Source organism: Streptomyces silaceus, from assembly GCF_001419745.1.
GTDB classification, from domain to species: domain Bacteria; phylum Actinomycetota; class Actinomycetes; order Streptomycetales; family Streptomycetaceae; genus Streptomyces; species Streptomyces silaceus.
Genome location: NZ_LIRJ01000082.1, coordinates 1 through 54,908 on the forward strand (window position 1 = coordinate 1; position 54,908 = coordinate 54,908).

Here is a 54,908-nt window from a genome sequence, read left to right on the forward strand (position 1 = left end):
GCCGCCCGCAAGGCCGCGGACAAACTCGCCGCCGCCCAGGAGACACCCGAGCCCGGACCGCAGGGGGACGCGTGACCTTCGCAGCAGCCTCCACGACGGCCGCCGGTGCCGCCGGGACCCAGGGCTTCCTGTCCCCGACCGGCGTCGAGATCGCCTTCCTCCTCGTCGGCCTCGTCACCCTCGGCGCGGCCGTCGTCACCGTCACCACCCGCCAACTGGTGCACGCCGCCCTGTGGCTGGTGGTGGCGCTCGGCGGCCTCGCCGTCGAGTACCTCCTGCTGACCGCCGAGTTCATCGCCTGGGTGCAGGTCCTCATCTACGTCGGCTCCGTCGTCGTCCTCCTCCTCTTCGGACTGATGCTCACCAGGGCGCCCATCGGCCGCTCCCCGGACGCGGACTCGGGCAACCGCCCGGTCGCGCTCGCGGTGGCCCTCGCCGCTGCCGCCGCCCTGGTCTGGGTCGTCGTGGACGCCTTCCGCACCACGGTGATCGACCTGGACGGCGCCGCCCAGGGCTCCACCGACGTCACCGGATCGATCCTCTTCCGGCACTGGGTGCTCCCCTTCGAGGCGCTCTCGGTCCTCCTCCTCGCCGCCCTCGTCGGCGCGATCGTCCTGTCCCGCAAGAAGTCCGCGCAGGACCAAGCCGCCCAGGACCAAGCCGCCCAGGACCAAGCCGCCCAGGACCAGGGGGAGAACAGCTGATGCACCTCCACCTCGCCTATCCCGCCGTCCTCGCCGTCCTCCTCTTCTGCGTCGGCCTCTACGGCGTCCTCGCCCGCCGCAACGCGATCCTGGTCCTGATGTCCGTCGAGCTGATGCTCAACGCCGTCAACCTCAACCTGGTCGCCTTCGACGTCTGGCTCCGCGACTCCCTCCACGCCGGCCAGGCCCTGACCCTCTTCACCATCGCCATCGCCGCGGCCGAGATCGGCATCGGCCTCGCGATCGTCCTGGCGGTCTACCGCAACCGCGGCAGCTCCGCCGTCGACGACCTCCGCGACACCGCCGAACTCCCGGACGGCCCCGACGGCGACGGCGATGACGCCGAGGGCGCCGCCGCCGAAGAGCCCGCCCCGAAGTCCCGGCAGGCGCAGACGTCGCAGAAGGCTGAGGCCACCGCGTGACCACGACCACCCTCGCCGTCCTCGTCCCCCTCCTGCCGTTCCTGGGCGCGGCCGCCGGCCTGCTGCTCGGCCGTCGGGTCCCCGGACTCGTACGCCCCCTCGCGGTGCTGCCCACGCTGACGGCCCTCGTGCTCGCCGTGCTCGTGGCCGTCCGCCAGGGCGGCGGCACCGGCGGCGGCACGGCCTCCCTGGACGCCGCCACCGAGCTCACCCCGACCGGCTCGGTCCCCGTCGAACTCGCCCTGCACATCGACGGCTTCGCCGCCCTCGTCGCCATCCTGGTCGGCGTCGTCGCCTCCTGCGTGCAGATCTACTCGACGGGCTACCTGCGCGACGACCCGCGCTACCCCTCGTACGCCGCTCTCGTCTCCCTCTTCACCTCCGCGATGCTGCTCGTCGTCTACTCCGGCGACCTGATGGTGCTCCTGGTCGGCTGGGAGATCATGGGCATCTGCTCGTACTTCCTGGTCGGCCACTACTGGGAGACGCCCGAGGCGCGCGCCGCCTCCCTGAAGGCCTTCCTGGTCACCAAGCTCGGTGACGTCCCCTTCCTGATCGGTCTGTTCGCGCTCGCCGTGGACACCGGCTCCTTCCGCATCACGACGATCCTCGCGACGGTCACGGACGGCGGCCTGGACCACCCCACGCCGATCGCCCTGCTGCTCCTCGCGGGCGTGGCCGGCAAGTCCGCGCAGTTCCCGCTGCACACCTGGCTGCCCGACGCGATGGCGGGCCCCACGCCCGTCTCCGCGCTGATCCACGCCGCGACGATGGTCGCCGCCGGTGTCTACTTCGTGGCCCGGCTCCTCCCCGTCTTCGCCGCCTCCGCCGCGGCCCTGGTCGTCCTCGCCGTCATGGCCGCCGTCACGATGGCCGGCTCGGCCCTCGCGGCGCTCGCCCAGGACGACATCAAGCGCGTCCTCGCGTACTCGACGATCGGCCAGCTCGGCTACATGACCGGCGCGCTCGCCGTCGGCGACCGCGGTGCCGCCGTCTTCCACCTCCTGTCGCACGGCGCCTTCAAGGCGCTGCTGTTCCTCGCCGCGGGCGTGATCATCCACGCCGCCGGCACCAACTCGCTGGCCGCCATGTCCCGCATGAAGGGCCTGCGCGACCGCATCCCCGACGCCTACTGGACGATGACCGTGGCGCTCCTCGCGCTCGCCGCGATCCCGCCGTTCAGCGGCTTCTTCTCCAAGGAGGCGGTGCTCGGCGCCGCCGAGCACACGGCCACGGGCCACGCCGAGTCCGTGCCCACCGCCGCGGGCTGGATCGTCCTCGTCGCCGGTCTGCTCACCGCCCTCCTCACCGCCGCGTACGCGACGCGCCTGTGGCTGCTCGCTTTCCACGGCAGGGGAGCGGAGGCCCCCGACCACGGGAAGCAGCCCGTCGCGATGACGGCCGTGCTGTGGGTGCTCGCCGTCCCCTCCCTCGCCTTCGGTCTGTCCGTCGGTGTCCTGCCGGACTGGTTCGACGGCCACTCACTCACCCCGACGCTCACGACCTCCGTCCTCGGCACGGGCCTCGCGCTCGTCGGCGGCCTCGTCACCTACGGCGCCTGGCGGCACACCATGGCCCTCGCCGCCCGTGTCCCGATGGGCGCCGTGGCCGTCAGCGCCGACGGTGACGGCGGCCTGGTCGAGGCGGAGGCCATCGCCACCCACGCCCCCGCCTACGGAGACGTCGCCTCCGCGCCCGACCCGGCCGATCCCGGTCGGCTGCTGCTCGGCCCGCTGCACCGCCACGCCGCCGTCGGCTTCCACCTCGACGCCGTCTACGCCGCCCTGTTCGTACGGCCCGTCCAGGCGTCCGCGCGCCTCGTCCGCTTCCTCGACCGCGCGGTCGTCGACACGTACGTACGCGGCGCGGGCGCGGCACCCCGCTGGCTGGGCACGGCCGTCCGCCGCGCGCAGACCGGCAATGTGCAGACCTATCTGAGCGCGCTGCTCGCAGGCACGGTCGTCCTGGCCGTCGCCGCCGTCCTCGTCGCCACCGCCGGAGCGTGAGCAGCCGTGATCGGTATCAGTGAGTCCGTGATGCAGTTCCTTCTCGCGTTGATCGTCGTCGGTCCGCTCATCGGCGCCGTGGCCGCCCTCCTGCCGGCGCCGCCCGGACTGAAGGGGAAGTCGCCCGACCAGGCCGTGCTGCGCCACGGCGTGACCGTGACCGGCGCGATCCTGCTCACCGCGATCGTCCTCGCGCTCGGCTTCGACCACGACCAGCCCTCGAAGATGCAGGCCACGACCGATATCAGCTGGATCCCCGCACTCGACGTGCGCATCCATCTCGGCATCGACGGCATCTCGCTCCCCCTTCTGGTCCTGACCGCGCTGCTGACCTTCCTCTGCGCGCTGTACAGCTACTTCAAAATGCCGTCGGGCCCGTCTCCCAAGGCATTCGTGGCGCTGATCCTCGTGCTCGAGTCCGGCACCCTCGCGACCTTCGCCGTCCTCGATCTGCTGCTGTTCTTCCTGGCGTTCGAGATGGTGCTCATCCCGATGTACTTCCTCATCGCCCGCTGGGGCGGTGAGCAACGGACCCGAGCCGCTTGGAAGTTCATCCTCTACACGCTGCTCGGCTCCGTCGTCATGCTGCTGGGCCTGCTCCTCATCGGGCTCAAGTCCGGCACATTCGACATGGTGGCACTCGCCACTGACAACGGCCGTGAGCTGACCACATCCGTGCAGGTCATCGCCGTTCTGGCGATCGGGATCGGGCTCGCGGTCAAGACGCCGATGTGGCCGCTGCACAGCTGGCTGCCGGACGCCCACACCGCCGCGCCCACCGTCGGCTCGGTCCTGCTGGCCGGCGTGCTGCTGAAGATGGGTACGTACGGATTCGTCCGGATCATCCTCCCCGTCGCGCCGGACGGAATGCGGGAGTTCGCGCCGTACCTCGCGGCCTTCGCGGTCGTCGGGATCATCTACGGATCCCTGGCCTGCCTCGCGCTCGCCAAGCAGGGCGCGAAGGGCGACCTCAAGCGCCTCATCGCGTACTCGTCCGTCGGCCACATGGGCTTCGTGCTGCTCGGCATCTCGACGATGAGCCCGACCGGCGTGAACGGCGCGCTGTTCGCCAACATCGCCCACGGCCTCATCACCGGCCTGCTCTTCTTCCTCGTCGGCGCGCTGAAGGACCGCACCGGCACCACCGACCTCGACTCCCTCGCGCAGGAGTCCGGCGCCGCGCTCTACGGCAAGGCGCCGCGCCTCGGCGGCCTCCTGGCCTTCGGCGCCGTCGCCTCGCTCGGCCTGCCGGGCCTGGCCGGGTTCTGGGGCGAGATGCTCGCGCTGTTCGGCGCGTTCAAGCCCGCCGACGACCTGAGCCGCCCCGCGTTCCTCACCTTCATGGCGATCGCCGCCTTCGGCACCCTGCTCACGGCCGCGTACATGCTCGTCGTCGTGCGCCGCGTCTGCATGGGCCCGATGCCGCAGCCCGCGGCCGAAGGACCCGCGCCCAAGGCCCTCGCCGACGTCCACGGCTACGAGTTCGCCGCCTGGACCCCGCTCGTTGCCCTCACCGTCCTCGCCGGACTCTGGCCCGCGGCTCTCCTCGGCCTGACCGACCCCGCCGTGCAGAAGCTCCTCACTGGAGGCAAGTCGTGACCGTGGCCGCCGAAAGCGCCGCAAGCCTCGTCCAGTCCGTCGACTGGCTCGCGATCGCGCCGCCGACCATCGCGGCGGTCGTCGGCCTCCTCGTGCTCGTCGCCGACCTCTTCGTGGGCGACGGCAAGAAGGCACTGCTCGGCTGGGTCTCCGTGGCGGGCCTGGCCGCCGCCGCGCTCGCCCTGCTGCCCCTCCTGGACGACGACCGGTCGACGTTCTGCCTCACCGGCGGCGGCACGCACGCGTGCAGCTACACCGCCGACCGCTTCACCCTCGTCATCCAACTGCTCGTCCTCGGCGGCGCCCTGCTCGCCGCCCTGCTCTCCATGAGCACCCTGAAGGACGCCAAGGGCTCCAAGGGAGAACTCCCCGAAGGGGAGTTCTGGTTCCTGCTGCTCTCCTCCGCGGCGGGCGCCGCCCTGCTGCCCGCCTCGCGCGACCTGGCGACGCTCGTCGTCGCCCTGGAGGTCGCCTCCCTGCCGGCCTTCGCCCTCGTCGGCCTCAGGCGCGGCGACAAGCGCTCCTCCGAAGCGGCCCTGAAGTTCTTCCTCTCCTCGGTCACGGCGACCGCCGTGAGCCTCATGGGTGTCAGCTTCGTCTACGCGTCCACCGGCACCCTGCACCTCACGGAGATCGCCGCCGAGCTCCAGGACGTCGACGGCCAGCTGCACACGCTCGCCCAGACCGGCGTCGCCCTCACCCTCGTCGGCTTCGCCTTCAAGGTGGCGGCCGTGCCCTTCCACTTCTGGGTGCCCGACACCTACGTGGGCGCGCCGCTGCCCGTCGCCGCGTACCTCTCCGTCGTCGGAAAGGCCGTCGGCTTCACCGGGCTCATCCTCGTCACCGTCGTCGCCTTCCCCTCGTACGCGGACGTCTGGGGCCCCGCGCTCGCCGTCCTCGCCGCCCTCACCATGACCGCGGGCAACGTCGCCGCCCTGCGCCAGCAGGCCACGCGCGCGTACAGCGCGGTACGCCTCCTTGCCTGGTCCTCCGTCGGACAGGCGGGCTACCTCCTGGTGCCCATCGCCGCCGCCGGATACGCCGACGACGACGCGGCGGCGGAGAAGGCCATCGGTTCCACCGTCGCCTACGCCCTGATGTACGCGGCCGTGAACCTCGGCGCCTTCGCCGTGGCCGCCCTCGTCGGCCGCGCCCAGCGCCTCAACCGCGTCAGCGACTACCGCGGCCTGTACGCCCGCAGCCCGCTGGCCGCCCTGGTCCTCGCCTTCTTCCTGCTCTGCCTCGCCGGCCTGCCGCCCGGCATCATCGGCCTCTTCGCGAAGGTCACGGTCTTCTCCGCCGCGGTCGACGCGGGCCTGGGCTGGCTCGCCGTGGTGATGGCCGTGAACGTGGTGATCGCGCTGTTCTACTACCTCCAGTGGACCGCGCTGCTGTTCCGCGCCCCCGAGGGCGAGCCGGTCAGGCACCGCGTCCCGGCCCCGCTCACCGCGGCCATCGCGCTGACGGCGATCCTCGGGATCGCCCTCTCCGGAGCGCCCCAGCTGGTCCTGAGGTTCTCGGACACCGGCCTGTTCTGACCCGCCTGCCGACGAGGACCGGCCGCCGGCCGAGGCCACGGCCGGGCCCGTCACTCGCGCGGCCTACACCGCTCCTGCGTGCACAAGGGAACTAGTGCTCCCCGCCTGGCGTTGACCAGTACGGGAGGGTCCACTGAACAGTGGAAGCACCAGTCAGTAGAGGGTTCCCCCACGCACCACCAGGAGGGCGTACCGTGCACCGCCGGCACAACGGGTTGAAGACCGCCGTACTCCTCGGGGGACTGTCCGCGCTCATCCTTGTCATCGGCAGTTTCTTCGGGCGTACGGGACTGATCGTCGCGTTGTTCGTGGCGCTCGGCACCAATGCGTACGCGTACTGGAACAGCGACAAGCTCGCCCTGCGCGCGATGCGCGCCCGCCCGGTGAGCGAATTCGAGGCCCCCGAGCTGTACCGCATGGTCCGCGAGCTCTCCACCCAGGCCCGCCAGCCCATGCCCCGCCTCTACATCTCGCCCACCGAGGCGCCGAACGCGTTCGCGACGGGCCGCAATCCGCGCAACGCCGCGGTGTGCTGCACCGACGGCATCCTGCGCATCCTCGACGAGCGCGAGCTGCGCGGCGTCATCGGCCATGAGCTCAGCCATGTCTACAACCGCGACATCCTGATCTCCTCGGTCGCGGGCGCGCTGGCATCCGTGATCATGTTCCTGGTCAACTTCGCCTGGCTGATCCCGGTCGGCCGGTCGAACGACAACGACGGCCCCGGCATCTTCGGGATGCTCCTGATCATGCTGCTCGGCCCGCTGGCGGCCTCCATCATCCAGCTCGCCATCAGCCGCTCCAGGGAGTACGAGGCCGACGCGTCCGGCGCGCAGCTCACCGGTGACCCGCTCGCTCTCGCGAGCGCCCTGCGTAAACTCGACGCGGGGACAAAGCAGTTGCCGCTGCCGCCCGAGCCCCGTCTCGAGACGGCGAGTCACATGATGATCGCGAACCCTTTCCGTCCCGGGCAGGGCATGTCCAAGATGTTCTCCACGCACCCGCCGATGGCGGAGCGCATCGCCCGACTCGAGCAGATGGCAGGTCGCCAGCAGTGAAGACAATCCTCAACGTCATATGGCTCGTCCTCTGCGGTTTCTGGATGTTCCTCGGCTACCTCCTCGCGGGTGCGCTGCTCTGCATCACGATCATCGGCATCCCGTTCGGCCTCGCCAGCTTCCGCATCGGCCGCTATGCCCTGTGGCCCTTCGGGTACACCACGGTCGAGCGCCGCGACGCGGGCGCGCCCTCCTGTGTGGGCAACGTCCTGTGGCTGATCCTCGCGGGCTGGTGGCTCGCGATCGGCCACATCGTGACGGGTTTCCTGCTGTGCGTCACGATCATCGGCATCCCCCTGGGCATCGCCAACTTCAAGCTGATCCCGGTCTCCCTGCTGCCCCTGGGCCGCGAGATCGTCCGCACCGACCAGCCGTTCGCCGCGCGCTACTAGAACGGGCGCACTCCGGTGCGACGCCCCAGGTACGCCCTCGCCGCGTACGACCCCGACGCGGCCCCGCACGACGCGCTCTGGGCCCTGTGCGCGGACGCGGAGCACCTGTTCGCCGACCGGCTGCCGGTCCGGTCGGCCACCTCCGAGGGGTGGGGAGAGGCCTGTGACGGCCCGCTGGAAGAGCTCGCCGAGCCACCCGTCCGGCTGCTCGGCTGCGCGCCGCGCGGCGCCCTGAAGGACGCGCTGGGCAGCGGCAGGGGAGACCTCGGGCACGGCACGGTCCTGCGCCTGGGCCGCCTGGGCCAGACGCTCCAGCACGCCGTGGAGGGCGAGGTCGTCGCGTGGATCCCCTCCGCGCGCGGGCGCGGCCTCGTCGACCTCGCCCTGGACCCGTGGACCATAAGGCCGTCGAGCGTGGCCGGCGCGGTCTGGGACATCTGGTGGTGGGGCCGCCCCACCCAGCCGAACCTCTGGGCGCGCCACGGCGCGGAGGGCCGGGCCCACTGGCTGGCCGTCGCGCGGCGCGCACCGAGGTGGCGCGGCCCGACTCCGGGACCGGGCGCCACGTACCACCTCGACGGCCGTCACATCACCGACGAGCCGGCCTTCTACTGCGCGCTCGGCGAGGCGCTCGACGGGCCGGGAGGGTACGCCGGGCGAGACGCGGACACCCTCCAGCGGTGCCTGCGCGGCGGCACGGGCGCGGTGCCGCCCTTCACCCTCGTCTGGCACGACGCACGCGTCGCCCGCACCTGCCTGGGCGTCACGCCCCGCACGGACGGCCGCCCGCCGTGCTTCGAGGAACTCCTTGGCCGCCTGGCCCTGTTGGGCGTCGAGGCCGTCCTGGCCTGACGGCTCGGCGGGCGGCGACGGCACGGCAGAAGGCAGGGGAGAGGGCGAGGTCCGCCGGGACGAGAGGGCGCTCGAGGCCGATTGTCAGTGCCGTGGTCCACCATGAACTCATGACCGAGAACGAGCAGTTGCTGGCCCGCGTCGCCGCCGAGGCGCGCGCCACCCGCCCCTGGGGCTGGGACTGCCTGCCCGCCCCCGCGGACGCCGACACCGTGGCCCGTTCCGAGGCCGCCCTGGGCTTCACCCTGCCGCCGCTGCTCGCCGCCCTCTACACCCGCATAGGAGACGGCGGATTCGGCCCGGAGTACGGGCTGTTGCCCCTGCTCGAAGGCAAGTCCTCCGGAGGCGAGCCCTCCGTCGTCGAGAAGTACGCCGGGATGCGCGCCTCCGCGTGGGGCTGGCCGGAGGGTGTCCTGCCGATATCCCACTGGGGCTGCGCGATGTACGCGTGCGTGGACTGCCGCAGTGACACCGCCCAGGTCCTGCTCTTCGAGCCCAACGGCGACGACCCGCGCCACGCCTGGTTCGTCGACTCCCCGAGCCTCACGTCCTGGCTCACCGCATGGCTCGATGGCACAGGCTGGTACGAGGAGGACAGCGACGGCGTGGACCTGCCGGCCTGGCAGGACGCCCGCACCCACACGTGAGCCCTCTTCAGGTGCGCCCGCGCACCCACCCCCGCACTCCGTACGCCACCACTCCCACTGCCAGTACCAGCGCACCGGCCACCACCGAGGTCACCGGCAGGGCGAACGCCAGCGTCACGCACCCGATGCCGCCCAGCAGCGGCAGGGCACGGGCCGGAACCGACGAACTCAGTGTCCACGCCGAGGCATTGGCGACCGCGTAGTAAACGAGCACCCCGAAGGAGGAGAACCCGATCGCCCCACGCACGTCCGCCGTCGCCGCCACCGCCGCGACCACGGTCCCCACGGCGAGCTCCGCCCGGTGCGGCACCCGGAAGCGCGGGTGCACGGCCGCGAGCACCCCGGGCAGGTGACCGTCCCGCGCCATGGCCAGCGTCGTCCGTGACACGCCCAGGACGAGCGCGAGCAGCGAGCCGAGCGCGGCCACCGCAGCCCCCGCCCGCACCACCGGCACGAGCCCCGGAGCCCCCGCCGCGCGCACCGCGTCGGTGAGCGGCGCCGTGGCCCCGGCGAGCCCCTCGGCCCCCAGCACGGACAGCACGGCCACCGCGACGGCCGCGTACACGCACAGCGCGATGCCCAGCGCCAGGGGGATCGCCCGCGGAATGGTGCGCGCCGGGTCCCGTACCTCCTCGCCGAGCGTCGCGATGCGCGCGTACCCGGCGAAGGCGAAGAACAGCAGCCCGGCGGCCTGCAACACCCCGCCGGCCCCGTCCGAGAGCCCCACGTCCAGCCGCGTCGCGTCGGACGCCCCCGACCCGAGACAGGCGACCACGACCGCCGCCAGCACGGCGAGCACCACGGCGACGATCCCGCGCGTCAGCCACGCCGACTTCTGCACACCCAGGTAGTTCACGGCGGTCAGCAGCACCACCGCCCCGACCGCCACCGCGTGCGCCTGCCCCGGCCGGACGTACGCCCCCACGGTCAGCGCCATCGCCGCACACGAGGCGGTCTTGCCGACGACGAACGCCCAGCCCGCCAGATACCCCCAGAACTCCCCGAGCCGCTCCCGCCCGTAGACGTAGGTCCCGCCCGACGCCGGGTAGCGGGCAGCGAGCCGTGCCGACGCCGTCGCGTTGCAGTACGCGACCACGGCGGCCAGGGCGAGGCCGATCAGCAGCCCCGAGCCGCCGGCCCGTGCCGCGGGACCGAGCGCCGCGAAGATCCCCGCCCCCACCATCGACCCGAGGCCGATCACCACCGCGTCGAAGACGCCGAGCGTCCGACGGAGCTCCGTCTGCTGTGTCATACGCCGCACCGTACGGATCATCGCAACCGCGCACCTTTACGGAGACGTCCTTCAGGGCAACAGCGCAGAGAAGCTCACCGCGCCAGAAAGGTCAGGTCACCACATGGGCATTGTCAGTTGGATCGTTCTGGGGTTGCTCGCCGGAGCCGTCGCCAAACTGCTGCTGCCCGGCCGTGACCCGGGCGGATTCATCGGGACCACCCTCATCGGCATCGCGGGCGCCTTCATCGGCGGCTGGATATCCGCCCGCTACCTCGACCGTCCGATCGAGAACCACTTCTACGACGGCGCCACCTGGGCCGCCGCCATCGGCGGCTCCCTCGTCCTGCTCGTCGCCTACCGCATCCTCTTCGGCCACTCGCGGCGCTGAGGAACCGTTCCCTCGATCTGCGGCCAGCAGCAAGGGCGGGCACCCCACCGGGGTGCCCGCCCTTCGTCGTACTCCCGCAAGCGGCCGGCCGGCACGGAACGCCGGCCCGCCACGACCTACCGGTAGTTCACGAACTGCAGCGCGAAGTCGAAGTCCTGCCCCTTGAGCAGCGCCTGCACGGCCTGCAGGTCGTCGCGGCTCTTGGAGCTGACGCGCAGCTCGTCGCCCTGGACCTGCGCCTTGACGCCCTTGGGACCCTCATCGCGGATGATCTTCGCGACCTTCTTCGCGTTCTCCTGGGAGATGCCCTCCTCGATCGAGGCGAAGATCTTGTACTCCTTGCCGGACAGCTGCGGCTCGCCCGCGTCCAGCGCCTTCAGCGAGATGCCGCGCTTGACCAGCTTGGACTGGAAGACATCGAGGATCGCCTTGACCCGCTCCTCGCCGCTCGCCTCCATCAGGATCTTCTCGCCGGACCACGCGATCGAGGCACCCGTGCCCTTGAAGTCGTAGCGCTGCGAGATCTCCTTGGCGGCCTGGTTGAGGGCGTTGTCGACCTCCTGCCGCTCGACCTTCGAGACGATGTCGAAACTGGAGTCGGCCATGTCCTGTGGCTCCTTGTATCGGGGTATGCGTACTCAGCGGATACACGGCCGTCTGACGCTGGCCGCATCCGCAAAGCCTAGCCACCGCCTCCGCGCGGGGTGCCGATCAATCGGGTGGCGAAGCACCCCTGTGCATCAGGTATCGTTTACGTCGTTGCCACGGAGCGCCGCGAAAGCGGGGCCAAGGCAGCAAACCCGGCGGTGTGCCCGAGCGGCCAAAGGGAGCAGACTGTAAATCTGCCGGCTCAGCCTTCCCAGGTTCGAATCCTGGCGCCGCCACACGAAGGAGACCCTCTCCGACTTGCGGAAACGCAAGACGGGGAGGGTCTTTTCGTATGCCTCCGGAGCGCACTGGGCACAAAATGGGCCCATGTCGTCCCGTCGCAGAAACTGTCCGGAGTGCCGCCGCGAGATCGCCGTCGTGGGCGGACGGTTCGCCCGCCATGACCCGCCGGGCCCGCGCGGCGCCGGTGACCTGATCTCCTGTCCGGGCTCCCGCAGGTACGCCCAGCTGGGCGCCGCACAGCCCGCCCTGGACGGCTATGTGGTCCCGGAGTGCCCCGGACAGCTCCCGCTGTTCTGAGAGGCCCTCAGGAGGCCCTCCGGGGCAGCCCGCGCGGCCGGATCAGTTGCCCGCGACCGACTTGACCGCCACCGACACCGGCATGGAGCCGCTGATCAGCTCCAGCGTCAGACCGGCCGTCGCCGACGTCTCCAGGAGCTCCGCGAGCACCGCCGCGACGTCGTCCCGGGGGATCGGCCCGCGCCCGGTCGACGCCTCCAGGCGTACGAGACCGGTGCCCGCGTCGTCCGTCAGCATCCCGGGGCGCAGGATCGTCCAGTCCAGGTCGGCACGCGCGCGTACGTACGCGTCCGCCTCGCCCTTGGCCCGCAGATAGGCGTCGAAGATCTCGTCGCCCTGGTGGGCCGGATCGGCGCCCATCGACGACACGACGACGTAGCGCCGCACCCCGGCGCGCTCCGCCGCGTCCGCGAAGAGCACGGCCGCTCCCCGGTCCACGGTGTTCTTGCGGTCGGCGCCGCTGCCCGGCCCCGCGCCCGCCGCGAAGACCGCCGCGTCGGCGCCGCGCAGGTGCCCGGCGACCTCGTCGACCGACGCCGACTCCAGGTCGCACAGCACCGGTTCGGCTCCGGCCGCGCGCAGATCCGCTTCCTGCCCGGCGTTGCGGATCAGCCCGGCGACCTCGTCACCGCGTGCGGCGAGCAGACGCTCCAGCCGCAGCGCGATCTGTCCATGACCTCCAGCGATGACAATGCGCATACTCCCGACCGTACGACAGGGCGGACGCGCGCGTGGAGGCACGGAAAACGGTCGGCCCGCGGGTTGCCGTACGCGTCTCAGGACGCGCTCTCGTCGCCCTTCGGACGCCCGGGAGCCGGGCCCGTCGACCGCCCCTGGCGCGGCAGGTCCAGCGCCACCGCGGCGGCCGAGTCGCAGTACTCGCGCACCGCGCTGGTCCGCGCCACCACGCGCCCCCGGTGCACGACGATCCGGCTGTACGCGAGCGACAGCGCCCCGGAGAGCCGGTCCCCGCGCACGGCGAGCAGTTCGGCCGGGAAACCCGCCTCCACCCGCACCTCGGGCAGCCCCATGGCCGCTCGCGCCGCCCCGCTCACCGCGGCGTACGCGGCCTCGGGCCGCAGCCCGCACCTGGAGGCCAGCAGATACGCGGCCTCCAGCGGATCCCCGCGCCCCACCGGGTTCGACACGTCCCGCATGGCCCCGCTGCCCGCGGCGACCCGCACCCCCGCCGCCCGCAGCAGCCGCACGGGAGCCGTCCCGCGCCGCTCCGCGCTGCCGCACCCGCCCTGCGGCAGGCACACCACCGTCACGCCCGCCGCCGCGAGCTGCTCGGCGGCGCGCGAGGCCACGTCCCTGGGCAGCCGCCCGAGCCCGGCGCACGGTCCGAAGGTCACGCCCGCCCGCAGCCCGCCGGCCATCGCCGCGAGCCGCCCGAGCCGCGCGGGATCGTCACCGTCCGTGTGCAGGTCGACCGGGCACCCGTGCTCCGCCGCGATGTCGAGCACCGCCTCCGCGTACCCGGTGGGATCGGGGTCGAGATCGGGGCAACCGCCCACTACGGAGGCGCCCATTTTCACCGCGTCCCGCAGCATCGCGAGGCCGTCGGCGCCGGCCACGCCGGTCAGCAGCCGCGGCACGGCGACCGCCGTCAGATCGACCAGGCCCCGCAGGGAGCGCCGTGCCTGCAGCACCGCCTCCATCGGGCCGAGCCCCTGGACGTCGCCGATCCGTACGTGCGACCGCAGCGCAGTGGCGCCGTGGCCGAGCTGGAGCAGCGCGGCCTCGGTGGCCCTGCGCTGCACGTCGGGGACGTCGTACGAGACGGGGCCCGCCGTGTCCGCCGAGAGCGCCGTGTCGCCGTGCGCGTGCGGCTCCGCGGCCGCGGGCAGCAGGAGATAGCCGCCGAGGTCCACGCGGGAGCCGGGGGCGCTCAGGCTCCCGGCCGTGCCGACCGCCTCGATGCGCCCGCCGCCGAGCCGGACGTCCACGGTCCTGCCGTCGGTGAGCCGGGCGCCGCAGAGCAGCACGGCGGCGGAGCCCGCGGGGTCGGAACCGGAGGGGCCGGAGGGACCGGAAGAACCGGAGGGGCCGGACGAGCCGGAGGAGTGGGGCTGCTGCGGCTGGCTGTCGGGCATCGCGCTCCTGAGGTTCGGGGGCGGCTGCAGTCGTTCGGGGCATCAAGATCACGCAGCGTGCGTCGAGCCTAGGGCGGCGAAAGGCCCGCTTCGAGGAGGAGCGGAATAGTCGTACCGGTGTGGTGCGAGTACACGGATGGGGCGCTCGCGGGCTCCTGGGCCGGGCTCCCCGATGCCCCCGGACGGCCCCGGCGAAACGGATTTGGGCGATCGGCGACCGAGCGTGTAATGTCTTCATCGCTCGCCCCAATAGCTCAGTCGGTAGAGCGTCTCCATGGTAAGGAGAAGGTCTGCGGTTCGATTCCGCATTGGGGCTCTGATGTCGAGTGATCCTCGCCCTCGGGCGAGGGGATCCGGCATCGCAGCGGTGTAGCTCAGTCGGTAGAGCAAGCGGCTCATAATCGCTGTGTCACCGGTTCAAGTCCGGTCACCGCTACGGGTAGTAGCCGATTGTGGGGTCGGTCCTTCGATCGGCTACTCTTTTTTTGCGTTCATCCGTCCATCCGTCCGTCAAGGAGCACTCACGTGGCTGCCACCGACGTCCGCCCGAAGATCACGCTGGCCTGCGTGGAGTGCAAGGAGCGGAACTACATCACCAAGAAGAACCGGCGTAACAACCCGGACCGTCTTGAGATGAAGAAGCACTGCCCGCGCTGCAACGCGCACACTGCGCACCGCGAAACGCGCTAAACACAGGCTCGAACACGAGGCCGTCCCCAGTTTGTGGGGGCGGCCTCGCGTCGTTTACGAAACCAACCGCAGGAGGTGCCGAGTCCATGGCGCTCGATCAGTCCTTCGTGGGGCGGTCCTATCCCCCCACTGATCCTTATGAGGTCGGCCGGGAGAAGATCCGTGAGTTCGCCGAGGCGGTGGAGGACACCAATCCGGCGTACATCGACACGGAGGCGGCCAAGGCGCTCGGTCACCCGGATGTGATCGCCCCGCCGACTTTTGTGTTCGCGATCACTTTCAAGGCCGCGGGACTGGTCATCGAGGACCCGCAGCTCGGTCTCGACTACAGCCGCGTCGTGCACGGCGACCAGAAGTTCGCCTACACGCGTCCCGTGCGCGCGGGCGACCGGCTCACGGTCACCTCGACCATCGAGTCGATCAAGTCGCTCGCGGGCAACGACGTCCTGGACATCCGCGGCGAGGTCCACGACGAGGCGGGCGAGCACGTCGTGACCGCCTGGACCAAGCTCGTCGCACGTGCGGCAGAGGAGGCGTGAGGCGATGACGGCGAAGATCTCGTACGACGACGTCGAGGTCGGCACCGAGCTGCCGGCCCAGAGTTTCCCGGTGACGCGCGCCACTCTCGTGCGGTACGCGGGCGCTTCCGGGGACTTCAACCCGATCCACTGGAACGAGAAGTTCGCGGTCGAGGTCGGCCTTCCCGACGTCATCGCGCACGGCATGTTCACCATGGCCGAGGCGATCCGCGTCGTGACCGACTGGGTGGGCGACCCGGCGGCGGTCGTCGAGTACGGCGTCCGCTTCACCAAGCCGGTCGTCGTCCCGAACGACGACAAGGGCGCCACCATCGACGTCAGCGCCAAGGTCGCGGTCAAGCTGGACGACAACCGCGTACGCGTCGACCTCCTCGCCAAGAGCGGGGACCAGAAGGTGCTCGGCATGTCGCGGGCGGTCGTGCAGCTGGCCTGACGGCTGTCGCTGCTCTCCGTAGACGTAGGTAAGGGGCGTCCTCTATCGAGGGGCGCCCCTTACTTGTGGGTGGATGCCTGTGGGCGGATGCGTGTGGGCGGATACGTGCGGATGGATGCCTGTGGGCCGAGCGGAAGCCCGCCCGGCTCGATCCCTTGACTACTTAGTGATTGGCCACTAACTTACTCGCATGGTCAGGATGAGCGCAGAGGAGCGGCGCGAGAGCGTCATCCGCGCGGCGATGGTCGAGTTCGCCCGTGCCGGGTACAACGGCACCTCCACGGAGTCGATCGCCAAGCGTGTGGGTGTCTCGCAGCCGTATCTCTTCCGGCTCTTCCCGGGCAAGCAGGCCATCTTCCTGGCCGCGGCGGAGCGCTGCTGTCAGGAGGTGACGGAGGTCTTCAAGGCGGCGGCCGACGGGCTGGAGGGCGTCGAGGCCGTGCATTCCATGGGCCGGGCCTACCAGACGCTCATCGCCGACGAGCCCGAGAAACTGCTCATGCAGATGCAGATGTACGTCGCCGCGGCCGCCGCGGAGGCGACCGGCGACCACGAGCTCGGCGCGGCGCTGCGGGCGGCCTGGATGGAGATGTACGACACGGTCCTCCTCGCACTGGGGGCGGAGGTCGACGAGACGACGCAGTTCCTCGCCTACGGGATGTTGGTCAACGTCCTGGTGTCGATGGGCTTTCAGCCCGACCACCGGGTGTGGGCCGGCTTCTACGAGTCGGCGCAGCCCAAGCAGTGAAGTCCTGAAGTCGCGACGAAGTGCGCGAGCGGTGCGGCCGCGAAGCGGCGCAGTAGTACAGCAGTGAAGTGCGTGTGTCACAGGGGTGCGCATTTTTGCGCCCAACGAAGTTAGTCATCAATAACTAACCTTTGGGGAAGCGATGTCACAGCAGACCGCACGACGCGGGGGAGCGGCCTGGGCCCTCGTCATCACCGGCGTCGCCGGGTTCATGGCGGCGCTCGACAATCTCGTCGTCACCACCGCCCTGCCCGCCATCCGTGAGGACCTCGGGGGAGCGCTGCACGACCTGGAATGGACGGTGAGCGCCTACACCCTCACCTTCGCCGTGCTGCTCATGTTCGGCGCCGCCCTGGGCGACCGCTTCGGCCGCCGCAGGCTCTTCGTCATCGGCGTCACGGTCTTCACCGGGGCCTCCGCCGCGGCGGCCCTCGCTCCCGGCATCGACGAGCTGATCGCCGCCCGCGCGGTGCAGGGCGTCGGCGCCGCGATCATGATGCCGCTCACGCTGACCCTGCTGACGGCGGCCGTGCCGGAGGCCAAGCGCGGGATGGCGTACGGCATATGGGGCGCCGTCAACGGCCTCGCGGTCGCCAGCGGACCCCTGATCGGCGGCAGCCTCACCGAGCACGTCTCCTGGCAGTGGATCTTCTGGCTGAACGTCCCGCTCGGCGTCGCCCTGCTGCCCCTCGCCCGCCTCCGTCTCGCCGAGTCCCGCGGCGCCGGCGCGCGCCTCGACATCGCCGGCACCCTGCTCGCCAGCGGTGGACTCTTCGGAATCGTGTACGCCCTGGTGCGCGGCCCGCAGGACGGCTGGTCCAGCGCCACCGTGCTCACCAGCATGATCGCGGGCATCGCGCTGCTCGGCGGCTTCGTCCACCACGGCATCCGCAACAAGGCGCCGATGCTGCCGATGCGCCTCTTCCGTAGTCGTGCGTTCTCCGGGATCAACGCCGCGAGCCTGCTGATGTTCCTCGGGATGTTCGGCTCGATCTTCCTGCTCAGCCAGTACATGCAGCTCGTGCTCGGCTACTCGCCCACCGAGGCGGGGCTGCGGATGCTGCCCTGGACCGGCATGCCGATGCTCGTCTCGCCGCTCGCGGGCTACCTCTCCGACCGGATCGGCGGCCGTCCGGTCGTCGCCGCCGGTCTCTTCCTGCAGGCCGTGGGTCTGGCCTGGTACGCCGCCGTGGTGGCGCCCGGCGTCTCGTACGCCGTGCAGCTGCCCGCCCTGATCATCAGCGGCGTCGGGATGTCCCTGTTCTTCGCCCCGGCCTCCAACCTGGTCATGTCCAGCGTCCGCACCCACGAGCAGGGCATCGCGTCCGGCGCCAACAACGCGCTGCGCGAGGTCGGCGGCGTCCTCGGCATCGCCGTGATGTCCTCGATCTTCTCGGCGCAGGGCGGCTACGGGTCCGCGCAGGGCTTCGTGGACGGCCTGGAGCCCGCGCTGTGGGTGGGTTCCGCGACGGTGGCCCTCGCGGCCGTCGCCGCGCTGGTCATCCCGTCCCGCCGGGCCACGCCCGAGGCTTCCGGAGAGCCCTCCGCGAAGCCGGAGAGCGAGCTGGTCGCCGCCTGAGCGACCCGTACGGGGACGGCCGCGACCGGCCGACCCGAACGGCCCCGCCCGACCGGCGGGGCCGTTCTCGTACTCTTGACCACGTGCAGGAACTCCACGATGCCCCGCTCGCCCCGCTGACCACCTTCCGGCTCGGCGGTCCCGCGACCCGTCTGATCACCGCGACGACCGACGCCGAGGTGATCGCCGCCGTCCGTGAGGCCGACGACTCCGGGACCCCGCTGCTGCTCATCGGCGGCGGCTCGAACCTGGTCATCGGCGACAAGGGCTTCGACGGCACCGCCCTGCGCATCGCCACCCAGGGCTTCGAACTCGACGGCACGGAGCTGGAGTTGGCGGCCGGCGAGACCTGGACCGACGCGGTCGCCCGCACCGTCGAGGCCGGCCTCGCGGGCATCGAGTGCCTCGCCGGGATCCCCGGCTCCGCGGGCGCGACGCCGATCCAGAACGTGGGGGCGTACGGCCAGGAGGTCTCCTCGACGATCACCGAGGTGATCGCGTACGACCGGAAGACGCACGAGACGGTCGTGATTCCGAACGCCGAGTGCGAGTTCTCGTACCGCCACAGTCGCTTCAAGGCCGATCCCGACCGCTTCGTGGTCCTGCGGGTCCGCTTCGCGCTCGAGGACGCGCAGGGCATGAGCGCCCCGATCAAGTACCCGGAGACGGCGCGCACGCTCGGCGTCGAGGCCGGTGACCGGGTGCCCGCCGCGGTGGCCCGGGAGACCGTCCTGAAGCTCCGCGCGGGCAAGGGCATGGTGCTCGACCCCGAGGACCACGACAGCTGGTCGGCCGGGTCCTTCTTCACCAACCCGATCCTCACGGAGGGCGAGTTCGCCGCCTTCCACGCGCGCGTGGAGGAGCGCCTCGGGGCGGACGTCGCCCCGCCGGCCTTCCCGACGGGCGACGGCCACGTGAAGACCTCCGCCGCCTGGCTCATCGACAAGGCGGGCTTCACCAAGGGCTACGGAGAGGGCAGGGCCCGCATCTCCACCAAGCACACCCTCGCCCTCACCAACCGCGGCGGCGCGACCACCGAGGACCTCCTGGCGCTCGCCCGCGAGGTCGTCGCCGGCGTGCGGGACGCCTTCGGGATCACGCTGGTCAACGAACCGGTGACGGTGGGCGTCAGCCTGTAGTCGCCCGTTTCGGGCTTCCCCGGGAGGCCTTTCGGGCGCCTCCTGGGGGAGGGGCTCAGTACGCCACTCCCACGCCCTGCTTCACCGTCGTCGGATCGTCGACCGCGCCCAGCATCGCGTGCGCCACGTCCGCGCGCGCGATCGTGCGCCCCGCGCGTGGGAAGCCGCCCACGACCTTGCGGTAGGTCCCGGTCACGGGCTTGTCCAGGAGTCGCGGGGGACGGACCGACGTCCAGTCCGTCGCGCTGTTCGCCAGATCGGCCTCCATGACGGTCAGATCGGCGTACACGTCCTTGAAGACCCTGCCGATCACGACCCGCATCGCGCGGTCGAGCAGGGGTGAGTCCGCCGGTGCCAGGCCCACGGGGCCCGCGCTCACGACCACGAGCCGCCGCACGCCCTCCGCCTCCATCGCGCGCACCACGGAGCGCGTCAGTTGCGTGGCGATCCCCGTGCCCGCGTCCGCGCGCCTGCGGGCGCCGAGCCCCGAGAGCACCGCGTCCCGCCCGGCGACCGCCGGGCGCAGGGCCTCGGGATCGCGCAGGTCCGCGCGGACGACCCGCAGGCCCTCGCCCGTCACCTCCAGCCGTGCGGGATCGCGGACGACCGCCGTGACCTCATGGCCCGCCGCGAGCGCCTGCCGGACGATTTCCCTGCCGACGCCGCCGGTGGCACCGAACACCGTGAGCTTCATCGCGCACCCTCCTCGGGTGGGTAAGTGTTCACTCACCACTAGAGTGAGTAAGCACTCACCCACTCGTCAAGTCTGGTTGGACGGCCATGCAGCAGAAGCCCACCCGGGCCCGCATCCTCGACGCGGCCCACGAACTCATGTTCACCCTCGGCCTCGCCCGCGCCACCACCAAGGAGATCGCCAAGGCGGCGGGCTGCTCCGAAGCCGCGCTCTACAAGCACTTCGCGAGCAAGGAGGAGCTGTTCGTGAGCGTCCTCCAGGAGCGCCTGCCGCGCCTCAACCCGCGGCTGCGCCAGCTCATCGACGAGCCGGGGGAGCGCACCGTGGAGGAGAACCTCACCGAGATCGCCCGCCTGGCCAGCCACTTCTACGCGGAGAGCTTCCCGATCGCCGCCTCCTTGTACGCCGAGACCAAGCTCAAGCGCCGCCACGAGGACTCCATGCGGGAGATGGGCACCGGCCCCCACATGCCCATCGAGGCCCTCGACGCCTATCTGCGCGCCGAACGCGACGCGGGGCGCATCGCCCCCGACGCCGACACCTTCGCGGCCGCCTCGCTCCTGCTGGGCGCCTGCGCGCAGCGTTCCTTCGCCTATGACGCCACGGTCGGCAAGGAGCCCCCGCAGCCCGTCGACGAGTTCGCCGCGGGCCTCGCCCGCACCCTCCTGAAGGGCATCAGCTGACCGGCGGGGTCAGTCCGCCAGCCACTCGTCCACCCCGGCCAGCAGCTTGGCCCGTACGTCCTCGGGGGCTGCCGAGCCGCGCACCGACTGCCGTGCCAGCTCGGCCAGTTCGGCGTCGGTGAAGTCGTGGTGCCGGCGCGCGATCTCGTACTGGTCGGCCAGGCGCGCCCCGAAGAGCAGCGGGTCGTCGGCGCCGAGCGCCATCGGCACCCCGGCGTCGAAGAGCGTCCGCAGCGGCACGTCCTCGGGCTTCTCGTAGACGCCGAGCGCCACATTGGAGGCCGGGCACACCTCGCACGTCACGCCCCGGTCCGCGAGCCGCTTCAGGAGCCGCGGGTCCTCGGCGGCCCGCACCCCGTGCCCGATCCGCGCCGCGTGCAGGTCGTCCAGGCAGTCCCGCACCGACGAGGGACCGGTCAGCTCGCCGCCGTGCGGCGCCGCGAGCAGGCCGCCGTCGCGCGCGATGGCGAAGGCCCGGTCGAAGTCCCGGGCCATGCCCCGGCGTTCGTCGTTGGACAGGCCGAAGCCGACGATGCCCCGGTCCGCGTACCGCACGGCGAGCCGCGCCAGCGTGCGGGCGTCCAGGGGGTGCTTCATGCGGTTCGCGGCGACCAGGACGCGCATCCCGAGGCCGGTCTCGCGCGAGGCGCTCTCGACGGCGTCCAGGATGATCTCCAGGGCCGGGATCAGACCGCCCAGGCGCGGCGCGTACGAGGTCGGGTCGACCTGGATCTCCAGCCAGCCCGCCCCGTCCCGCAGATCCTCCTCCGCGGCCTCGCGCACCAGGCGCCGGATGTCGTCGGGCTCGCGCAGACAGGAGCGCGCGGCGTCGTAGAGGCGCTGGAAGCGGAACCACCCGCGCTCGTCCGTGGCCCGCAGCTTCGGTGGCTCGGCGCCGGTCAGGGCCTCCGGGAGCCGCACGCCGTACTTGTCGGCGAGCTCGAGCAGGGTGGAGGGCCGCATCGACCCGGTGAAGTGCAGGTGCAGATGGGCCTTCGGCAGCTCTCTTACGTCTCGTACACGCTCCATTCCAGGATCTTGCCGTACGGGTGCGGCGTCCCGGTAGCGGCTTTCCACCTTCGGGACCTTTCCCGAACGAAGAAACGGGCCGCCTCTCCGGAGGGAGAGACGGCCCGCACGCGCGCGTGGAACGCTGTTTTCCGCCACGAAATGCCGCGAAACGCCGAACGGCGTCGCGGACATCGGCCGCGGATCCCAGCAGTCGAGAGCCCGGCCGCGAACCTCAGTCGCGGGCCTCGGCCAGCAGCTTCTGGATCCGCGAGACGCCCTCGACGAGGTCCTCGTCGCCGAGCGCGTACGACAGGCGCAGGTAGCCCGGCGTCCCGAAGGCCTCGCCCGGAACCACCGCGACCTCGGCCTCCTCCAGGATCAGCGCGGCCAGCTCGACGGAGTCCTGCGGGCGCTTGCCGCGGATCTCCTTGCCGATGAGGCCCTTCACCGAGGGGTACGCGTAGAAGGCGCCCTCGGGCTCGGGGCAGAGCACCCCGTCGATGTCGTTGAGCATCCGCACGATGGTCTTGCGGCGCCGGTCGAAGGCCTCGCGCATCTTCTCGACGGCGACCAGGTCTCCGGAGACGGCGGCCAGTGCGGCGGCCTGCGCGACATTCGAGACGTTGGACGTGGCGTGCGACTGGAGGTTCGTCGCGGCCTTCACCACGTCCTTCGGGCCGATGATCCACCCGACGCGCCAGCCGGTCATCGCGTACGTCTTGGCGACGCCGTTGACCACGATGCACTTGTCGCGCAGCTCGGGCAGGAGCGCGGGGAGCGAGGTGAACTTCGCGTCTCCGTAGACGAGGTGCTCGTAGATCTCGTCGGTCATGACCCACAGGCCGTGCTCGACGGCCCAGCGGCCGATCGCCTCGGCGTCGGCCTCGCTGTAGACGGCGCCCGTCGGGTTCGACGGCGACACGAAGAGCACGACCTTCGTGCGCTCCGTGCGCGCGGCCTCCAGCTGCTCCACGGAGACGCGGTAGCCGGTGGTCTCGTCGGCGACGACCGCGACCGGGACACCCCCGGCGAGACGGATCGACTCCGGGTACGTCGTCCAGTAGGGGGCCGGGACGATGACCTCGTCGCCCGGGTCGAGGATCGCGGCGAACGCCTCGTAGATGGCCTGCTTGCCGCCGTTGGTCACCAGGATCTGCGACGCGTCGACCTCGTAGCCCGAGTCGCGCAGCGTCTTCGTGGCGATCGCGGCCTTGAGCTCGGGCAGCCCGCCCGCCGGCGTGTACCGGTGGAACTTCGGGTTCTTGCAGGCCTCGATGGCCGCTTCGACGATGTAGTCCGGCGTGGGGAAGTCGGGCTCACCCGCGCCGAAGCCGATCACCGGGCGCCCGGCGGCCTTGAGGGCCTTGGCCTTGGCGTCGACGGCGAGGGTGGCGGACTCGGAGATCGCGCCGATGCGCGCGGACACCCGGCGCTCGGTCGGAGGAGTAGCAGCGCTCATGACCCCATCGTTCCAGACCCGAAACGACCCCGGCACGCGGGATTCCAAGAGCATCGGAACCCTTTCTGTTCGACGGAGGGCCGCGGACCACGTACACTCACTGCTCGTTGGCCCTCACCGGCCGCTTCTTCCCGGCACACTCCGTGCACATGGGCGGATGCGGTAGGTTGGGGAAAACCAAAGGGTCGTAGCTCAATTGGTAGAGCACTGGTCTCCAAAACCAGCGGTTGGGGGTTCAAGTCCCTCCGGCCCTGCTACACACTCCTTCGCCAGGATGTGTGCGCATGTACGTACTGCAATGCACCGCCGTGCGGCTCAACCGGGCGCGGCACGGCCACGACCCGGAATCAGGTGAGGACGAGTGACGGACGCCGTGGGCTCCATCGACATGCCTGATGCCCAGGACGAGGCGCCGGACTCCAAGAAGAAGGCCCGCAAGGGCGGCAAGCGCGGCAAGAAGGGCCCCTTCGGCCGTCTCGCGCTCTTCTACCGACAGATCATCGCGGAGCTCCGCAAGGTCGTCTGGCCGACTCGCAGTCAGCTCACCACGTACACCACAGTGGTGATTGTCTTCGTCGTCATCATGATCGGCCTCGTGACCGTGATTGACTATGGCTTCAGCCACGCTGTCAAGTACATCTTCGGCTGAGCCGAGAGCGAAGGGCGCCGTTCCCGGCGCCCCTATTCGCGTGTTCCACCCCATGTATCCAGGAAGAAGCAGCCACCGTGTCTGACCCGAACCTGAACGACGCCATCGAGTCGGCGGAGTCCGTGGAGGACCAGATCGACATCGTCGAGGCGGCGGACGCCGAGGAGCCGGATCAGGCCGAAGCTGCCGACGCCGCTGCCGGCGAGCCCGCCGAAGAGGCCGCCATCCACCTGGAGGGCGACGCCGAGGCCGTCGTCGAGACCGACGAGGACGAGGACGCCGTCGCCGAGGTCGCCGACGAGGAGGAGGCCGAGCCGGTCGACCCGATCGTCGCCCTGCGCGAGGAACTCCGCACCCTCCCCGGCGAGTGGTACGTCATCCACACCTACGCCGGTTACGAGAACCGCGTGAAGACCAACCTCGAGCAGCGTGCCGTCTCGCTGAACGTCGAGGACTTCATCTTCCAGGCCGAGGTGCCGCAGGAAGAGGTCGCGCAGATCAAGAACGGCGAGCGCAAGACCATCCGTCAGAACAAGCTCCCCGGCTACGTGCTGGTGCGCATGGACCTGACGAACGAGTCCTGGGGCGTCGTCCGCAACACCCCCGGCGTCACCGGCTTCGTGGGCAACGCCTACGACCCGTACCCGCTGACCCTGGACGAGATCGTCAAGATGCTCGCCCCGGAGGCCGAGGAGAAGGCCGCCCGCGAGGCCGCCGAGGCCGAGGGCAAGCCCGCTCCGCAGCGCAAGGTCGAGGTCCAGGTCCTGGACTTCGAGGTCGGCGACTCGGTCACCGTCACCGACGGCCCGTTCGCGACGCTGCAGGCGACGATCAACGAGATCAACGCCGACTCGAAGAAGGTCAAGGGCCTCGTCGAGATCTTCGGTCGCGAGACCCCGGTCGAGCTCAGCTTCGACCAGATCCAGAAGAACTAGCTTCCGCTGGAACATACGCTTCCGACCAGGTCAGACAGGCTGCCAAAGCCGGTCTGACCTGCTCGGTTTTTAGCTGCGCGACTATACCCGTTATCGTTGTGCGGTATGCCTCCATCCGGATGACCGGATGGCCGGCTGAAAACTCTCACTAGGACCCGGAGAGAGCAATGCCTCCCAAGAAGAAGAAGGTCACGGGGCTGATCAAGCTCCAGATCCAGGCTGGTGCCGCCAACCCGGCCCCGCCGGTCGGTCCCGCGCTGGGCCAGCACGGCGTCAACATCATGGAGTTCTGCAAGGCCTACAACGCCGCGACCGAGTCGCAGCGTGGCTGGGTGATCCCGGTGGAGATCACGGTCTACGAAGACCGCTCCTTCACCTTCGTCACCAAGACGCCGCCGGCCGCCAAGATGATCCTCAAGGCCGCTGGTGTCGAGAAGGGCTCCGGCGAGCCCCACAAGACCAAGGTCGCCAAGGTCACCGAGGCGCAGATCCGCGAGATCGCGCAGACCAAGATGGAAGACCTCAACGCCAACGACCTGGACGCCGCGTCGAAGATCATCGCCGGCACCGCCCGTTCCATGGGCATCACGGTCGAGGGCTGAGCCTCCTCCCCGTCTGACCTTTCTCAGTGGTAGGGCCAAGCGCTGGCCCGCACCACGACTCCATACCTGAACCACACCAGGAGCAGAAGTGAAGCGCAGCAAGACTCTCCGCGCTGCGGACGCCAAGATCGACCGGGAGAAGCTGTACGCCCCGCTCGAGGCCGTCCGTCTCGCCAAGGAGACCTCCGCGACCAAGTTCGACGGCACCGTCGAGGTCGCCATGCGTCTGGGCGTCGACCCGCGCAAGGCCGACCAGATGGTCCGTGGCACCGTGAACCTCCCGCACGGCACCGGCAAGACCGCCCGGGTCCTGGTCTTCGCGACCGGTGACCGTGCTGCGGCCGCGGAAGCCGCTGGGGCCGACATCGTCGGCGCCGACGAGCTCATCGACGAGGTCGCCAAGGGTCGCCTGGACTTCGACGCCGTCGTCGCCACCCCGGACCTCATGGGCAAGGTCGGCCGCCTCGGCCGCGTGCTCGGTCCGCGTGGTCTGATGCCGAACCCGAAGACCGGCACCGTCACCCCCGACGTCGTGAAGGCTGTCAACGACATCAAGGGCGGCAAGATCGAGTTCCGCGTCGACAAGCACTCGAACCTGCACTTCATCATCGGCAAGGTGTCCTTCGACGACACCAAGCTGGTGGAGAACTACGCCGCGGCCCTGGAGGAGATCCTCCGTCTGAAGCCGTCGGCCGCCAAGGGCCGTTACATCAAGAAGGCCGCCATCACCACCACGATGGGCCCCGGCATTCCGCTGGACTCGAACCGCACCCGCAACCTCCTCGTCGAGGAGGACCCGGCCGCCGTCTGATCCTGACGGCAGCCGCGTCGCGTACGCGTTCTGTGGACGGGCCCCGCAACCTTTCGAGGTGCGGGGCCCGTCCTGTTTGTGTACGGGCTTTTGGGACAGACCTGTCAGCGGCCTGCGCTAGCGTGCAGGCTCACCACGAACGCCAAGGGGTGGGACTAGATGAACAGCACGACCATGCGCCGCGCCGGTCTCTCGATAGCCGTGGCCGCCGCTCTGACGGGTGTCGCGGCCTGCGGTTCGGGCGGCTCCGGGGGGTCCTCCGACAAGGCTGACGGCGGCAAGGACAAGGGCGGCATCAGCGTCAGCCCGCTCGCCGCCCTGCGCACCGTGGAGAAGACGACCGACCAGGCCGACACCGCCCGGGTCGACGGCACGACCACCATGGGCACGCAGTCGACCATGGACATGAAGGGCGTCATGGGCTGGAAGGACGGCATCACGGGCAACGTGACGGTCACCTTCACCGGCGGTACGCAGGCCCAGCAGATGAAGCAGCTCGGCCAGTCGAAGATCGACTACCGCTATCTGAAGAACGGCTTCTACGCCAACATGGGCGACACCTTCGCCGCCCAGGCCGGCGGCGGCAAGCACTGGCTCGAGTACGACTACGACGCGCTCGCCGAGATGAGCGGTGCCGCGGGCCAGGCGTTCAAGGACCAGATGCAGAACACCACCCCGAACCAGTCGGTGAAGATGCTGCTGGCCTCCGGCGACGTGAAGCGCGTCGGCGAGGAGGAGGTCCGCGGCACCAAGGCGACCCACTACTCCGGCAAGGTCGACGTCGCCGACTTCACGGCCAAGAGCACGAACCTCGACGAGGACCAACTGGCCGAGCTGAAGAAGCAGTTCGAGCAGACCGGCATGACGACCGAGTCGATCGACATCTGGGTCAACGACGACGACCTGCTGGTCAAGAAGATCGAGAAGGCCGACACCAAGAACGGCGCCTTCGAGCAGACGGCGTACTACAGCGACTACGGCACGCGGCTGGACGTCCAGAAGCCCCCGGCCTCGGACACCATGAGCTTCAAGGACCTCATGAACAAGCAGCCCGCCGTCTGACCGGCAAAGAACCCACAGGCCTCGTCCCTCACCCCTCAGGTACCCTCGGCACTCAGAAATGTGTCGATCATGTGTTCCTAGGGGTGGGGTCATGACTGTTGATGTAGTGCGTGGACGCGCGGGTCGCCGGCGTGCGGTGGGCGCCGTGCTCACCACGGCGGTGCTGTGTACCGGCGCGGTCGCCTGCGGCGGCGACGACAAGGCCGACAAGGGGGCGGGGGACTCGGGCAAGACCCAGTCCCGGTCGCAGGTCGCCGAGGTCATCACGGCCGCGTACAAGAAGACCTCGGCCGCCAAGTCGGCCAAGGTCGAGATGACGATGTCGATGCCGGCCGCGATGGACGGCGGCGGCGACATGAAGATGTCCGGTGTCATGGGCTGGGACCCGACGGTCATGGACGTGACCATGACGGGCTCGGCGCTCACCGAGGGCGACCCCGACGCCCCGGAGAAGGTCCGCATGCTCTGGCGCGACAACGTGATGTACATGGACATGGGCGCCGCCGCGGCCAAGGACATGGACGGCAAGCGCTGGATGAAGATGGACCTCAACGCCATCGCCGAGCAGGCGGGCGACGAGAAGATGGCGAAGCAGATGACCAGCGGCCTGGACAGCATGAACCAGGACCCCGCGGCGCAGCTCGCGATGCTCCTGGAGTCGCCGAACCTGAAGCACGTCGGCCCCGCGAAGGTCGACGGCGTCCAGACCCAGCGCTACAAGGGCCGTCTCTCCGTCAAGGAGATGATGAACACGAACAAGAACCTCGACGACCTGCTCAGCAAGAGCGAGCGCGAGAAGCTGTTCAAGAACATCGAGAAGAGCGGCATCAAGGGCTACGACACCGAGGTCTGGGTCAACGAGGACGACCTGCCCGTCCGCATGGACATCGACATCAAGAGCCCCGAGGGCACGATGAAGATGTCGCAGACCTTCTCCGACTACGGCGCCACCGCGAAGGTGACCGCGCCCCCGGCCGGTCAGACCTTCGACCTGATGGAGATGTTCAAGGAGATCGGCAAGGCCGGCGGGGGTGCCGGCGCCGGCGCGGACAGCGGCCTCTGAGCGGCTTTCCGGCCGTCTTCCGACGGCCTTCCCGCCGCCCTCCGGGCGGCCTTCTGACCGGATTTGCTTGACGCGGACCCGTTCGCGTACTCTTCCACAGAAGCCAAAGACCGCTGGTCGTTGCTGTGCTCTCGCAAGAGTGTTCAGTGACCGAAGGATCCGTTGAATTGCGGACGACCCGCGCAGGTGACTGTGGAAGTGCTCCCGGATTCCGTCCGGTCGAGCTCACGCCCCGTGCGCCTGCGCCGGGGCGTTTCGTTTTCCCAGCCTCCTTTTGAGCGGTCCTCATCACCCGGAAGGAGGCCGACGCTCTATGCCGACGCCCGACAAGGCTGCCGCGGTAGCCGAGCTCACGGACAAGTTCCGCAGCTCGAACGCCGCCGTGCTGACCGAGTACCGGGGTCTCACCGTGGCCCAGCTCAAGCAGCTGCGCCGCTCCCTCGGTGAGAACTCCGAGTACGCCGTGGTGAAGAACACGCTGACCAAGATCGCGGCCAACGAGGCCGGGATCAACACGCTGGACGACCTCTTCACGGGTCCGACGGCGGTCGCCTTCGTCACCGGTGACCCGGTGGAGTCGGCGAAGGGTCTTCGTGACTTCGCCAAGGAGAACCCGAACCTCGTCATCAAGGGCGGTGTCCTTGACGGCAAGGCACTCTCCGCCGACGAGATCAAGAAGCTTGCGGACCTCGAGTCCCGCGAGGTTCTGCTCAGCAAGCTGGCCGGCGCGTTCAAGGGCAAGCAGTCGCAGGCTGCCTCTGTCTTCCAGGCGCTGCCGTCGAAGTTCGTCCGCACCGCGGAGGCGCTTCGTGCCAAGCAGGCCGAGCAGGGCGGTGCCGAGTAACTCGGCTCGCGCATTGACCACCGCCGCGCAGGCGGAGGTCGTAGCGGGCCGAACGTACGCCCGCCTCACATGTACATCCGGCACCAGCCGAATGAGTGGAAGGACGCCATCATGGCGAAGCTGTCCCAGGACGACCTGCTCGCGCAGTTCGAAGAGATGACCCTCATCGAGCTCTCCGAGTTCGTGAAGGCCTTCGAGGAGAAGTTCGACGTCACCGCCGCTGCTGCCGCGCCGGTCGTCGTCGCCGGTGGTGCCGCTGGTGGCGCCGCCGAGGCCGTCGAGGAGAAGGACGAGTTCGACGTCATCCTCACCGGCGCCGGTGACAAGAAGATCCAGGTCATCAAGGTCGTGCGTGAGCTGACCTCCCTGGGTCTGAAGGAGGCCAAGGACCTCGTCGACGGCACCCCGAAGCCGGTCCTCGAGAAGGTCGCCAAGGACGCCGCGGACAAGGCCAAGGAGGCCCTCGAGGGCGCCGGCGCCTCCGTCGAGGTCAAGTGACCTCAGGAGTCGTCCGACTCTTTTCACCCGTCGTAGCGGAAACGCTGTAACGAACGGGTCGCCTAGGGCGATCACCCATGTGGGTGGTCGCCTTTCGGCGTTCCCGGGGGCTCTCGTGGCGGGTGCCTTGCGCTGTCGGTCGCGGCGAGTATGGTGATCTTCGTTGTGCCTCCTGACGGCCCGTGACGGTGACGATCTCGGGGCCTTGTCGGGGCCCAGTCGGGGCAGGGGGGCCTTGACGAACCGCACGCAGCGCGCAATTCTCAGGACGCGTCGTCACAACGATCCGCATCCGAGGCATGGATCGGCGACGAAGAGGGCAGTATCGATGTGCGTTGAGGACGTGGCTTGCCGCAGGTGTTGAGAACAACGAGGGTCTCCAGAAACCCGCACTGGACATCAGTGGGCCAACTGGCTACACTGACCCTTTGCGCTGCCTGTTAGCTGCCTCCTGCCCGTCACCAGGGGCATGCCCATGCTTCAGCACCGTGGACTGAAACTTCCCTGACCTGGGATTTCTGTCTCTGTGTCCAGCCTGGGACCGGTACGCGCGTAGTGAGTCCGAGCCCTCGGAAGGACCCCCTCTTGGCCGCCTCGCGCACTGCCTCGACCGCGAATACGAACAACGGCGCAAGCACCGCCCCGCTGCGCATCTCCTTTGCAAAGATCAAGGAGCCCCTCGAGGTTCCGAACCTTCTTGCGCTGCAGACCGAGAGCTTTGACTGGCTGCTCGGCAATGACGCGTGGAAGGCTCGTGTCGAGGCGGCTCTGGACAGCGGACAGAACGTCCCCACCAAGTCCGGTCTGGAAGAGATCTTCGAGGAGATCTCGCCGATCGAGGACTTCTCCGGGTCGATGTCCCTGACGTTCCGCGACCACCGCTTCGAGCCTCCGAAGAACTCGATCGACGAGTGCAAGGAGCGCGACTTCACGTACGCCGCCCCGCTCTTCGTCACCGCCGAGTTCACCAACAACGAGACCGGCGAGATCAAGTCCCAGACGGTCTTCATGGGTGACTTCCCGCTCATGACGAACAAGGGCACCTTCGTCATCAACGGCACCGAGCGTGTCGTCGTGTCGCAGCTCGTCCGTTCGCCCGGTGTCTACTTCGACTCCTCCATCGACAAGACGTCCGACAAGGACATCTTCTCGGCCAAGGTCATCCCGTCCCGCGGTGCCTGGCTCGAGATGGAGATCGACAAGCGCGACATGGTCGGTGTGCGCATCGACCGCAAGCGCAAGCAGTCCGTCACCGTCCTCCTCAAGGCCCTCGGTTGGACGACCGAGCAGATCCTGGAGGAGTTCGGCGAGTACGAGTCCATGCGCGCCACCCTGGAGAAGGACCACACCCAGGGTCAGGACGACGCGCTGCTCGACATCTACCGCAAGCTGCGTCCGGGCGAGCCCCCGACCCGTGAGGCCGCGCAGACGCTGCTCGAGAACCTGTACTTCAACCCGAAGCGCTACGACCTCGCGAAGGTCGGCCGCTACAAGGTGAACAAGAAGCTCGGCGCCGACGAGCCGCTGGACGCGGGTGTCCTCACCACGGACGACATCATCGCGACCATCAAGTACCTGGTGAAGCTGCACGCCGGTGAGACTGAGACGGTCGGCGAGTCCGGCCGCAACATCATGGTCGAGACCGACGACATCGACCACTTCGGCAACCGTCGTATCCGTAACGTCGGCGAGCTGATCCAGAACCAGGTCCGCACGGGTCTCGCCCGTATGGAGCGCGTCGTGCGCGAGCGCATGACGACCCAGGACGTCGAGGCCATCACGCCGCAGACCCTGATCAACATCCGCCCGGTCGTGGCGTCGATCAAGGAGTTCTTCGGCACCTCGCAGCTGTCGCAGTTCATGGACCAGAACAACCCGCTGTCGGGGCTGACGCACAAGCGTCGTCTGAACGCCCTCGGCCCGGGTGGTCTCTCCCGTGAGCGGGCCGGCTTCGAGGTCCGAGACGTGCACCCGTCCCACTACGGCCGCATGTGCCCGATCGAGACGCCCGAAGGCCCGAACATCGGTCTGATCGGTTCGCTCGCCTCGTACGGCCGCATCAACGCGTTCGGCTTCATCGAGACGCCGTACCGCAAGGTCACCGACGGAGTCGTCGGCGACGACGTCGACTACCTGACGGCCGACGAGGAAGACCACTTCGTCATCGCCCAGGCCAACGCGCCGCTGACCGACGAGCTCCGGTTCGCCGAGGCCCGCGTCCTGGTCCGCCGCCGCGGCGGCGAGGTCGACTACGTCCCCGGTGACGACGTCGACTACATGGACGTCTCGCCGCGCCAGATGGTGTCGGTCGCGACCGCCATGATCCCGTTCCTCGAGCACGACGACGCCAACCGTGCCCTCATGGGCGCGAACATGATGCGCCAGTCCGTGCCGCTCATCAAGGCCGAGGCGCCGCTCGTCGGCACCGGCATGGAGTACCGCTGCGCCACCGACGCCGGTGACGTGATCAAGGCCGAGAAGGCGGGTGTCGTCCAGGAGGTCTCCGCGGACTACGTCACCGTCACCAACGACGACGGCACGTACACCACGTACCGCGTCGCGAAGTTCTCGCGCTCCAACCAGGGCACCTCGGTCAACCAGAAGGTCGTCGTCGACGAGGGCGCCCGCGTGATCGAGGGCCAGGTCCTGGCCGACGGTCCCGCCACCGAAGAGGGCGAGATGGCCCTCGGTAAGAACCTGCTCGTGGCGTTCATGCCGTGGGAGGGTCACAACTACGAGGACGCGATCATCCTGTCGCAGCGCCTCGTGCAGGACGACGTCCTCTCCTCGATCCACATCGAGGAGCACGAGGTCGACGCCCGTGACACCAAGCTCGGCCCCGAGGAGATCACCCGGGACATCCCGAACGTCTCCGAGGAGGTCCTCGCCGACCTCGACGAGCGCGGCATCATCCGCATCGGCGCCGAGGTCATCGCCGGCGACATCCTCGTCGGCAAGGTCACGCCCAAGGGTGAGACCGAGCTGACCCCGGAGGAGCGTCTGCTCCGCGCGATCTTCGGTGAGAAGGCGCGCGAGGTCCGTGACACCTCCCTGAAGGTGCCGCACGGCGAGACCGGCAAGGTCATCGGCGTCCGCGTCTTCGACCGTGAAGAGGGCGACGAGCTGCCGCCGGGCGTGAACCAGCTGGTTCGTGTCTACGTGGCGCAGAAGCGCAAGATCACGGACGGTGACAAGCTCGCCGGCCGTCACGGCAACAAGGGCGTCATCTCGAAGATCCTTCCGATCGAGGACATGCCGTTCCTCGAGGACGGAACTCCGGTCGACATCATCCTGAACCCGCTGGGTGTGCCGTCCCGAATGAACCCGGGACAGGTCCTGGAGATCCACCTCGGCTGGCTCGCCAGCCGCGGCTGGGACGTCTCCGGTCTCGCGGACGAGTGGGCGCAGCGCCTGCAGGCCATCGGTGCCGACCAGGTCGCCCCGGGCACGAACGTCGCCACCCCCGTCTTCGACGGTGCGCGTGAGGACGAGCTCGCCGGTCTGCTGCAGCACACGATCCCGAACCGCGACGGCGAGCGCATGGTGCTTCCGTCCGGCAAGGCGCAGCTGTTCGACGGCCGCTCCGGCGAGCCGTTCCCGGACCCGATCTCGGTCGGGTACATGTACATCCTCAAGCTGCACCACCTGGTCGACGACAAGCTGCACGCCCGCTCGACCGGTCCGTACTCGATGATCACCCAGCAGCCGCTGGGTGGTAAGGCTCAGTTCGGTGGTCAGCGCTTCGGTGAGATGGAGGTGTGGGCGCTGGAGGCTTACGGCGCCGCGTACGCCCTCCAGGAGCTGCTGACGATCAAGTCCGACGACGTGACCGGCCGCGTGAAGGTCTACGAGGCCATCGTCAAGGGCGAGAACATCCCCGAGCCCGGCATTCCCGAGTCCTTCAAGGTGCTCATCAAGGAAATGCAGTCCCTGTGCCTCAACGTGGAGGTGCTGTCCTCGGACGGCATGTCCATCGAGATGCGCGACACCGACGAGGACGTCTTCCGCGCGGCGGAGGAGCTCGGCATCGACCTGTCCCGGCGCGAGCCGAGCAGCGTCGAAGAGGTCTGACGGGTCTGGCCGGGATCTCCCCGCGAGATCCCGGCCCCGCCCCGGACCCCGTACAGACCATGATTGAGACACGACCCTGAGAGGGATTGACGCATAGTGCTCGACGTCAACTTCTTCGACGAGCTCCGGATCGGCCTGGCCACCGCGGACGACATCCGTCAGTGGAGCCACGGCGAGGTCAAGAAGCCCGAGACCATCAACTACCGCACCCTCAAGCCCGAGAAGGACGGACTCTTCTGCGAGAAGATCTTCGGTCCGACCCGGGACTGGGAGTGCTACTGCGGCAAGTACAAGCGCGTCCGCTTCAAGGGCATCATCTGTGAGCGCTGTGGCGTCGAGGTCACGCGCGCCAAGGTGCGCCGTGAGCGGATGGGCCACATCGAGCTGGCCGCTCCCGTCACCCACATCTGGTACTTCAAGGGCGTCCCGTCGCGCCTGGGCTACCTCCTCGACCTGGCGCCGAAGGACCTCGAGAAGGTCATCTACTTCGCCGCGTACATGATCACGTTCGTGGACGAGGAGCGCCGTACGCGCGACCTGCCGTCCCTGGAGGCGCACGTCTCCGTCGAGCGTCAGCAGATCGAGAACCGCCGCGACTCCGACCTGGAGGCCCGCGCCAAGAAGCTCGAGACCGACCTGGCCGAGCTCGAGGCCGAGGGTGCCAAGGCCGACGTGCGCCGCAAGGTGCGCGAGGGCGCCGAGCGCGAGATGAAGCAGCTGCGCGACCGCGCCCAGCGCGAGATCGACCGTCTCGACGAGGTGTGGAACCGCTTCAAGAACCTCAAGGTCCAGGACCTGGAGGGCGACGAGCTGCTCTACCGCGAGCTGCGTGACCGCTTCGGCACGTACTTCGACGGCTCGATGGGTGCCGCTGCCCTGCAGAAGCGCCTGGAGACCTTCGACCTCGACGAGGAGGCCGAGCGCCTCCGCGAGATCATCCGCACCGGCAAGGGCCAGAAGAAGACCCGTGCGCTCAAGCGCCTCAAGGTCGTCTCCGCGTTCCTGCAGACCAGCAACAGCCCCAAGGGCATGGTGCTCGACTGCGTGCCGGTCATCCCGCCGGACCTGCGTCCGATGGTGCAGCTGGACGGTGGCCGCTTCGCGACCTCCGACCTGAACGACCTGTACCGCCGCGTGATCAACCGCAACAACCGCCTGAAGCGCCTTCTCGACCTCGGTGCGCCCGAGATCATCGTGAACAACGAGAAGCGCATGCTCCAGGAGGCGGTCGACGCCCTCTTCGACAACGGCCGTCGTGGTCGCCCGGTGACGGGCCCCGGCAACCGTCCGCTGAAGTCCCTCAGCGACATGCTGAAGGGTAAGCAGGGTCGATTCCGTCAGAACCTGCTCGGTAAGCGTGTGGACTACTCCGCGCGTTCCGTGATCGTCGTCGGTCCGCAGCTGAAGCTGCACCAGTGTGGTCTGCCCAAGGCCATGGCGCTGGAGCTCTTCAAGCCGTTCGTGATGAAGCGCCTGGTCGACCTGAACCACGCGCAGAACATCAAGAGCGCCAAGCGGATGGTCGAGCGCGGCCGCACGGTCGTGTACGACGTCCTCGAAGAGGTCATCGCCGAGCACCCGGTTCTGCTGAACCGTGCTCCCACGCTGCACCGCCTCGGCATCCAGGCCTTCGAGCCGCAGCTGGTCGAGGGCAAGGCCATCCAGATCCACCCGCTCGTCTGCACCGCGTTCAACGCGGACTTCGACGGTGACCAGATGGCCGTCCACCTGCCGCTCTCCGCGGAGGCGCAGGCCGAGGCCCGCATCCTGATGCTGTCCTCGAACAACATCCTCAAGCCCGCCGACGGCCGTCCGGTGACGATGCCGACCCAGGACATGGTCCTCGGTCTGTTCTTCCTCACCACCGACGGTGAGCTCCGTGACACCAAGGGCGAGGGCCGCGCGTTCGGCTCCGTCGCCGAGGCGATCATGGCGTTCGACGCCGGCGAGCTGGCGCTCCAGTCGACCGTCGACATCCGCTTCCCGGTGGGCACCATCCCGCCGCGCGGCTGGACCCCGCCGGTCGCCGAGGAGGGCGAGCAGGAGTACCAGCAGGGCGACAGCTTCCGGCTGCGTACGTCCCTGGGCCGCGCGCTCTTCAACGAGCTGCTGCCCGAGGACTACCCGTTCGTCGACTACTCGGTCGGCAAGAAGCAGCTCTCCGAGATCGTCAACGACCTCGCCGAGCGCTACCCCAAGGTCATCGTGGCGGCGACGCTCGACAACCTGAAGGCGGCGGGCTTCTACTGGGCGACCCGTTCCGGCGTCACCGTGGCCATCTCCGACGTCGTGGTCCCCGAGGCCAAGAAGGAGATCGTCGCGGGCTACGAGGCCCAGGACGAGAAGGTCCAGAAGCAGTACGAGCGCGGTCTGATCACCAAGGACGAGCGCACGCAGGAGCTCATCGCGATCTGGACCAAGGCGACCAACGAGGTCGCCGAGGCGATGAACGCGAACTTCCCCAAGACGAACCCCATCTTCATGATGGTTGACTCGGGTGCCCGAGGAAACATGATGCAGATGCGGCAGATCGCCGGTATGCGTGGTCTGGTGTCGAACGCGAAGAACGAGACCATCCCGCGTCCGATCAAGGCGTCCTTCCGTGAGGGCCTGTCCGTGCTGGAGTACTTCATCTCCACGCACGGTGCCCGTAAGGGTCTGGCGGACACCGCCCTTCGTACCGCCGACTCCGGTTACCTCACCCGTCGTCTGGTCGACGTCTCCCAGGACGTCATCATTCGCGAGGAGGACTGTGGCACCGAGCGCGGTCTGAAGCTGAAGATCGCGGTCCGTGGCGAGGACGGTGTGCTCCGCAAGACGGAGGACGTCGAGACGTCCGTGTACGCCCGCATGCTGGCCGAGGACGTCGTCATCGACGGCAAGGTCATCGCGCCGGCCAACGTCGACCTCGGTGACGTGCTCATCGACGCCCTGGTCGCCAACGGCGTCGAGGAGGTCAAGACCCGCTCGGTCCTGACCTGTGAGTCCGCGGTCGGCACCTGTGCCTTCTGCTACGGCCGTTCGCTCGCCACCGGCAAGCTGGTCGACATCGGTGAGGCGGTCGGCATCATCGCCGCCCAGTCCATCGGTGAGCCCGGTACCCAGCTGACGATGCGTACCTTCCACACCGGTGGTGTGGCCGGTGACGACATCACCCAGGGTCTGCCCCGTGTCGTCGAGCTCTTCGAGGCCCGTACGCCGAAGGGTGTCGCCCCGATCTCCGAGGCCGCGGGCCGTGTCCGCATCGAGGAGACCGAGAAGACCAAGAAGATCGTCGTCACCCCGGACGACGGCAGCGACGAGACGGCGTTCCCGATCTCGAAGCGTGCCAAGGTCCTGGTGCGCGAGGGTGACCACGTCGAGGTGGGCCAGAAGCTCACCTTCGGTGCCACCAACCCGCACGACGTGCTGCGGATCCTCGGTCAGCGCGCGGTCCAGGTCCACCTGGTCGGCGAGGTCCAGAAGGTCTACAACTCGCAGGGTGTGTCGATCCACGACAAGCACATCGAGATCATCATCCGGCAGATGCTGCGCCGCGTGACGATCATCGAGTCCGGCGACGCGGAGCTGCTGCCGGGCGAGCTCGTCGAGCGCTCGAAGTTCGAGACCGAGAACCGTCGGGTCGTGACGGAAGGTGGCCACCCGGCCTCCGGCCGTCCGCAGCTGATGGGTATCACCAAGGCCTCGCTGGCGACGGAGTCCTGGCTGTCGGCCGCCTCCTTCCAGGAGACGACCCGAGTTCTGACGGACGCGGCGATCAACGCCAAGTCCGACAGCCTCATCGGCCTCAAGGAGAACGTCATCATCGGTAAGCTCATCCCGGCCGGTACGGGTCTGTCCCGCTACCGCAACATCCGGGTCGAGCCGACCGAGGAGGCCAAGGCCGCGATGTACTCGGCCGTCGGCTACGACGACATCGACTACTCCCCGTTCGGCACGGGCTCCGGCCAGGCCGTTCCGCTGGAGGACTACGACTACGGGCCTTACAACCAGTAAGTCGTAGGCGGTTTGTTGAAGGGCGCTTATCCCGTGCGCGGGGTGGGCGCCCTTCGGCGTTCCGGTGGCTAGGATGCGTGGCGGCGTCGCGCTGGCCCAAGTCCCGCGCACCACAGGGGAGTTGGGGGTAGGGGAGTGGAGACGGCTCGGCTGACCTTCGGTCTGGCGGCCGCGGTCCTGATCCCGCTGGGCCTCGCGTGGCAGGGTCCGCGCCCCTGGCGGACGGTCCTGTTCACGCTGGCCTACGGGCTGTACGCGGCCGCACCGTACGCCGGCGAGGACCGGGCCCGGATCGCGCTCGCGGTGGCCGTCCTGGTGTCTCTGGGGTGCGTGCTGTGGAAGCATCCCGCGGGCCTGCCGGAGCCGGGTGTCACGGTCACGCTGCCTCTGATGGCGGGGCGGCTGGCCCGTGCGCGGCGGGCGAGCGTCGCGGTCCTCGTGGCGGCCGTCGCCCTGGCGGTGTGGTCCGCGGGGGCGACGGTCGCGCCGCTCTCCAAGGACCTGTTCCTGAGCGACAAGGTGGCGGTCTTCCTTTCGGCCGCGCTCATTTCCGTATTCGGGGGAGGGGCCCTGGCCAAGGCGGCAACAGGGCCCGTGCGGCAGGAGATTCTGGCGCTGCCGGACAGTCCGGAGCGCCGGGCCGCCGTGGAATTCATGGGCGCCGGCCGGGCGATCGGACTCCTGGAACGGGGTCTTCTCTTCGCCTTTCTCGCGGCCGGCCGGCCGGAGGCGGCGGCCCTGGTGCTGGCGGCGAAGTCACTGGCCCGCGTCCCGACGAACGATCACGGCAAACATGCGTCCGAGTACTTCCTCATCGGTACGCTGGCCAGTGTCATCGCCTCGCTGGCGATGAGCATGGCTGCTCGCTCTGCGGTCGGGCTGCCCGTCCTCTAGGAGACGCCGCCGTGGAGCTGAGAAGGCACCCTCTGGTCCGGAAGCTGCTGTCCCTGGACCTGCCGACCGCGGACTACGTCGTGGCGGGCAGCGGGGCGCTGCTGGCGCACGGCATCAGGGACCGGATCGGCGATCTGGACGTCGTCGCGCGGGGTGCCGCCTGGAAGATTGCCGCCGGACTCGCCGAGCCGGTCACGGCGCCCTCCGGGCACGGCCGCATGGTGCTGCTCTGCGACGGGGACATCGAGGTCTTCGACCAGTGGCTGCCCGGTACACCGGGGCCCGACGAGTTGATCGCGGGGGCGGAGTGGGTCTCCGGCATCCCGTTCTGCCCGTTGTCGCAGATCCTCGTCTGGAAAGAGCGCTCGCTCCGGCCGAAGGACCAGGCGGACGTCGAATTGATCAAGGAGTTTCTGCGACGGGGCTGATCCGCGCAGATGTCCGGCGTGTCGGGGCCCATCGCATTTGTTTTGACCGAAGTCCATGAGGTAGGTACGCTCAGACCTTGTGCCTGGGGTGTGCCTGGGCTCGCGCGCGTGTCCTCAACCGCAGCGGGAGTCCGAGAACGGCCACCGTAATCTGCGCTTCTTTCCGCCTTGCGGCGGGAGTCTGCAGCATTCGACACACCCGACCGCGTGGGTCGGCGACGTTCCAGGTTAGCTTTACTATTCGGCACACAGAAACCGGAGAAGTAGTGCCTACGATCCAGCAGCTGGTCCGCAAGGGCCGGCAGGACAAGGTCGAGAAGAACAAGACGCCCGCACTCGAGGGTTCGCCCCAGCGCCGTGGCGTCTGCACGCGTGTGTTCACGACCACCCCGAAGAAGCCGAACTCGGCCCTCCGTAAGGTCGCGCGTGTGCGTCTGACCTCCGGGATCGAGGTCACGGCCTACATTCCGGGTGAGGGACACAACCTGCAGGAGCACTCCATCGTGCTCGTGCGTGGTGGCCGTGTGAAGGACCTGCCTGGTGTTCGTTACAAGATCATCCGCGGTTCGCTCGACACCCAGGGTGTCAAGAACCGCAAGCAGGCCCGCAGCCGCTACGGCGCCAAGAAGGAGAAGTAAGAATGCCTCGTAAGGGCCCCGCCCCGAAGCGCCCGGTCATCATCGACCCGGTCTACGGTTCTCCTCTGGTGACCTCCCTCATCAACAAGGTGCTGCTGAACGGCAAGCGCTCCACCGCCGAGCGCATCGTGTACGGCGCCATGGAGGGCCTGCGCGAGAAGACCGGCAACGACCCGGTCATCACGCTGAAGCGCGCGCTGGAGAACATCAAGCCGACCCTCGAGGTCAAGTCCCGCCGCGTCGGTGGTGCGACCTACCAGGTTCCGATCGAGGTCAAGCCCGGTCGTGCCAACACGCTGGCCCTGCGCTGGCTGGTCGGTTACTCCCGCGCCCGTCGCGAGAAGACCATGACCGAGCGTCTGCTCAACGAGCTCCTCGACGCCTCCAACGGCCTGGGTGCCGCTGTGAAGAAGCGCGAGGACACGCACAAGATGGCCGAGTCCAACAAGGCCTTCGCGCACTACCGCTGGTAGTCGCTACCCACATCGAGACCGAGAGAAGACTGAGCCAACATGGCTACCACTTCACTTGACCTGGCCAAGGTGCGGAACATCGGCATCATGGCCCACATCGACGCGGGCAAGACGACGACCACCGAGCGGATCCTGTTCTACACCGGTGTCTCGTACAAGATCGGTGAGGTCCACGACGGCGCTGCCACGATGGACTGGATGGAGCAGGAGCAGGAGCGTGGCATCACGATCACCTCTGCTGCCACCACCTGTCACTGGCCGCTGAACGACGTCGATCACACCATCAACATCATCGACACCCCGGGCCACGTCGACTTCACCGTCGAGGTGGAGCGCTCGCTCCGCGTGCTCGACGGTGCCGTGACGGTGTTCGACGGCGTCGCCGGCGTTGAGCCCCAGTCCGAGACCGTGTGGCGTCAGGCGGACCGTTACGGCGTTCCGCGCATCTGCTTCGTCAACAAGCTCGACCGCACGGGTGCCGAGTTCCACCGCTGCGTCGACATGATCGTCGACCGCCTCGGTGCGACCCCCCTCGTCATGCAGCTGCCCATCGGCGCAGAGGCTGACTTCAAGGGCGTCGTCGACCTCGTCACCATGAAGGCCTTCGTCTGGTCCGCCGAGACCAAGATGGGCGAGGCCTACGACATCGTCGACATCCCCGACACGCACACCGAGGCTGCCGAGGAGTACCGCGGCAAGCTGCTCGAGGCCGTCGCGGAGAACGACGAGGAGATGATGGAGCTGTACCTCGAGGGCCAGGAGCCCTCCGAGGAGCAGCTGTACGCGGCGATCCGTCGCATCACCATCGCCTCCGGCAAGGGCGGCGACACCACCGTCACCCCCGTCTTCTGCGGTACCGCGTTCAAGAACAAGGGCGTCCAGCCCCTGCTCGACGCGGTCGTGCGCTACCTGCCGTCCCCCCTGGACGTCGAGGCCATCGAGGGCCACGACGTCAAGGACCCGGAGACGGTCGTCAAGCGCAAGCCGTCCGACGACGAGCCGCTGTCGGCCCTCGCGTTCAAGATCGCGAGCGACCCGCACCTCGGCAAGCTCACCTTCGTCCGGATCTACTCCGGTCGCCTTGACTCCGGCACCGCGGTGCTGAACTCCGTCAAGGGCAAGAAGGAGCGCATCGGCAAGATCTACCGCATGCACGCGAACAAGCGTGAGGAGATCGAGTCGGTGGGCGCCGGTGACATCGTCGCCGTCATGGGTCTGAAGCAGACCACCACGGGTGAGACGCTCTGTGACGACAAGCAGCCGGTGATCCTGGAGTCCATGGACTTCCCGGCGCCGGTCATCCAGGTCGCCATCGAGCCGAAGTCCAAGGGCGACCAGGAGAAGCTGGGTGTCGCCATCCAGCGTCTCTCGGAGGAGGACCCCTCCTTCCAGGTCCACTCGGACGAGGAGACCGGCCAGACCATCATCGGTGGTATGGGCGAGCTTCACCTCGAGGTGCTCGTCGACCGCATGAAGCGCGAGTTCCGCGTCGAGGCGAACGTCGGCAAGCCGCAGGTGGCGTACCGCGAGACGATCCGCAAGGCCGTCGAGCGCGTGGACTACACCCACAAGAAGCAGACCGGTGGTACCGGTCAGTTCGCGAAGGTGCAGATCGCGATCGAGCCCATCGAGGGCGGCGACGCGTCGTACGAGTTCGTGAACAAGGTCACCGGTGGCCGCATCCCCAAGGAGTACATCCCCTCGGTGGACGCGGGTGCTCAGGAGGCCATGCAGTTCGGCATCCTGGCCGGCTACGAGATGACGGGCGTCCGCGTCACGCTCATCGACGGTGCCTACCACGAGGTCGACTCCTCCGAGCTCGCCTTCAAGATCGCCGGTTCGCAGGCCTTCAAGGAGGCCGCGCGCAAGGCCAGCCCTGTGCTGCTCGAGCCGATGATGGCCGTCGAGGTCACCACGCCCGAGGACTACATGGGCGACGTCATCGGTGACATCAACTCCCGCCGTGGCCAGATCCAGGCCATGGAGGAGCGCAGTGGCGCCCGTGTCGTGAAGGGCCTCGTGCCCCTCTCGGAGATGTTCGGCTACGTCGGAGACCTCCGCAGCAAGACCTCGGGTCGCGCAAGCTACTCGATGCAGTTCGACTCCTACGCCGAGGTTCCGCGGAACGTCGCCGAGGAGATCATCGCGAAGGCCAAGGGCGAGTAACTCTCCGGAGCACACGCTTTAGGCTTGACACCATCCGCCGGGGTTCGACCCCGAAGGGCGAGAATCCCGGCGGCTGGCTTCCCAGCAAAGATCACCTGGCGCCGATGAAGCAAGGCGTACAGAACCACTCCACAGGAGGACCCAGTGGCGAAGGCGAAGTTCGAGCGGACTAAGCCGCACGTCAACATCGGCACCATCGGTCACATTGACCACGGTAAGACGACCCTCACGGCCGCCATTACCAAGGTGCTGCACGACGCGTACCCCGAGCTGAACGAGGCCTCGGCCTTCGACCAGATCGACAAGGCTCCCGAGGAGCGCCAGCGCGGTATCACCATCTCGATCGCGCACGTCGAGTACCAGACGGAGACGCGTCACTACGCGCACGTCGACTGCCCGGGTCACGCGGACTACATCAAGAACATGATCACGGGTGCCGCGCAGATGGACGGCGCCATCCTCGTGGTCGCCGCCACCGACGGCCCGATGCCGCAGACCAAGGAGCACGTGCTCCTGGCCCGCCAGGTCGGCGTTCCGTACATCGTCGTCGCCCTGAACAAGGCCGACATGGTGGACGACGAGGAGATCCTGGAGCTCGTCGAGCTCGAGGTCCGTGAGCTCCTCTCCGAGTACGAGTTCCCGGGCGACGACGTTCCGGTCGTCAAGGTCTCGGCGCTCAAGGCGCTCGAGGGCGACAAGGAGTGGGGCCAGTCGGTCCTGAACCTGATGAACGCCGTCGACGAGTCGATCCCGGAGCCGGAGCGCGACGTCGACAAGCCGTTCCTCATGCCGATCGAGGACGTCTTCACGATCACCGGTCGTGGCACCGTCGTCACCGGTCGTATCGAGCGCGGTATCCTCAAGGTCAACGAGACCGTCGACATCATCGGCATCAAGACCGAGAAGACCACCACCACGGTCACCGGCATCGAGATGTTCCGCAAGCTGCTCGACGAGGGCCAGGCCGGTGAGAACGTCGGTCTGCTCCTCCGTGGCATCAAGCGCGAGGACGTCGAGCGCGGCCAGGTCATCATCAAGCCCGGTTCGGTCACGCCGCACACCGAGTTCGAGGCCCAGGCCTACATCCTGTCGAAGGACGAGGGTGGCCGTCACACCCCGTTCTTCAACAACTACCGCCCGCAGTTCTACTTCCGCACCACGGACGTGACCGGCGTCGTGACCCTCCCCGAGGGCACCGAGATGGTCATGCCGGGCGACAACACCGAGATGACCGTCGAGCTCATCCAGCCCGTCGCCATGGAAGAGGGCCTGAAGTTCGCCATCCGTGAGGGTGGCCGGACCGTCGGCGCCGGCCAGGTCACCAAGATCAACAAGTAAGTTCGCTTGCTTGCGGATCGGGGAGACCCGGTCGCTCTGAACTGAGCGCAGCGAAGGGCCCCGTTCACCTCCGGGTGAGCGGGGCCTTTTGCGTACGCGATCTTGGCCGTGGCAGCTTGACAGTTCGGCCCGATTGGCCTTCGGCATCCCACGTATGGCACACTGTTCAGGTTGCTCGGTTGAGTGCCGATGCTGTGCGCCTCCCGCCGGGAGGACCGGAAGCGAGTCCCACAGTACTCGTCGCCCCATCTGCCGTAAGGCAGCGCTGTGGCGGACGTACGGGAATCTTTCGGGAAGTGCGGTGCGGTGATTCAACCAGGCGCCCGGTGGGTTTCTTCCCCCGGACCCGCGGTCATCGAGGGCCGCAGCCCCTAGCAGGGAAATCCTTCGGGAGATCTGTGTGAGCGGGACTGCGACACGCCCGACCGCGTGGGTCGGAGGAAGTAGAAAAAAGGGCCTCCCGGGAGCCAGAGCGTTCGAGACGAAGGACTACTAAGTAGCCATGGCGGGACAGAAGATCCGCATCCGGCTCAAGGCCTACGACCACGAGGTCATCGACTCCTCGGCGAAGAAGATCGTCGAGACGGTGACGCGTACTGGTGCGTCGGTCGCGGGCCCGGTGCCGCTGCCCACTGAGAAGAACGTGTACTGCGTCATCAAGTCGCCGCACAAGTACAAGGACTCGCGCGAGCACTTCGAGATGCGCACGCACAAGCGCCTGATCGACATCCTCGACCCGACGCCCAAGACCGTTGACTCGCTGATGCGCCTGGACCTTCCGGCCGGCGTTGACATCGAGATCAAGCTCTGAAGGGCGCGAGAGAGATGACCAAGCAGATCAAGGGCATCCTGGGCGAGAAGCTCGGCATGACCCAGGTCTGGGACGAGAACAACCGTGTCGTCCCGGTGACCGTGGTCAAGGCCGGACCCTGCGTCGTTACCCAGGTCCGTACGAATGACAGCGACGGCTACGAGTCGGTCCAGATCGCCTTCGGCGAGATCGACCCGCGCAAGGTGAACAAGCCCCTCAAGGGCCACTTCGCCAAGGCCGACGTGACCCCCCGTCGCCACCTCGTCGAGATCCGTACCGCTGACGCCAGCGAGTACACCCTCGGCCAGGAGCTGACTGCCGAGACGTTCGAGGCCGGTATCAAGGTCGACGTCACCGGCAAGAGCAAGGGCAAGGGCTTCGCCGGTGTGATGAAGCGTCACAACTTCCACGGCGGCAAGGCCTCCCACGGTGCCCACCGCGTGCACCGCAAGCCCGGTTCCATCGGTGGCTGTGCCACCCCCGGCCGTGTCTTCAAGGGCATGCGCATGGCGGGCCGCATGGGCAACGAGCGGGTCACCACCCAGAACCTGACCGTCCACGCCGTTGACGCGGAGAAGGGTCTGCTGCTCATCAAGGGCGCAGTTCCTGGTCCGAACGGCGGCCTCGTCCTGGTCCGTACCGCGGCCAAGGGGGCCTGAGGTAACCCATGAGCACCATTGACATCCTTTCGCCTGCCGGCGAGAAGGCCGGGACCGTCGAGCTCCCCGCGGAGATCTTCGACGCCAAGGTCAGCATCCCGCTGATCCACCAGGTCGTCGTCGCGCAGCTGGCGGCCGCCCGCCAGGGCACGCACAAGACCAAGACCCGCGGTGAAGTCCGTGGTGGTGGCAAGAAGCCGTACCGCCAGAAGGGCACCGGCCGCGCGCGCCAGGGTTCGACCCGTGCGCCGCAGTTCGCCGGCGGTGGCGTCGTCCACGGCCCCGTGCCGCGCGACTACTCGCAGCGGACCCCGAAGAAGATGAAGGCCGCCGCCCTGCGCGGTGCCCTCACCGACCGGGCCCGCAACTCCCGCATCCACGTCGTCTCCGGCGTGGTCGAGGGCGAGATCTCCACGAAGGCCGCCAAGAGCCTGCTCGGCAAGGTCAGTGAGCGCAAGAACGTGCTCCTGGTCATCGAGCGCTCGGACGAGGCCTCGCTGCTCTCCGCCCGCAACCTGCCCCAGGTGCACATCCTGGAGCCGGGCCAGCTGAACACGTACGACGTGCTCGTCTCGGACGACGTGGTCTTCACCAAGGCCGCTTTCGAGTCCTTCGTGTCTGGCCCCAAGGCCAATGAGACCGAAGGGAGCGAAGCCTGATGGCCATCCGTCACCAGAGCATCGCGTCCAAGGCTGCGAAGGCCGCCAAGGCCGCGCGTGTCGCCAAGGCGAAGCGCATCGCGACCGAGGGCAAGATCGCTGTTGAGCCCACCCCGCTGAGCAAGTCCTTCTCGGACCCGCGCGACGTCCTCGTCAAGCCGGTCGTCTCCGAGAAGTCGTACGCGCTGCTCGACGAGGGCAAGTACACGTTCATCGTGGCCCCGGGCGCCAACAAGACCCAGATCAAGCAGGCCGTCGAGGCGGTCTTCTCGGTCAAGGTCACCGGCGTCAACACGATCAACCGTCAGGGCAAGCGGAAGCGTACGCGCACCGGTTTCGGCAAGCGTGCCGACACCAAGCGCGCCATCGTGACCCTTGCTGAGGGCGACCGTATCGACATCTTCGGCCAGGCCTCCTAACGGAGCGCCCTGGTCCGAATATCGGACGAGGACTGAGAAATGGGAATCCGCAAGTACAAGCCGACTACGCCGGGCCGTCGTGGCTCCAGCGTCGCCGACTTCGTCGAGGTAACGCGGTCCACGCCGGAGAAGTCGCTGGTCCGCCCGCTGCACAGCAAGGGCGGCCGTAACAACGCCGGTCGGATCACCGTTCGCCACCAGGGTGGCGGACACAAGCGCGCCTACCGCGTGATCGACTTCCGTCGTCACGACAAGGACGGCGTGCCGGCCAAGGTCGCGCACATCGAGTACGACCCCAACCGCACCGCGCGCATCGCGCTGCTGCACTACGCGGACGGCGAGAAGCGCTACATCCTCGCCCCGCGCGGTACGCAGCAGGGTGACCGGATTGAGAGCGGCCCCGGCGCCGACATCAAGCCCGGCAACAACATGGCGCTGCGCAACATCCCGGTCGGTACGACCATCCACGCCATCGAGCTGCGGCCCGGCGGCGGCGCGAAGTTCGCCCGTTCCGCGGGTGCCTCCGTGCAGCTGCTCGCGAAGGAAGGCGCCATGGCGCACCTTCGTATGCCGTCCGGCGAGATCCGTCTCGTGGACGTGCGCTGCCGCGCCACCATCGGCGAGGTCGGCAACGCCGAGCAGTCGAACATCAACTGGGGCAAGGCCGGCCGCATGCGCTGGAAGGGCGTCCGCCCGACCGTGCGTGGTGTCGTGATGAACCCGGTTGACCACCCGCACGGTGGTGGTGAAGGCAAGACCTCCGGTGGTCGCCACCCGGTCTCGCCCTGGGGCAAGAAGGAGGGTCGTACTCGTGATCGCAACAAGGCGAGCAACAAGTACATCGTCCGCCGCCGCAAGTCGAACAAGAAGCGCTAGGAGCGGGTTTAGATGCCGCGCAGTCTCAAGAAGGGGCCCTTCGTCGACGACCACCTCGTGAAGAAGGTGGACGCCCAGAACGAAGCAGGCACCAAGAACGTCATCAAGACCTGGTCCCGGCGCTCGATGATCATCCCCAGCATGCTGGGTCACACGATCGCGGTGCACAACGGCAAGACCCACATCCCGGTGTTCGTCACCGAGTCGATGGTCGGCCACAAGCTCGGCGAGTTCTCGCCGACTCGCACCTTCCGCGGCCACGTCAAGGACGACCGGAAGTCGAAGCGCCGCTAAGCGGGGTGGAACGACTATGACTAACACCGAAGGGACAACCATGGAAGCCAGGGCCCAGGCGCGGTACATCCGCGTCACGCCCATGAAGGCCCGCCGCGTGGTGGACCTCATCCGTGGCATGGATGCCACGGAGGCTCAGGCGGTCCTGCGTTTCGCCCCGCAGGCCGCGAGCGTGCCGGTCGGCAAGGTGCTGGACAGCGCCATTGCCAACGCCGCGCACAACTACGACCACACCGACGCCTCCACGCTGGTCATCAGCGAGGCGTACGTGGATGAGGGCCCGACCCTGAAGCGGTTCCGTCCGCGTGCCCAGGGCCGTGCCTACCGGATCCGTAAGCGGACCAGCCACATCACCGTGGTCGTCAGCAGCAAGGAAGGAACCCGGTAATGGGCCAGAAGGTAAACCCGCACGGGTTCCGGCTCGGTGTCACGACCGACTTCAAGTCGCGTTGGTACGCCGACAAGCTGTACAAGGACTACGTCAAGGAAGACGTCGCCATCCGTCGGATGATGACGTCCGGCATGGAGCGCGCCGGCATCTCGAAGGTGGAGATCGAGCGCACCCGTGACCGCGTGCGTGTGGACATCCACACCGCTCGTCCCGGCATCGTCATCGGCCGCCGTGGCGCCGAGGCCGACCGCATCCGCGGTGACCTCGAGAAGCTCACGGGCAAGCAGGTCCAGCTGAACATCCTCGAGGTCAAGAACCCCGAGGTCGACGCTCAGCTCGTGGCCCAGGCCGTTGCCGAGCAGCTGTCCTCCCGCGTCTCCTTCCGTCGTGCCATGCGCAAGAGCATGCAGTCGGCGATGAAGGCGGGCGCCAAGGGCATCAAGATCCAGTGTGGCGGTCGTCTCGGCGGCGCCGAGATGTCCCGTTCGGAGTTCTACCGCGAGGGCCGTGTGCCCCTGCACACGCTCCGCGCCAACGTGGACTACGGCTTCTTCGAGGCCAAGACGACCTTCGGCCGCATCGGCGTGAAGGTCTGGATCTACAAGGGCGACGTCAAGAACATCGCCGAGGTCCGCGCCGAGAACGCCGCTGCCCGCGCCGGCAACCGCCCGGCCCGTGGTGGCAACGACCGCCCGGCCCGTGGTGGCCGCGGTGGCGAGCGTGGCGGCCGCGGTCGCAAGCCGCAGCAGCAGTCCGCGCCGGCTGCCGAGGCCCCCAAGGCCGACGCTCCCGCCGCTGCCGCTCCGGCTGCCGAGAGCACCGGAACGGAGGCCTGACCGAAATGCTGATCCCCCGTAGGGTCAAGCACCGCAAGCAGCACCACCCGAAGCGCAGCGGTATGTCCAAGGGTGGCACGCAGGTTGCGTTCGGCGAGTACGGCATCCAGGCGCTGACCCCGGCGTACGTGACGAACCGTCAGATCGAGGCCGCTCGTATCGCCATGACGCGTCACATCAAGCGTGGCGGCAAGGTCTGGATCAACATCTACCCGGACCGCCCCCTCACCAAGAAGCCTGCCGAGACCCGCATGGGTTCCGGTAAGGGTTCGCCGGAGTGGTGGGTCGCCAACGTCAAGCCCGGACGCGTGATGTTCGAGCTGTCGTACCCGAACGAGAAGATTGCTCGTGAGGCGCTCACCCGCGCTGCTCACAAGCTTCCGATGAAGTGCCGCATCGTCCGGCGCGAGGCAGGTGAGTCGTGATGTCGGCCGGTACCAAGGCGTCCGAGCTGCGCGAGCTGGGCAACGAGGAGCTTGTCGCCAAGCTTCGCGAGGCCAAGGAAGAGCTGTTCAACCTCCGCTTCCAGGCGGCGACCGGTCAGCTCGAGAACCACGGCCGGCTGAAGGCCGTCCGTAAGGACATCGCGCGGATCTACACCCTGATGCGTGAGCGCGAGCTGGGCATCGAGACGGTGGAGAGCGCCTGATGAGCGAGAGCAACGTGACTGAGACGAAGACCGACCGCGGCTTCCGCAAGACCCGTGAGGGCCTGGTCGTCAGCGACAAGATGGACAAGACCGTCGTCGTCGCTGTCGAGGACCGCGTCAAGCACGCGCTGTACGGCAAGGTCATCCGCCGTACGAACAAGCTCAAGGCGCACGACGAGCAGAACGCTGCCGGCGTCGGCGACCGCGTCCTCCTGATGGAGACGCGTCCGCTGTCGGCGACCAAGCGCTGGCGCATCGTCGAGATCCTCGAGAAGGCCAAGTAATTCTCTGAGGGGTATCCCTCAGAGTTCGTTCCGCCAGGCTCGGCAGGGGCCCACCTCGTAAGAGGGAAGCCCCTGCCGGGAACCGGCAGACAAACAGGAGATAGACGTGATCCAGCAGGAGTCGCGACTTCGCGTCGCCGACAACACGGGTGCGAAGGAAATCCTCACCATCCGTGTTCTCGGTGGCTCGGGTCGCCGCTACGCGGGCATCGGTGACGTCATCGTCGCCACCGTCAAGGACGCGATCCCCGGTGGCAACGTGAAGAAGGGTGACGTCGTCAAGGCGGTCATCGTTCGCACCGTCAAGGAGCGCCGCCGTCCGGACGGCTCGTACATCCGCTTCGACGAGAACGCCGCCGTCATTCTGAAGAACGACGGCGACCCTCGCGGCACCCGTATCTTCGGCCCCGTCGGCCGTGAGCTGCGCGAGAAGAAGTTCATGAAGATCATCTCGCTCGCGCCGGAGGTGCTGTAAGCATGAAGATCAAGAAGGGCGACCTGGTCCAGGTCATCACCGGCAAGGACAAGGGCAAGCAGGGCAAGGTCATTGCCGCTTACCCGCGCGAGGAGCGCGTCCTGGTCGAGGGTGTCAACCGGGTCAAGAAGCACACGAAGGCCGGCCCGACCGCCAGCGGCTCGCAGGCCGGCGGCATCGTGACCACCGAGGCCCCCGTCCACGTCTCCAACGTCCAGCTGGTCGTGGAGAAGGACGGCAACAAGGTCGTCACGCGCGTCGGTTACCGCTTCGACGACGAGGGCAACAAGATCCGCGTTGCCAAGCGGACGGGTGAGGACATCTGATGACGACCACCACCACTCCGCGTCTCAAGACGAAGTACCGCGAGGAGATCGCGGGCAAGCTGCGTGAGGAGTTCTCGTACGAGAACGTCATGCAGGTCCCCGGCCTGGTCAAGATCGTGGTCAACATGGGTGTCGGCGACGCCGCCCGTGACTCGAAGCTGATCGACGGCGCCATCCGCGACCTCACCACGATCACCGGTCAGAAGCCGGCCGTGACGAAGGCCCGGAAGTCCATCGCGCAGTTCAAGCTGCGCGAGGGCCAGCCGATCGGCTGCCACGTCACGCTCCGTGGCGACCGCATGTGGGAGTTCCTGGACCGCACCCTGTCGCTCGCGCTGCCGCGCATCCGCGACTTCCGTGGTCTGTCCCCCAAGCAGTTCGACGGCCGTGGCAACTACACCTTCGGTCTCACGGAGCAGGTCATGTTCCACGAGATCGACCAGGACAAGATCGACCGCGTCCGGGGTATGGACATCACCGTGGTCACCACGGCGACCAACGACGCTGAGGGCCGTGCCCTTCTCCGTCACCTCGGCTTCCCGTTCAAGGAGGCGTAAGCGAGATGGCGAAGAAGGCTCTGATTGCCAAGGCTGCTCGTAAGCCCAAGTTCGGTGTGCGTGCGTACACCCGCTGCCAGCGCTGCGGCCGTCCGCACTCCGTGTACCGCAAGTTCGGCCTGTGCCGCGTGTGCCTTCGTGAGATGGCTCACCGTGGCGAGCTGCCGGGCGTGACCAAGAGCTCCTGGTAATTCCCTTCTGTCCTGAGGACTTGAGGGATTACCGGAGGCTCTCGGTAAGCAATGGGTCGGCAGGGGCCCGGCCGCACATGGCTTAGGCTTGTGTGGTTGGGCGCCCGCCGCCCCGTACGACTTACTACGCCGTAGGTCCCCGCGCCGCACCCGTCCCGCCCATGAGTGGGGAGAGGGATGGCGCAGATAGGAAACCACGGCGAGAGAGGCCGAAGGCCAATTCATGACCATGACTGATCCGATCGCGGACATGCTGACTCGTCTGCGTAACGCGAACTCGGCGTACCACGACACCGTGGCGATGCCGCACAGCAAGATCAAGTCGCACATCGCGGAGATCCTCCAGCAGGAGGGCTTCATCACGGGCTGGAAGGTCGAGGACGCCGAGGTCGGCAAGAACCTCGTTCTCGAGCTGAAGTTCGGCCCGAACCGTGAGCGCTCCATCGCGGGCATCAAGCGGATCTCCAAGCCCGGTCTCCGGGTTTACGCGAAGTCCACCAACCTGCCGAAGGTCCTCGGCGGCCTCGGCGTGGCGATCATCTCCACGTCGCACGGTCTCCTGACCGGCCAGCAGGCAGGCAAGAAGGGCGTAGGTGGGGAAGTCCTCGCCTACGTCTGGTAGTCGGGAACGGAGGAATAGCTAATGTCGCGTATTGGCAAGCTCCCCATCACGGTTCCCGCCGGCGTGGACGTCACCATCGACGGCCGTACGGTCGCGGTGAAGGGCCCCAAGGGTTCCCTCACGCACACCGTCGTCGCGCCGATCGAGATCGCTAAGGGTGAGGACGGCGTCCTGAACGTCACCCGCCCGAACGACGAGCGTCAGAACAAGGCCCTGCACGGCCTGTCCCGCACGCTGGTGGCGAACATGATCACCGGCGTGACCCAGGGTTACGTGAAGAAGCTCGAAATCAGCGGTGTCGGTTACCGCGTCCTCGCGAAGGGCTCCAACCTGGAGTTCTCGCTGGGCTACAGCCACCCGATCCTGGTCGAGGCCCCCGAGGGCATCACCTTCAAGGTGGAGTCCGCGACCCGTTTCTCGGTCGAGGGCATCGACAAGCAGAAGGTCGGCGAGGTTGCGGCCAACATCCGCAAGCTGCGCAAGCCCGACCCGTACAAGGCCAAGGGCGTCAAGTACGAGGGCGAAGTCATCCGCCGCAAGGTCGGAAAGGCGGGTAAGTAAGCCATGGCATACGGTGTCAAGATTGCTAAGGGCGACGCTTACAAGCGTGCTGCCATCAAGCGTCGTCACATCCGGATCCGTAAGCACATCTCGGGTACGGCTGAGCGTCCGCGCCTGGTCGTGACGCGCTCCAACCGCCACATCGTGGCCCAGGTCATCGACGACATCAAGGGTCACACCCTTGCGTCGGCGTCGACCCTGGACACCACGATCCGCGGCGCCGAGGGCGACAAGTCCGCGCAGGCCAAGTCGGTCGGCGCCCTGGTCGCCGAGCGTGCCAAGGCCGCCGGTGTCGAGGCTGTCGTGTTCGACCGTGGTGGTAACCAGTACGCCGGGCGCATCGCCGCCCTGGCGGACGCCGCCCGCGAAGCCGGACTCAAGTTCTGAGTCGGTTCCGTAGCTAGCGGAAACAGAGAGAGGTAATTCCAATGGCTGGACCCCAGCGCCGCGGTGGCGGTGCCGGTGGCGGCGAGCGGCGGGACCGGAAGGGTCGCGACGGTGGCGCTGCTGCCGCCGAGAAGACCGCGTACGTTGAGCGCGTTGTCGCGATCAACCGCGTCGCCAAGGTTGTGAAGGGTGGTCGTCGCTTCAGCTTCACCGCGCTGGTCGTGGTGGGCGACGGTGACGGCACCGTGGGTGTCGGTTACGGCAAGGCCAAGGAGGTGCCGGCCGCCATCGCCAAGGGTGTTGAGGAGGCCAAGAAGCACTTCTTCAAGGTCCCCCGTATCCAGGGCACCATCCCGCACCCGATCCAGGGCGAGAAGGCCGCGGGCGTCGTCCTGCTCAAGCCTGCTTCCCCCGGTACCGGTGTGATCGCCGGTGGCCCGGTGCGTGCCGTGCTCGAGTGCGCGGGCGTGCACGACATCCTGTCGAAGTCCCTGGGCTCCGACAACGCGATCAACATCGTGCACGCGACCGTGGCGGCCCTCAAGGGCCTGCAGCGTCCCGAGGAGATCGCGGCTCGCCGTGGTCTGCCCCTCGAGGACGTCGCCCCCGCGGCTCTCCTTCGTGCGCGTGCGGGAGCGGGTGCGTAATGGCACAGCTCAAGATCACGCAGACGAAGTCGTACATCGGCAGCAAGCAGAACCACCGCGACACCCTGCGCTCCCTTGGTCTCAAGGGCATCAACACGCAGGTCGTCAAGGAGGACCGCCCCGAGTTCCGCGGCATGGTGCACACCGTCCGCCACCTCGTGACGGTTGAGGAGGTCGACTGACATGGCGGAGCAGAACCCGCTGAAGGTCCACAACCTCCGGCCCGCCCCGGGTGCCAAGACCGCCAAGACCCGTGTGGGTCGTGGTGAGGCGTCCAAGGGTAAGACCGCTGGTCGTGGTACCAAGGGCACCAAGGCCCGTTACCAGGTTCCGGAGCGCTTCGAGGGTGGCCAGATGCCCCTCCACATGCGTCTCCCGAAGCTCAAGGGCTTCAAGAACCCGTTCAAGACCGAGTACCAGGTCGTGAACCTCGACAAGCTGAGCGCGCTGTACCCGGAGGGTGGCGAGGTCACCGTCGAGGGTCTCGTCGCCAAGGGTGCCGTTCGCAAGAACAGCCTTGTCAAGGTCCTCGGCCAGGGCGAGGTCTCCGTGGCGCTGCAGGTGACGGTCGACGCCGTCTCCGGCTCCGCCAAGGAGAAGATCACCGCCGCCGGCGGTACCGTCACCGAGCTCGTCTGATATTCCCTCAGACGTGTCGATGACATGAGCGATTCCCAACCGGGGATGCCCCACAAAAGGGGCATCCCCGGTTGGTCGTTCCAAGGGGGGCACGGTCGCCGGTAAGGTGGCGTGCACTGTCTAAGCTCCGTGCGGTCTGCCCGCACGGTTTTCTTGACTGATACGTATTCGTCGAACCTCAGACCACCACCTCTTGCGCATGCGCGCGGGGGTCGCAGGAGGCACCGTGCTCACCGCGTTCGCCCGGGCGTTCAAGACGCCCGACCTGCGCAAGAAGCTGCTCTTCACGCTCGGCATCATCGTGATCTACCGGGTGGGTACGAATGTGCCGATCCCCGGTGTCGACTACCGCAACGTCCAGGCCTGCATTGACAACGCCAATGCGAACCAGGGCCTGTTCGGTCTCGTCAACATGTTCAGCGGTGGCGCGCTGCTGCAGATCACGATCTTCGCGCTCGGCATCATGCCGTACATCACGGCGAGCATCATTCTGCAGCTGCTGACCGTGGTGATCCCGCGTCTCGAGGCCCTCAAGAAGGAGGGCCAGGCCGGCACGGCAAAGATCACGCAGTACACGCGCTATCTGACCATCGCGCTCGCGATTCTTCAGGGCACCGGCCTGGTGGCCACCGCCCGCACCGGCACCCTCTTCCAGGGCTGCCCGGTCGCCAGCGAGATCGTCCCCGACCAGTCGATCTTCGTCACCGTCACCATGGTCATCACCATGACCGCCGGTACGGCCTGCGTGATGTGGCTCGGCGAGCTCATCACCGACCGCGGCATCGGCAACGGCATGTCGATCCTCATGTTCATCTCGATCGCCGCCACCTTCCCGAGCGCCCTGTGGGCCATCAAGGAGCAGGGCGACCTGGCCGGCGGCTGGATCGAGTTCGGCACCGTCATCCTGGTCGGTCTGGTCATGGTCGGCCTGGTGGTCTTCGTCGAGCAGGCCCAGCGCCGTATTCCGGTCCAGTACGCGAAGCGCATGATCGGCCGCCGTTCCTACGGCGGAACGTCGACGTACATCCCCCTGAAGGTCAATCAGGCGGGCATCATCC

General features: G+C 68.3%; 63 protein-coding genes and 4 tRNA genes (1 of these 67 running past the window's edge). 60 read left to right on the forward strand and 7 right to left on the reverse strand.

The window, feature by feature from the left end; all coding sequences use genetic code 11:
• Positions 1–71 precede the first annotated feature (71 nt).
• From AOK22_RS09660 to AOK22_RS09700, 9 genes are all read left to right on the forward strand, one after another.
• The gene (locus tag AOK22_RS09660; RefSeq protein ID WP_055698187.1) at positions 72–704 is read left to right on the forward strand and encodes an NADH-quinone oxidoreductase subunit J family protein; all 633 of its coding nucleotides are present in this window, start codon (positions 72–74) and stop codon (positions 702–704) included.
• Positions 704–1,126: an NADH-quinone oxidoreductase subunit NuoK gene (nuoK, locus tag AOK22_RS09665; protein ID WP_055698188.1), complete on the forward strand. Its 423-nt coding sequence runs from the start codon at positions 704–706 to the stop codon at positions 1,124–1,126. Before AOK22_RS09660 ends, nuoK begins: the two co-directional genes overlap by 1 nt.
• Entirely contained in the window at positions 1,123–3,132 is a 2,010-nt protein-coding gene (locus tag AOK22_RS09670; RefSeq protein ID WP_055698189.1) for an NADH-quinone oxidoreductase subunit 5 family protein, read from the forward strand. Before nuoK ends, AOK22_RS09670 begins: the two co-directional genes overlap by 4 nt.
• 6 nt (positions 3,133–3,138) lie before the next feature.
• Positions 3,139–4,731: an NADH-quinone oxidoreductase subunit M gene (locus AOK22_RS09675; protein ID WP_055698190.1), complete on the forward strand. Its 1,593-nt coding sequence runs from the start codon at positions 3,139–3,141 to the stop codon at positions 4,729–4,731.
• The gene (locus AOK22_RS09680; protein WP_055698191.1) at positions 4,728–6,269 is read left to right on the forward strand and encodes an NADH-quinone oxidoreductase subunit N; all 1,542 of its coding nucleotides are present in this window, start codon (positions 4,728–4,730) and stop codon (positions 6,267–6,269) included. Before AOK22_RS09675 ends, AOK22_RS09680 begins: the two co-directional genes overlap by 4 nt.
• A 194-nt stretch (positions 6,270–6,463) precedes the next feature.
• Entirely contained in the window at positions 6,464–7,327 is an 864-nt protein-coding gene (htpX, locus tag AOK22_RS09685; protein WP_055698192.1) for a zinc metalloprotease HtpX, read from the forward strand.
• Complete coding sequence (locus tag AOK22_RS09690; protein ID WP_055698193.1) at positions 7,324–7,719, forward strand: YccF domain-containing protein; 396 nt, start codon at positions 7,324–7,326, stop codon at positions 7,717–7,719. Before htpX ends, AOK22_RS09690 begins: the two co-directional genes overlap by 4 nt.
• Positions 7,720–7,734: 15 nt before the next feature.
• Entirely contained in the window at positions 7,735–8,571 is an 837-nt protein-coding gene (locus AOK22_RS09695) for a barstar family protein (RefSeq protein ID WP_055698194.1), read from the forward strand.
• A gap of 110 nt (positions 8,572–8,681) precedes the next feature.
• Positions 8,682–9,218, forward strand: a complete 537-nt coding sequence (locus AOK22_RS09700) for an SMI1/KNR4 family protein (protein WP_055698195.1) — start codon at positions 8,682–8,684, stop codon at positions 9,216–9,218.
• Between the two features lie 7 nt (positions 9,219–9,225).
• Here the strand turns inward: AOK22_RS09700 and AOK22_RS09705 are convergent, their stop codons facing one another.
• Positions 9,226–10,470 carry an APC family permease gene (locus tag AOK22_RS09705; RefSeq protein WP_055698196.1) on the reverse strand — a complete coding sequence of 415 codons (1,245 nt, stop codon included), beginning with the start codon at positions 10,468–10,470 and terminating at the stop codon, positions 9,226–9,228.
• A gap of 103 nt (positions 10,471–10,573) precedes the next feature.
• Between AOK22_RS09705 and AOK22_RS09710 the strand changes: the two genes are divergently transcribed.
• Positions 10,574–10,840, forward strand: a complete 267-nt coding sequence (locus AOK22_RS09710) for a GlsB/YeaQ/YmgE family stress response membrane protein (protein ID WP_055698197.1) — start codon at positions 10,574–10,576, stop codon at positions 10,838–10,840.
• Positions 10,841–10,956: 116 nt separating this feature from the next.
• Here the strand turns inward: AOK22_RS09710 and AOK22_RS09715 are convergent, their stop codons facing one another.
• A complete protein-coding gene (locus tag AOK22_RS09715; RefSeq protein ID WP_055698198.1) occupies positions 10,957–11,445 on the reverse strand; it encodes a YajQ family cyclic di-GMP-binding protein in 489 nt (162 codons plus the stop codon).
• Between the two features lie 197 nt (positions 11,446–11,642).
• Between AOK22_RS09715 and AOK22_RS09720 the strand changes: the two genes are divergently transcribed.
• Positions 11,643–11,724, forward strand: a tRNA-Tyr gene (locus AOK22_RS09720).
• A 91-nt stretch (positions 11,725–11,815) separates the two neighbouring features.
• Positions 11,816–12,028 carry a hypothetical protein gene (locus AOK22_RS09725; protein ID WP_055698199.1) on the forward strand — a complete coding sequence of 71 codons (213 nt, stop codon included), beginning with the start codon at positions 11,816–11,818 and terminating at the stop codon, positions 12,026–12,028.
• A 42-nt stretch (positions 12,029–12,070) separates the two neighbouring features.
• Here the strand turns inward: AOK22_RS09725 and AOK22_RS09730 are convergent, their stop codons facing one another.
• Positions 12,071–12,727, reverse strand: coding sequence for an SDR family oxidoreductase (locus AOK22_RS09730; protein WP_055698200.1), 657 nt, complete (start codon positions 12,725–12,727; stop codon positions 12,071–12,073).
• Between the two features lie 77 nt (positions 12,728–12,804).
• On the reverse strand, positions 12,805–14,124 hold the full coding sequence (locus AOK22_RS09735; RefSeq protein ID WP_079036461.1) for an amidohydrolase family protein: 1,320 nt from the start codon (positions 14,122–14,124) through the stop codon (positions 12,805–12,807).
• 243 nt (positions 14,125–14,367) lie between these two features.
• Here AOK22_RS09735 and AOK22_RS09740 point away from each other — a divergent pair.
• The 8 genes from AOK22_RS09740 to AOK22_RS09775 all read left to right on the forward strand — a co-directional run bounded on the left by AOK22_RS09740 (position 14,368) and on the right by AOK22_RS09775 (position 19,252).
• Positions 14,368–14,440: transfer RNA gene (locus AOK22_RS09740), tRNA-Thr, on the forward strand.
• Between the two features lie 47 nt (positions 14,441–14,487).
• Positions 14,488–14,560, forward strand: a tRNA-Met gene (locus AOK22_RS09745).
• 89 nt (positions 14,561–14,649) lie between these two features.
• On the forward strand, positions 14,650–14,814 hold the full coding sequence (rpmG, locus tag AOK22_RS09750; RefSeq protein ID WP_003948671.1) for a 50S ribosomal protein L33: 165 nt from the start codon (positions 14,650–14,652) through the stop codon (positions 14,812–14,814).
• Between the two features lie 86 nt (positions 14,815–14,900).
• Positions 14,901–15,353, forward strand: coding sequence for a MaoC family dehydratase N-terminal domain-containing protein (locus AOK22_RS09755; RefSeq protein WP_055698201.1), 453 nt, complete (start codon positions 14,901–14,903; stop codon positions 15,351–15,353).
• 4 nt (positions 15,354–15,357) lie between these two features.
• The gene (locus AOK22_RS09760; protein WP_055698202.1) at positions 15,358–15,786 is read left to right on the forward strand and encodes a MaoC family dehydratase; all 429 of its coding nucleotides are present in this window, start codon (positions 15,358–15,360) and stop codon (positions 15,784–15,786) included.
• 190 nt (positions 15,787–15,976) lie between these two features.
• Positions 15,977–16,534: a TetR/AcrR family transcriptional regulator gene (locus AOK22_RS09765; RefSeq protein WP_055698203.1), complete on the forward strand. Its 558-nt coding sequence runs from the start codon at positions 15,977–15,979 to the stop codon at positions 16,532–16,534.
• Positions 16,535–16,676: 142 nt separating this feature from the next.
• Positions 16,677–18,113: an MFS transporter gene (locus AOK22_RS09770; RefSeq protein WP_055698204.1), complete on the forward strand. Its 1,437-nt coding sequence runs from the start codon at positions 16,677–16,679 to the stop codon at positions 18,111–18,113.
• Positions 18,114–18,196: 83 nt separating this feature from the next.
• Positions 18,197–19,252 carry a UDP-N-acetylmuramate dehydrogenase gene (locus AOK22_RS09775; protein WP_055698205.1) on the forward strand — a complete coding sequence of 352 codons (1,056 nt, stop codon included), beginning with the start codon at positions 18,197–18,199 and terminating at the stop codon, positions 19,250–19,252.
• A gap of 55 nt (positions 19,253–19,307) precedes the next feature.
• Here the strand turns inward: AOK22_RS09775 and AOK22_RS09780 are convergent, their stop codons facing one another.
• On the reverse strand, positions 19,308–19,946 hold the full coding sequence (locus tag AOK22_RS09780; RefSeq protein ID WP_055698206.1) for an NAD(P)-dependent oxidoreductase: 639 nt from the start codon (positions 19,944–19,946) through the stop codon (positions 19,308–19,310).
• A gap of 86 nt (positions 19,947–20,032) precedes the next feature.
• Between AOK22_RS09780 and AOK22_RS09785 the strand changes: the two genes are divergently transcribed.
• Positions 20,033–20,629: a TetR/AcrR family transcriptional regulator gene (locus AOK22_RS09785; protein WP_055698207.1), complete on the forward strand. Its 597-nt coding sequence runs from the start codon at positions 20,033–20,035 to the stop codon at positions 20,627–20,629.
• Between the two features lie 9 nt (positions 20,630–20,638).
• Here the strand turns inward: AOK22_RS09785 and AOK22_RS09790 are convergent, their stop codons facing one another.
• Both AOK22_RS09790 and AOK22_RS09795 read right to left on the reverse strand, forming a co-directional pair.
• A complete protein-coding gene (locus AOK22_RS09790; protein ID WP_055698208.1) occupies positions 20,639–21,658 on the reverse strand; it encodes an adenosine deaminase in 1,020 nt (339 codons plus the stop codon).
• Between the two features lie 214 nt (positions 21,659–21,872).
• On the reverse strand, positions 21,873–23,099 hold the full coding sequence (locus AOK22_RS09795) for a pyridoxal phosphate-dependent aminotransferase (protein ID WP_055698209.1): 1,227 nt from the start codon (positions 23,097–23,099) through the stop codon (positions 21,873–21,875).
• 181 nt (positions 23,100–23,280) lie between these two features.
• On the opposite strand from AOK22_RS09795, the gene AOK22_RS09800 reads away from it, so the two are divergent.
• From AOK22_RS09800 to secY, 39 genes are all read left to right on the forward strand, one after another.
• Positions 23,281–23,353, forward strand: a tRNA-Trp gene (locus AOK22_RS09800).
• Positions 23,354–23,460: 107 nt separating this feature from the next.
• Positions 23,461–23,748 carry a preprotein translocase subunit SecE gene (gene secE, locus AOK22_RS09805; RefSeq protein WP_055698210.1) on the forward strand — a complete coding sequence of 96 codons (288 nt, stop codon included), beginning with the start codon at positions 23,461–23,463 and terminating at the stop codon, positions 23,746–23,748.
• Positions 23,749–23,825: 77 nt separating this feature from the next.
• Positions 23,826–24,683 carry a transcription termination/antitermination protein NusG gene (gene nusG / locus AOK22_RS09810; RefSeq protein WP_055698211.1) on the forward strand — a complete coding sequence of 286 codons (858 nt, stop codon included), beginning with the start codon at positions 23,826–23,828 and terminating at the stop codon, positions 24,681–24,683.
• A 167-nt stretch (positions 24,684–24,850) separates the two neighbouring features.
• Positions 24,851–25,285: a 50S ribosomal protein L11 gene (rplK, locus tag AOK22_RS09815; RefSeq protein ID WP_055698212.1), complete on the forward strand. Its 435-nt coding sequence runs from the start codon at positions 24,851–24,853 to the stop codon at positions 25,283–25,285.
• Between the two features lie 88 nt (positions 25,286–25,373).
• A complete protein-coding gene (rplA, locus tag AOK22_RS09820; RefSeq protein WP_055698213.1) occupies positions 25,374–26,096 on the forward strand; it encodes a 50S ribosomal protein L1 in 723 nt (240 codons plus the stop codon).
• A 159-nt stretch (positions 26,097–26,255) separates the two neighbouring features.
• Entirely contained in the window at positions 26,256–27,158 is a 903-nt protein-coding gene (locus AOK22_RS09825) for an SCO4651 family lipoprotein (protein WP_055698214.1), read from the forward strand.
• 91 nt (positions 27,159–27,249) lie between these two features.
• Positions 27,250–28,221 carry an SCO4651 family lipoprotein gene (locus AOK22_RS09830; protein ID WP_055698215.1) on the forward strand — a complete coding sequence of 324 codons (972 nt, stop codon included), beginning with the start codon at positions 27,250–27,252 and terminating at the stop codon, positions 28,219–28,221.
• Positions 28,222–28,534: 313 nt separating this feature from the next.
• A complete protein-coding gene (gene rplJ / locus AOK22_RS09835) occupies positions 28,535–29,065 on the forward strand; it encodes a 50S ribosomal protein L10 (protein WP_055698216.1) in 531 nt (176 codons plus the stop codon).
• Positions 29,066–29,176: 111 nt separating this feature from the next.
• A complete protein-coding gene (gene rplL / locus AOK22_RS09840; protein ID WP_055698239.1) occupies positions 29,177–29,563 on the forward strand; it encodes a 50S ribosomal protein L7/L12 in 387 nt (128 codons plus the stop codon).
• 585 nt (positions 29,564–30,148) lie between these two features.
• A complete protein-coding gene (gene rpoB / locus AOK22_RS09845; RefSeq protein ID WP_055698217.1) occupies positions 30,149–33,634 on the forward strand; it encodes a DNA-directed RNA polymerase subunit beta in 3,486 nt (1,161 codons plus the stop codon).
• A 96-nt stretch (positions 33,635–33,730) separates the two neighbouring features.
• Positions 33,731–37,630: a DNA-directed RNA polymerase subunit beta' gene (locus AOK22_RS09850; protein ID WP_055698218.1), complete on the forward strand. Its 3,900-nt coding sequence runs from the start codon at positions 33,731–33,733 to the stop codon at positions 37,628–37,630.
• Positions 37,631–37,765: 135 nt separating this feature from the next.
• Positions 37,766–38,524, forward strand: a complete 759-nt coding sequence (locus AOK22_RS09855; RefSeq protein ID WP_055698219.1) for a hypothetical protein — start codon at positions 37,766–37,768, stop codon at positions 38,522–38,524.
• Positions 38,525–38,535: 11 nt separating this feature from the next.
• A complete protein-coding gene (locus AOK22_RS09860; RefSeq protein ID WP_055698220.1) occupies positions 38,536–38,952 on the forward strand; it encodes a hypothetical protein in 417 nt (138 codons plus the stop codon).
• Between the two features lie 266 nt (positions 38,953–39,218).
• The gene (rpsL, locus tag AOK22_RS09865; RefSeq protein ID WP_003948652.1) at positions 39,219–39,590 is read left to right on the forward strand and encodes a 30S ribosomal protein S12; all 372 of its coding nucleotides are present in this window, start codon (positions 39,219–39,221) and stop codon (positions 39,588–39,590) included.
• A 2-nt stretch (positions 39,591–39,592) separates the two neighbouring features.
• Positions 39,593–40,063, forward strand: a complete 471-nt coding sequence (gene rpsG, locus AOK22_RS09870; protein WP_003974303.1) for a 30S ribosomal protein S7 — start codon at positions 39,593–39,595, stop codon at positions 40,061–40,063.
• 39 nt (positions 40,064–40,102) lie between these two features.
• Entirely contained in the window at positions 40,103–42,229 is a 2,127-nt protein-coding gene (gene fusA, locus AOK22_RS09875) for an elongation factor G (protein WP_055698221.1), read from the forward strand.
• A 144-nt stretch (positions 42,230–42,373) separates the two neighbouring features.
• The gene (gene tuf / locus AOK22_RS09880) at positions 42,374–43,567 is read left to right on the forward strand and encodes an elongation factor Tu (RefSeq protein ID WP_055698222.1); all 1,194 of its coding nucleotides are present in this window, start codon (positions 42,374–42,376) and stop codon (positions 43,565–43,567) included.
• A 502-nt stretch (positions 43,568–44,069) separates the two neighbouring features.
• Entirely contained in the window at positions 44,070–44,378 is a 309-nt protein-coding gene (rpsJ, locus tag AOK22_RS09885; protein WP_003948644.1) for a 30S ribosomal protein S10, read from the forward strand.
• A gap of 14 nt (positions 44,379–44,392) precedes the next feature.
• A complete protein-coding gene (gene rplC, locus AOK22_RS09890) occupies positions 44,393–45,037 on the forward strand; it encodes a 50S ribosomal protein L3 (RefSeq protein ID WP_055698223.1) in 645 nt (214 codons plus the stop codon).
• A gap of 8 nt (positions 45,038–45,045) precedes the next feature.
• Complete coding sequence (rplD, locus tag AOK22_RS09895; protein WP_055698224.1) at positions 45,046–45,696, forward strand: 50S ribosomal protein L4; 651 nt, start codon at positions 45,046–45,048, stop codon at positions 45,694–45,696.
• On the forward strand, positions 45,696–46,115 hold the full coding sequence (gene rplW, locus AOK22_RS09900) for a 50S ribosomal protein L23 (RefSeq protein ID WP_055564827.1): 420 nt from the start codon (positions 45,696–45,698) through the stop codon (positions 46,113–46,115). The genes rplD and rplW overlap by 1 nt, the downstream gene beginning before the upstream one ends.
• Positions 46,116–46,154: 39 nt before the next feature.
• Complete coding sequence (gene rplB / locus AOK22_RS09905) at positions 46,155–46,991, forward strand: 50S ribosomal protein L2 (protein WP_055698225.1); 837 nt, start codon at positions 46,155–46,157, stop codon at positions 46,989–46,991.
• Between the two features lie 12 nt (positions 46,992–47,003).
• Positions 47,004–47,285, forward strand: a complete 282-nt coding sequence (gene rpsS / locus AOK22_RS09910; RefSeq protein ID WP_030782571.1) for a 30S ribosomal protein S19 — start codon at positions 47,004–47,006, stop codon at positions 47,283–47,285.
• 40 nt (positions 47,286–47,325) lie between these two features.
• A complete protein-coding gene (gene rplV, locus AOK22_RS09915; protein WP_009997296.1) occupies positions 47,326–47,673 on the forward strand; it encodes a 50S ribosomal protein L22 in 348 nt (115 codons plus the stop codon).
• A complete protein-coding gene (gene rpsC, locus AOK22_RS09920; RefSeq protein ID WP_055698226.1) occupies positions 47,673–48,512 on the forward strand; it encodes a 30S ribosomal protein S3 in 840 nt (279 codons plus the stop codon). The genes rplV and rpsC overlap by 1 nt, the downstream gene beginning before the upstream one ends.
• Positions 48,513–48,517: 5 nt before the next feature.
• Positions 48,518–48,937: a 50S ribosomal protein L16 gene (rplP, locus tag AOK22_RS09925; protein ID WP_055698227.1), complete on the forward strand. Its 420-nt coding sequence runs from the start codon at positions 48,518–48,520 to the stop codon at positions 48,935–48,937.
• Positions 48,937–49,161 (forward strand): 50S ribosomal protein L29, encoded by a 225-nt coding sequence (gene rpmC, locus AOK22_RS09930; protein ID WP_017949657.1) that lies wholly within the window; start codon positions 48,937–48,939, stop codon positions 49,159–49,161. The genes rplP and rpmC overlap by 1 nt, the downstream gene beginning before the upstream one ends.
• Positions 49,161–49,445, forward strand: coding sequence for a 30S ribosomal protein S17 (rpsQ, locus tag AOK22_RS09935; RefSeq protein ID WP_055564830.1), 285 nt, complete (start codon positions 49,161–49,163; stop codon positions 49,443–49,445). Before rpmC ends, rpsQ begins: the two co-directional genes overlap by 1 nt.
• 106 nt (positions 49,446–49,551) lie before the next feature.
• Positions 49,552–49,920 (forward strand): 50S ribosomal protein L14, encoded by a 369-nt coding sequence (rplN, locus tag AOK22_RS09940; protein WP_003974257.1) that lies wholly within the window; start codon positions 49,552–49,554, stop codon positions 49,918–49,920.
• A gap of 2 nt (positions 49,921–49,922) precedes the next feature.
• A complete protein-coding gene (gene rplX / locus AOK22_RS09945) occupies positions 49,923–50,246 on the forward strand; it encodes a 50S ribosomal protein L24 (protein ID WP_030685463.1) in 324 nt (107 codons plus the stop codon).
• Positions 50,246–50,803, forward strand: coding sequence for a 50S ribosomal protein L5 (gene rplE, locus AOK22_RS09950; protein WP_055698228.1), 558 nt, complete (start codon positions 50,246–50,248; stop codon positions 50,801–50,803). Before rplX ends, rplE begins: the two co-directional genes overlap by 1 nt.
• A gap of 5 nt (positions 50,804–50,808) precedes the next feature.
• Entirely contained in the window at positions 50,809–50,994 is a 186-nt protein-coding gene (locus AOK22_RS09955) for a type Z 30S ribosomal protein S14 (protein ID WP_003956452.1), read from the forward strand.
• A gap of 223 nt (positions 50,995–51,217) precedes the next feature.
• On the forward strand, positions 51,218–51,616 hold the full coding sequence (gene rpsH / locus AOK22_RS09960) for a 30S ribosomal protein S8 (protein WP_018528360.1): 399 nt from the start codon (positions 51,218–51,220) through the stop codon (positions 51,614–51,616).
• A 21-nt stretch (positions 51,617–51,637) separates the two neighbouring features.
• Positions 51,638–52,177, forward strand: coding sequence for a 50S ribosomal protein L6 (gene rplF, locus AOK22_RS09965; protein WP_055698229.1), 540 nt, complete (start codon positions 51,638–51,640; stop codon positions 52,175–52,177).
• A 3-nt stretch (positions 52,178–52,180) separates the two neighbouring features.
• Positions 52,181–52,564: a 50S ribosomal protein L18 gene (gene rplR / locus AOK22_RS09970; RefSeq protein WP_055553510.1), complete on the forward strand. Its 384-nt coding sequence runs from the start codon at positions 52,181–52,183 to the stop codon at positions 52,562–52,564.
• Positions 52,565–52,605: 41 nt separating this feature from the next.
• Positions 52,606–53,211: a 30S ribosomal protein S5 gene (gene rpsE / locus AOK22_RS09975; RefSeq protein ID WP_016645168.1), complete on the forward strand. Its 606-nt coding sequence runs from the start codon at positions 52,606–52,608 to the stop codon at positions 53,209–53,211.
• On the forward strand, positions 53,211–53,393 hold the full coding sequence (rpmD, locus tag AOK22_RS09980) for a 50S ribosomal protein L30 (protein ID WP_005481207.1): 183 nt from the start codon (positions 53,211–53,213) through the stop codon (positions 53,391–53,393). The genes rpsE and rpmD overlap by 1 nt, the downstream gene beginning before the upstream one ends.
• 1 nt (position 53,394) lies before the next feature.
• Positions 53,395–53,850: a 50S ribosomal protein L15 gene (gene rplO / locus AOK22_RS09985; protein WP_055698230.1), complete on the forward strand. Its 456-nt coding sequence runs from the start codon at positions 53,395–53,397 to the stop codon at positions 53,848–53,850.
• Between the two features lie 226 nt (positions 53,851–54,076).
• Positions 54,077–54,908 carry the 5' portion of a preprotein translocase subunit SecY gene (gene secY, locus AOK22_RS09990; RefSeq protein WP_055698231.1) on the forward strand. 482 nt of this gene lie beyond the right edge of the window, so the window shows 832 of its 1,314 coding nt (coding positions 1–832); it begins with the start codon at positions 54,077–54,079; the stop codon falls past the right edge of the window.

Bases quoted from the DNA above. Each gene is read 5' to 3' on its own strand.
- rplR (WP_055553510.1), top strand. From the start codon at position 52,181: ATGGCATACGGTGTCAAGATTGCTAAGGGCGACGCTTACAAGCGTGCT.
- AOK22_RS09705 (WP_055698196.1), bottom strand. From the start codon at position 10,470: ATGACACAGCAGACGGAGCTCCGTCGGACGCTCGGCGTCTTCGACGCG.
- rplF (WP_055698229.1), top strand. From the start codon at position 51,638: ATGTCGCGTATTGGCAAGCTCCCCATCACGGTTCCCGCCGGCGTGGAC.
- rpsJ (WP_003948644.1), top strand. From the start codon at position 44,070: ATGGCGGGACAGAAGATCCGCATCCGGCTCAAGGCCTACGACCACGAG.
- rpsS (WP_030782571.1), top strand. From the start codon at position 47,004: ATGCCGCGCAGTCTCAAGAAGGGGCCCTTCGTCGACGACCACCTCGTG.
- rpsQ (WP_055564830.1), top strand. From the start codon at position 49,161: ATGAGCGAGAGCAACGTGACTGAGACGAAGACCGACCGCGGCTTCCGC.
- fusA (WP_055698221.1), top strand. From the start codon at position 40,103: ATGGCTACCACTTCACTTGACCTGGCCAAGGTGCGGAACATCGGCATC.
- rpmD (WP_005481207.1), top strand. From the start codon at position 53,211: ATGGCACAGCTCAAGATCACGCAGACGAAGTCGTACATCGGCAGCAAG.
- AOK22_RS09825 (WP_055698214.1), top strand. From the start codon at position 26,256: ATGAACAGCACGACCATGCGCCGCGCCGGTCTCTCGATAGCCGTGGCC.
- rpsE (WP_016645168.1), top strand. From the start codon at position 52,606: ATGGCTGGACCCCAGCGCCGCGGTGGCGGTGCCGGTGGCGGCGAGCGG.
- AOK22_RS09790 (WP_055698208.1), bottom strand. From the start codon at position 21,658: ATGGAGCGTGTACGAGACGTAAGAGAGCTGCCGAAGGCCCATCTGCAC.
- AOK22_RS09700 (WP_055698195.1), top strand. From the start codon at position 8,682: ATGACCGAGAACGAGCAGTTGCTGGCCCGCGTCGCCGCCGAGGCGCGC.
- AOK22_RS09785 (WP_055698207.1), top strand. From the start codon at position 20,033: ATGCAGCAGAAGCCCACCCGGGCCCGCATCCTCGACGCGGCCCACGAA.
- AOK22_RS09725 (WP_055698199.1), top strand. From the start codon at position 11,816: ATGTCGTCCCGTCGCAGAAACTGTCCGGAGTGCCGCCGCGAGATCGCC.
- AOK22_RS09830 (WP_055698215.1), top strand. From the start codon at position 27,250: ATGACTGTTGATGTAGTGCGTGGACGCGCGGGTCGCCGGCGTGCGGTG.
- AOK22_RS09710 (WP_055698197.1), top strand. From the start codon at position 10,574: ATGGGCATTGTCAGTTGGATCGTTCTGGGGTTGCTCGCCGGAGCCGTC.
- AOK22_RS09755 (WP_055698201.1), top strand. From the start codon at position 14,901: ATGGCGCTCGATCAGTCCTTCGTGGGGCGGTCCTATCCCCCCACTGAT.
- rpmC (WP_017949657.1), top strand. From the start codon at position 48,937: ATGTCGGCCGGTACCAAGGCGTCCGAGCTGCGCGAGCTGGGCAACGAG.
- rpsG (WP_003974303.1), top strand. From the start codon at position 39,593: ATGCCTCGTAAGGGCCCCGCCCCGAAGCGCCCGGTCATCATCGACCCG.
- AOK22_RS09780 (WP_055698206.1), bottom strand. From the start codon at position 19,946: ATGAAGCTCACGGTGTTCGGTGCCACCGGCGGCGTCGGCAGGGAAATC.
- rplO (WP_055698230.1), top strand. From the start codon at position 53,395: ATGGCGGAGCAGAACCCGCTGAAGGTCCACAACCTCCGGCCCGCCCCG.
- rplP (WP_055698227.1), top strand. From the start codon at position 48,518: ATGCTGATCCCCCGTAGGGTCAAGCACCGCAAGCAGCACCACCCGAAG.
- AOK22_RS09955 (WP_003956452.1), top strand. From the start codon at position 50,809: ATGGCGAAGAAGGCTCTGATTGCCAAGGCTGCTCGTAAGCCCAAGTTC.
- rplW (WP_055564827.1), top strand. From the start codon at position 45,696: ATGGCCATCCGTCACCAGAGCATCGCGTCCAAGGCTGCGAAGGCCGCC.
- rplV (WP_009997296.1), top strand. From the start codon at position 47,326: ATGGAAGCCAGGGCCCAGGCGCGGTACATCCGCGTCACGCCCATGAAG.
- AOK22_RS09735 (WP_079036461.1), bottom strand. From the start codon at position 14,124: ATGCCCGACAGCCAGCCGCAGCAGCCCCACTCCTCCGGCTCGTCCGGC.
- rplE (WP_055698228.1), top strand. From the start codon at position 50,246: ATGACGACCACCACCACTCCGCGTCTCAAGACGAAGTACCGCGAGGAG.
- rpsH (WP_018528360.1), top strand. From the start codon at position 51,218: ATGACCATGACTGATCCGATCGCGGACATGCTGACTCGTCTGCGTAAC.
- AOK22_RS09730 (WP_055698200.1), bottom strand. From the start codon at position 12,727: ATGCGCATTGTCATCGCTGGAGGTCATGGACAGATCGCGCTGCGGCTG.
- rpsC (WP_055698226.1), top strand. From the start codon at position 47,673: ATGGGCCAGAAGGTAAACCCGCACGGGTTCCGGCTCGGTGTCACGACC.
- AOK22_RS09770 (WP_055698204.1), top strand. From the start codon at position 16,677: ATGTCACAGCAGACCGCACGACGCGGGGGAGCGGCCTGGGCCCTCGTC.
- rplX (WP_030685463.1), top strand. From the start codon at position 49,923: ATGAAGATCAAGAAGGGCGACCTGGTCCAGGTCATCACCGGCAAGGAC.
- AOK22_RS09715 (WP_055698198.1), bottom strand. From the start codon at position 11,445: ATGGCCGACTCCAGTTTCGACATCGTCTCGAAGGTCGAGCGGCAGGAG.
- rplC (WP_055698223.1), top strand. From the start codon at position 44,393: ATGACCAAGCAGATCAAGGGCATCCTGGGCGAGAAGCTCGGCATGACC.
- nuoK (WP_055698188.1), top strand. From the start codon at position 704: ATGCACCTCCACCTCGCCTATCCCGCCGTCCTCGCCGTCCTCCTCTTC.
- AOK22_RS09760 (WP_055698202.1), top strand. From the start codon at position 15,358: ATGACGGCGAAGATCTCGTACGACGACGTCGAGGTCGGCACCGAGCTG.
- AOK22_RS09765 (WP_055698203.1), top strand. From the start codon at position 15,977: ATGGTCAGGATGAGCGCAGAGGAGCGGCGCGAGAGCGTCATCCGCGCG.
- rplK (WP_055698212.1), top strand. From the start codon at position 24,851: ATGCCTCCCAAGAAGAAGAAGGTCACGGGGCTGATCAAGCTCCAGATC.
- rplJ (WP_055698216.1), top strand. From the start codon at position 28,535: ATGCCGACGCCCGACAAGGCTGCCGCGGTAGCCGAGCTCACGGACAAG.
- rplD (WP_055698224.1), top strand. From the start codon at position 45,046: ATGAGCACCATTGACATCCTTTCGCCTGCCGGCGAGAAGGCCGGGACC.
- rplL (WP_055698239.1), top strand. From the start codon at position 29,177: ATGGCGAAGCTGTCCCAGGACGACCTGCTCGCGCAGTTCGAAGAGATG.
- AOK22_RS09795 (WP_055698209.1), bottom strand. From the start codon at position 23,099: ATGAGCGCTGCTACTCCTCCGACCGAGCGCCGGGTGTCCGCGCGCATC.
- rplB (WP_055698225.1), top strand. From the start codon at position 46,155: ATGGGAATCCGCAAGTACAAGCCGACTACGCCGGGCCGTCGTGGCTCC.